This window comes from Pseudoalteromonas qingdaonensis (assembly GCF_038739665.1).
GTDB classification, from domain to species: domain Bacteria; phylum Pseudomonadota; class Gammaproteobacteria; order Enterobacterales; family Alteromonadaceae; genus Pseudoalteromonas; species Pseudoalteromonas qingdaonensis.
This window is the reverse complement of the sequence record NZ_JBCGCU010000003.1, coordinates 1-57,671: the sequence shown is the minus strand read 5'-3', so window position 1 is coordinate 57,671 and position 57,671 is coordinate 1. Positions and strand designations below refer to the sequence as shown.

Genomic DNA, 57,671 nt, shown 5'->3' with positions numbered 1-57,671 from the left:
ATCACGACGCTCGGTATGATGCATAGTCATTCTATGTTCATAGCGAGTAACACAGAGCAGGATGCGTTTAGATGAACCCGCAGGGCAGCGTTTGTAGCGCATTTCTACTGTGTTGTTACATGTTCATGTAGAATAACTACACCACACATGTGCCGCCTTGTATAAATACACTACAAACTGCTGCAGAAACGAACAACAAAGGTCAACAGACCCTAATAAGCTTAGTTTATCATCGCAGGCCGAGGCCATTCACTAATGACGACGAAAAATTTCACCTAAGTGGCTTTTTATTTCCAGCAAAAAATAAGACAATCCCCAGATTCACGCTTATATGAGATAAACCATGCACTTTACCGACGATGAAACAGGCCAAATTTTGCAACAAATGCATGAGCAAGGCGTCGATTTGACGCAACTGCACAGCGTCGATTTCTTTTTGTTGTTTGAGCAGCAAGCACATGCGCAAGGCTTTATTGATGCCCTGGCCCATGCCGAAGTAGCGCCACAAGCCAGCCTCAGTACCTGCCCAGATACAGGTGTTTTTGAAGTGAAGGCCAGCCTTACCATGGTGCCCGAATATGAGCTTATCAATAATATGGAAGCCTATTTGGAAAGCCTGGCGGATAAACATAACGGCTACGGTGATGGCTGGGGATTGCTGGACGAAAACAACGCCGAGCAATAGCGCAACCGATATTGAACGCAGAGCCTATCAACGGCTATAGGCTTTGCGGTAACTCCCCTGATAATCGAATAGCTTTTCACTCACCTGCCAACCATATTTTTTCGACTTACGGGCAATCACAAAGTCCGGCCAGCTCAAATACTGTTGCAGTGCCACTACTTGCTCGCTCGTTCGCCACTTATTAACGCCAGGCGCATTATGACGCTTGCCAAACTCGCGGTTAAACAAGGCTAACACCTTGGCATTGGCAAGGTCGTACACTTGCGATACCTCGGCGCCATCTTCGTCATAGTAAGTGATCTTGAGTTTGCCCTGCGCCGTTTGCTCGCAACTTAAGCCACTGCAACGCAACACCAAGGCATCTTTGAGGTTGAGCGCCTGGCGTAACTTGTCATCCGGGTCCACCAGCTGATGCTCGCAGTTATGACAACGGCGCGCGGCAATATCATTTTCGCTAAAGCACTGGGGGCATTCCTTAAATTTAAAGCGATAATCGCATTGCTGCTGCTCTTCCCCATCATCCAATAAGCCTTGGCAACGACGACCGTAATGTTCAATAACCTGACCGGCGGCATCCTTTTTACCCCAAAACACATTAGCAAAACCACAGCCGGGGCAAAGCACCTGCACCGGCTCGCTATTCGGATCTGGGCGCTTCATTCCAACTTCGGGGTGATGGATATCAAAGCCATTGCCAGCATAATCTATTACCAGACATTCATGCTTATCAGCGCAAAGGCGCAGACCACGGCCGATGATCTGCTGATATAAACTCACCGATTCTGTGGGTCTTAACAGGGCGATAAAATCAACATGAGGGGCATCAAACCCTGTAGTCAAAACGGAAACATTTACCAGATATTTGAATTCCTTCCGCTTAAAGCGGGCAATTATGTCATCGCGCTCGGCAGCGGGTGTGGCCCCCACAATAATATGGGCCTGCCCAGGTGGTAAATAACGATGGATTTCCTCGGCATGAGCAACTGTGGCGGCAAAAATCATCACCCCACAGCGATCATCACTTTGCGCCATCACATCAGAGATAATGGCCTTGGTGGCGCGGGTACTTTGTTGCAGCAGCGCATTTAAGTCCCCTTCACTGGGCGCCGAGCCGCCATGTAGCAAGGCGGAAAAATCATAATGCTGCACCGCCGCATCGACTATACGCGGCGGCGTTAAATAACCCTTGTTAATTAAATAACGCAGCGGCAACTCGTAAATACAATCATCAAATGGCGCATCGCTCGGGCCGCGAACAAAGCCATGATAATGACGATGATATACCCAGCCGCTGATAAGCCGATACGGCGTGGCCGTTAAACCTAGCACCTTAAGGCCTGGGTTAATTTTCTTAAGCTGGGTTATAACCTGCGCATATTGACTGGTTTGTTCTGTGCTAACGCGATGACACTCATCAATAATCACTAAAGAATAGTGCTGCTGTAGCTTGTCTATACTGCGCGACAAGGATTGAATACTGGCGAAGGTGACCTGCTCGTTTAAATTTTTATCTTTTAAACCCGCAGAGAAAATGCCCGGTGTTAAACCCATATCACGAAATTTATTAGCGTTTTGCTCAACCAACTCTTTTACATGAGTTAATACCAAGATCGGATAACGGGCCAATCGCGCCAGCTCGGCAATAACTAGGCTTTTACCGGCACCGGTGGGCAAAACAATAACGGCCGAGCGCTGTGACTTACGAAAGTGCGCCAGGGTATTGTCGACGGCTTGTTGTTGATAGTCTCTGAGTGTATACACTGCTGACACCCAAAAAAGTAAAGGTCCATTGCTGGACCTTTGGGTTTATGTATCTTTGCTGTTATTTCGCGAGGTATTTAGCCAGCTCTACATCCTGAAACGCTTTTGGGCGTTTACCACGGCCTGACCATTCAACCATTTTTCCTTCGAACTCGCGGCGATACTTAGGTTCAACCTTAGTACGCTTGTCCTGAGTCACATCAACAATATCTTCCACACTGAGCCCTTTCTCCTTCATCAGTTGAAGAACTTCCTGTTTCGCTTTTTCTTGCTGTTGCTGATTATCGAGCGCAGTGTTCAGAATATTAATTGCTTTTTCTAACTCATTAATAGATGCCGATTTGGCAAATGCTCTGATTTCTCTCACTGTGATCTCTTATATACTTTAAATGTGGAAATAAAATAATAATTGAAGATCAGAGATATATCAAAGTAATTATATTAATTAATGATTTAAATGCTGAGGGATAATGTTGGCGTGGCGCCGAAGGGGGGAGAAAAAGTGAAGCCGAAACGGCTCCACTAATTATTCACTCTAAGAAAGAGTCAATAATGAATTAAACCGGAGTTACATTTTCCGCTTCTGGTCCTTTCTGGCCTTGTTTAATGCCGAAAGAAACCTGTTGGCCTTCGCTTAGAGTGCGGAAGCCTGAACCATTGATCGCGCTGAAGTGAACGAATACATCTGGGCCATTTTCTTGCTCGATAAAACCAAAGCCTTTTGCTTCATTAAAAAACTTTACTTTACCGTTTACTTGATCTGACATACTAAAGTGTTCCTGTAAGTCAATTTCTATAACTCGCCTATAAATTAGGCACTATCCTCCCTGAGCCAGTGTCGCTATCGCTAGGTTCAGGTACAGGACTAACCAGGTTAGTCACACTTACAGCGTAGGCCGCACAAAACCGTCACATTGAACGCATTAACTCAAAGCAGTTCCTAGACTAGCATAGAAAATATTAATAAGCTTTAAATTATTTAAAATTCACAGTAATGACATAATCCAGGCATGACCCCTTAAGCGGTGCATGAGTTGTATATTTCCTTAAAGATTATGATATCTTACTGACAAACCTAGATTCTTGCAGCCAGATATAAAGGAGCAGTCAATGAAGAATTTACTTGCAGCGGGTGTACTTATGTTACTCAGCGCCTGTGTCTCTGGGCCGGATTTTGACTACGACAAGTCGGTTAATTTTACCCAGTACAAATCCTTTGCCTGGTTTCCTGATGCCAGCCTGACCAGTGGCGCCAGCAATTATCAGATCAGTGAATTAATGGAACGCCGCGTGCGCCAAGCCGTAAATGATGAACTTAGCGCCAAGGGCATGAGCATGGTGGCAGCAGACCAAGCGGATGTGCTGATAAACTACCATGCCTCGGTGGAAAAGAAAGTCGATGTTGATACCTTTACCACAGGCTACAGCGCCCGTTGGAACTACTGGGGCATGGGCTACAATGTGCAAACCACCACCCGCGAATATGAAGTGGGCACCTTAGTGATTGACGTAGTCGACCGCGCTTCAAACCAGCTGGTATGGCGCGCCGCCAAAGAAGGCCGCTTGAAGAAAAACCAGACGCCGAGCGAACGCACCGCGGTCATTCGTGAATCGGTGGCAGAGATTTTCAGCAACTACCCGCCAGGCACGAACCAATAATATTTGCATCCTTCGAGGTGCTTACTGCAGTTAGGTAAGCGCCTCTAATTGGGTTATTCTCCACATTGCTTCGGCATTACTGCTTCCACACACATCCTCACAAGCCTTAAATTGTAAACAAACCGCCGGTCGTGACGGGTCACCAAACAACTTACACAAATTATTTTTGTCCAACTGGACACATCGTTGCCCCGCTTTTTTACCCTCGGGCATACCAGGTATGGGGCTGGAAATACTAGGCGCTATACAGCACGCACCACACCCTAAACGACAATTCATATTCGACCTCAAAAACAAACGCGGCGGCCATTTTAACAGATTACATGCTTTGTTACATATTACACATACCTGTAAACATGATTCCCGCTACCATATAGCCTGTCATCGAACTATACAGGAAGCTGCATTGTGGCCAGCAAAAAACAAATACTATTACCCATAGGTGTGTTGGGAGTGTCAGTGGCACTTTTCGCCGCCTTTATGGCGATGAAAAAGCCACCGGAGCAAAAACAACAAGAAAACATAGCCCCACTGGTAGAGGTCATCCCGGTCAACTTGACCGATGTCACCATGCAAGTGCATTCCTACGGCGAGGTTATGGCGCAAGAACAAACCGAGCTGGTTGCTCAGGTATCTGGTCAGGTAGTGTCAATTGCCGAACAATTTGTAAAAGGTGGCTTTGTAAAACAAGGGGATGAGCTTATTCGCATCGACCCCAATGACTATGAAGCGGCTTTAATTGAAGCCCAGGCAGGCTTGGCACAGGCTCAGTCGGCGCTGGAAATAGAACAAGCACAGGCCCATGTAGCCAAAGCCGAATGGCAACGTATTAAAGACAATGCCAACGCGGTGATCCCTTCAGAATTATACTTACGTAAACCTCAGCTAGCAGAAAAACTGGCGAAATTCCGCGCCGCTCAAGCCCAGGTTAAACGCGCCAAGCGCAACTTAGAGCGCACCTCGATTCGCGCCCCGTATGATGCCCTGATCACAGCGAAAAATATCAGCCTGGGCAGCGTGGTTAATCCAGGTAATGTACTAGGTCAAATCGATGCCACCGACATTGCCAAGGTGCGCCTACCGGTTGCCAATCATGACCTGCAATACCTCAATGACGGTGGTATTGGCGCCCAAGTCACCCTGACCAGTGAAGTGGCCGGCAAAACCCGCTCTTGGCAAGGCACCATAGTGCGTAACGAAGGTGTGGTCGATAAGCGCTCGCGCATGACTTATCTTGTGGCCTATGTTGACCAACCCTATGAGCAGGCGCAACCGCTGCGCTTTGGCGCTTACACCAAAGCCAGCATAGTGGGTAAGCATGTACGCGATGCCGCCATAGTGCCCAGCCATCTGATCAAGGACAATCGCATTGCCCTTATTGATAATGAAATCAAACTGATGTTTAGCGACTTGGAAGTGATCCGCGAACAAAACGGCATGGCCTATGTCACCGCCGGTCTGCAAAGCGGCCAACAAGTTATCACCTCGGCGCTGGAATACCCTACGCAAGGTATGCAGCTGCGCTTAGACGAGCAAGAGCCTAAAGCAGCGCATACGCAACTGGCGTTGAAGGAGGACTAAACTATGGTGCAAAGCACAGAAAAAGGCTTGATTGCCTGGTTTGCCCGCAACCCGGTTGCCGCCAACCTGTTGATGGTGATCATCATAGTCGGTGGTATTCTCAGTGCGCTTTCAATTCGTAAACAGGCATTTCCTCAGTTTGAGAGTAACTGGCTCAGTGTGCAGGCCGTCTATCCCGGCGCCGCCCCACAAGAGGTGGAAGAAGGGATCACCATTAAGATTGAGGAATCCCTGCAAGGTTTAGAAGGCATTAAACGCCTTATCACCTATTCAAACCGCAGCCTTTCACAAAGTTGGATTGAGGTTGATGAAAGCTATGACTCGCAAGAAGTGCTCGATGAAGTCAAAATGCAAATTGACTCCATTTCCAGCTTCCCCGCGGATATGGAACGCCCTAATATTCGCCGCGAAAAATTCACCCAAGAGGTGATGATCCTCGCCTTGTATGGCGATATGAGCAATTACGATCTTAAAGAGCTTGGCAACAAGCTGCATGATGAAATGCGTGCCCTGCCCCAGGTCAATCTCGTCAATTTCAATTCAGGATTGGATTATGAAATAAGCATTGAGGTCAGCCCGGATAAACTACGCGAATATGGCCTGACGTTCCGTGATATCGCCACTGCGGTTCGTAACTTCTCCGCTAATATGTCGGCGGGACAAATTCGCTCCGACAATGGCTATATTTCCATGCGCGTGGAAAAGCAAGCCTATCGCGGCGGTGAGTTTGAACGCCTTCCCCTATTAACATTAGAAGACGGCGCCCAGGTATTTCTTGGTGATGTAGCAACAATCCAAGACGGCTTTGAAGAAGGCCTGCAATATTCAAAATACAATGGTAAAAACTCACTAATTTTTGAAGTCCGTGCGTCAAAAGATCAAGATATCACCCGTGTTGCCGATGTGATGGACGCCTATTTAGAGCGTAAAAAGTCAGAGCTTCCCGAGGGCGTCAAACTGGCCCCTATGATTGACATCACTTATTACCTCGAAGGTCGTCTCGACATGATGATCGAGAATATGATTTGGGGTGGTATCTTGGTGATGCTGATGCTGGCCTTGTTCCTGCGTATCCGCCTCGCTTTCTGGGTGATGATGGGTCTACCCGTGTCTTTCTTAGGCGCCTTTTTAATGATGCCTATGGGCTTTTTAGACGTCACCATTAACCTCGCTTCCCTGTTTGCCTTTATTCTGGTGCTGGGCATCGTAGTGGATGATGCCATAGTCGTCGGTGAGTCGGCTCACGCAGAAATCGAGAAACATGGCCATAGCTTGGATAACGTGGTGCGTGGCGTAAAACGCGTGGCCGTACCCGCCACCTTTGGGGTACTGACCACCATTGCCGCCTTTGTCCCGCAAACCTTGGCCAGCGGCCCGGGCGCGGCGTTTTCTAAAGCCATAGGTGGGGTGATTATCCTCTGCCTATTATTCTCACTGGTCGAGTCTAAACTTATTCTTCCGGCGCACCTGGCGGCCATGAAGGATCGCCCTGTAAATCCACGTAACCCATTGCACCGCTTACGTAATAAAGTCGATGGCGGCTTACAGTATTTTATCGAGCGAGTATACCGCCGTGCTGTGCAGCGCTGTATTCACTATCGCTATACCGTGATTGTTGGCTTCTTTGGCATTCTAATCGTCAGTGCAGGCTTGTTTGCAGGTGGCTTAATCAAGTTTATCGCCAACCCAAAGATCCCTCATGACTTCCCAAGTATTAACATTGAGATGAATTTGGCCTCGTCGGAAACAGCAACCCTGGATACGGCCAAAAAGATTGAACGTGTGGTGATGGACGTTGAGAAAGTCATCGAACAACAATATGGCATGCCCATGGTTAAGGATATCTCCCTTAATATGCAAGGGCGCACCAACGCCCGCTTAATGATGGTCTTGGTAGAGCCGCACCTGCGCCCTATCGACACCTTCGCACTCAGTGCCTTATGGCGTGACAATATGCCGCCGCTACCGGGAATGAAATCAATGACCATTAACGACAGCGTTATGAATGGCGGTGGTGGCCGTGATGATGGTGATATCAGCTTCCGCCTCGAAGGCAATGATGCCGCTGAGCTCAAAGAAGTTGCCGGTAAATTAAAAGAGAAGCTATCAACCATCAAAGGCGTGGGCGATATCAATGATTCAATGCAAAGCGCCACCGACGAAGTGCAGCTGGAATTGAAACCCATTGCCTATAGCCTAGGTTTGACCCTGGCCGATGTTGCCTCACAGGTGAACTTCAGCTTCTACGGCCTCGAAGCCCAGCGCATCCTGCGCGATGGTGAAGAGCTAAAAGTCATGATCCGCTACCCCATTGAAGAACGTAACTCTATCAGCGAAATCAATGATGTGCGCATTATTACTCCGGCCGGTGCCGAGGTGCCTTTAGCAGAAATAGCCACAGTCAACCTGGTTGACGGGGTAAACCGCATTCGTCGTGAAAACTCCAAGCGTACGGTGAATGTGTGGGCTGCCGTAGACACCAATCAGGCACAGCCGTTTGAAATTGCTAAACAAGTACGTGATGAATACCTTCCGGCACTCTTGAAGAACTATCCTGGCGTACAGAGTAATGTCGCCGGTCGAGTGCAAGAAGAGATGGATAGCGTCGCCGAGCAGCGCCGTGACTTAGTGCTTTCGCTTCTTATCATCTTTGCCCTGTTGGCCATTCCGCTGCGCTCTTACTCACAGCCCCTGCTGATCATGTCGGTGATCCCCTTTGGTGTGGTCGGTGCCGTCTATGGTCACGCGATCTTGGGCATGACCATGAGCAGCCTGTCCTTCTTCGGCATCATAGCCGTGGCCGGGGTGGTGGTGAACGACTCACTGGTGATGGTCGACTATGTAAACAAGGCGCGCGCCCAGGGAGTTGCTATCAAGCAGGCGGTGGTAGAAGCCGGTTGTAAGCGCTTTAGAGCAATATTGCTGACCTCGATCACCACCTTTATTGGCCTAGTACCCATCATTATGGAAACCAGCTTACAGGCGCAAATCGTCATTCCCATGGCGGTATCACTGGCCTTCGGCGTGCTGTTCGCCACGGTGATCACGTTAGTGTTGATCCCTTGCCAATATGTAGCCCTGGAAGACTTTAAACGCGTTATGCGTAAACTCTTTGGCAAAGCCCCCAAGGTAGAGCCAACACCAGAACTAAAACAGCCAAGTTAAATAACCAGTATTTATCCCAACCAGAAAAGCCTTACTTGAGTAAGGCTTTTTTTATTACTTTTGAATGCTTGTTATGCCCATTCTGTTAAGTATGTGATCAGAGATAGGGCTGGATAAATGATGTGCTATTTAAGTGAACTGTTATTAGTGTAGTGGCCAATTTTACTTGACCTGTACACTCACATTTTCCCACTGATAAAATTTTTTATTTAATAATAACGGCAAGCGGTGGTTGCCGTCCCCGGCCTTTCGCAGGCTCAAGGCGTTCGCTTGCTAAAAATAGTTCACCGGACTATTTTCTTAACGCGCTCACCCAACGCGACAAAATTTTAATTTGAAGGACGTTGTGGAGAAACTGCAAACAATTCATCCCTGAAGCTGCATTGTTACCCTTTGTCGGCCTAAAAGGCGACCTACAATATCAATCCAAAGGCTTCTTTGTCGGCGCAAAGCATCGACCTACAGGCATAAAAAAACCCGCTTTTAAGCGGGTTTTTAAACACATAAACCAAGGTTAGATATATTCAATCTCAGTGATCTCAAATTCTACCGTCCCATTGGGTGTTTCGATATTCACACAGTCGTCCAGCTCTTTACCAATAAGGCCACGGGCGATGGGTGAGTTTACAGAGATTAAGTTGTTCTTAATATCCGCTTCATCATCACCAACAATGCGATAAGTCACTTCAGCATCCGTGTCTACATTAACAATAGTCACAGTCGAACCGAAAATTACCTTACCATTGTTAGGTATTTTCGTTACGTCAATGATTTGCACATTAGACAATTTAGCTTCAATTTCTTGAATACGTCCTTCGCAAAAGCCTTGCTGCTCGCGAGCGGCATGATACTCAGCATTCTCTTTGAGGTCGCCGTGTTCACGCGCCTCGGCGATATCAGCGATGATTTTTGGCCGAGTGACTGTTTTTAATTCGTTTAACTCTGCACGCAATAACTCGGCACCGCGTGTGGTCATTGGAATCTTTTGCATAATATTCCCACTTACAGCAAGCCGCAGCGCAAGCGCTGCGGCCTATTGCTTAGTTGATTCGTTGGTGTAACTCTTGAACTGACGAGACACTACCACGGTCATCTGCAGAGTTTGCTGTACAGTTAGCAAACGCAGCGTTTAATGTTGTGGTGTAGTTGGTCTTTTGCATCAAGGCGCCACGACGTAATACCTTAGAGTCTTCAATCGCTTGACGGCCTTCTGTGGTATTAACGATATAGCTGTATTCACCGTTCTTAATGCGGTCAAGGATATGAGGACGACCCTCGAATACCTTGTTTACACGGCGAACTTCGATGCCTGCATTTTCAAGCGCCTGAGCGGTGCCTGAGGTTGCGTCTAGTTCAAAACCTAATTCGATCATGGTCTTAGCAAGCTCAACGATGCGAGCTTTATCACCATTGCGAACCGATAGTAACGCGCGACCACCACGTGGTAAAGCATTACCTGCACCTAGCTGGGCTTTAGCGAAGGCTTCGGCGAAAGTATCACCTACACCCATTACCTCACCGGTAGAGCGCATTTCTGGGCCACGAATTGGGTCAACACCTTGGAACTTAGCGAAAGGAAGTACCACTTCTTTTACGCTGTAGTAAGGAGGAATGATTTCTTTAGTGATGCCTTGGCTTGCCAGTGACTGACCAGCCATACAACGGGCCGCTACCTTAGCAAGGGCAACACCGGTTGCTTTTGATACGAAAGGCACGGTACGTGCAGCACGCGGGTTCACTTCGATTAGGTAAACCTGACCTTCTTTAACCGCGAACTGAGTATTCATCAGACCCACAACGCCTAGCTCAAGGGCCATAGCACGCACTTGCTCACGCATTACGTCTTGGATTTCCTGGCTTAGGGTATGTGCTGGTAGTGAACAGGCCGAGTCACCTGAGTGAACACCCGCTTGCTCGATGTGCTCCATGATACCGCCGATAATCACTTCGGTGCCGTCACAGATGGCATCAACGTCAACTTCGATTGCATCGTCCAGGAAACGGTCAAGTAATACCGGCGCTTCGTTAGAAGCAGATACCGCTTCTGTCATATAGCGACGCAGGTCGTCTTCGTCGTATACGATTTCCATCGCACGACCACCTAGTACGTACGAAGGACGTACAACCAGTGGGAAGCCGATTTCTTTAGACTTAGCAATCGCTTCTTCAAGTGAAGTTACCGTTGCGTTATCAGGCTGAAGCAGGTTCAAACGCTCAACCATTTGCTGGAAGCGCTCACGGTCTTCGGCACGGTCGATTGCATCCGGTGAAGTACCAATGATTGGCACGCCGTTCGCTTCTAGTTCACGGGCAAGTTTAAGTGGTGTTTGACCACCGTACTGCACGATAACGCCTTTTGGCTTCTCAACGCGGACGATTTCAAGCACGTCCTCTAGCGTGATTGGTTCGAAGAATAAACGGTCTGAAGTGTCGTAGTCGGTAGAAACGGTTTCAGGGTTACAGTTAACCATGATGGTTTCATAGCCGTCTTCACGCATAGCAAGAGCCGCGTGTACACAACAGTAATCGAATTCGATACCTTGGCCGATACGGTTAGGGCCGCCACCGATCACCATGATTTTGTCTTTGTCAGACGGTGCTGCTTCACACTCTTCATCATAGCTTGAGTACATGTAGGCCGTGTCTGAGCTGAATTCAGCCGCACAGGTATCTACGCGCTTGTACACAGGCAAGATTTCAAGCTGGTGACGCTTCTTGCGGATTTCCGCTTCAGATACACCGGCAAGCTCGGCGATACGCGCATCGGCAAAACCTTTACGCTTCAGGCGACGTAGGAAGTCAGCAGTAAGACCGGCAAAGCCGACTTCTTCGATTTGCTGCTCGTCTTTGATGATGTCTTCGATTTGTACCAGGTACCAACGGTCAACCTTGGTTAGGTTGAATACATCTTCAACGCTCATGCCGTGACGCATGGCATCGGCAATGTACCAGATACGCTCAGCGCCTGGCTCACGAAGTTCGCGAGTGATCTTCTCGATTGCGCCCTTCTCACCTACTGGCAAGATTGGGTTAAAGCCAGTCGCGCCCACTTCCAGACCGCGAAGTGCTTTGTGTAGAGATTCTTGTTGGTTACGGCCAATCGCCATTACCTCACCTACTGACTTCATCTGCGTTGTTAGACGGTCGTTAGCACCGGCAAATTTTTCAAAGTTGAAGCGAGGGATCTTAGTTACAACATAGTCGATTGACGGCTCGAATGACGCAGGGGTTGCACCGCCTGTGATGTCGTTTTGTAGCTCATCAAGGGTGTAACCTACAGCCAGCTTGGCTGCGATTTTCGCGATTGGGAAACCCGTAGCTTTTGAAGCAAGTGCTGATGAACGAGATACACGCGGGTTCATCTCGATAATAACCATACGGCCGGTGTTAGGACACACACCGAACTGTACGTTTGAACCACCGGTTTCAACACCGATTTCACGCAGTACCGCCATCGAGGCATTACGCATGATTTGGTATTCTTTGTCAGTCAAGGTTTGCGCTGGCGCTACCGTGATTGAGTCACCCGTGTGTACACCCATAGGGTCGAAGTTTTCGATTGAACAGACGATGATACAGTTGTCGTTTTTGTCGCGAACAACTTCCATCTCGTACTCTTTCCAACCTAGCAGGCTTTCATCGATTAACAGCTCGCTCGTTGGTGACAGGTCAAGACCACGGGTACAGATCTCTTCGAACTCTTCCATGTTGTAAGCAACACCACCACCGGTACCACCCATGGTGAAAGAAGGACGAATAATACAAGGGAAACCGATACGCGTTAGTGTATCGTGCGCTTCTTCCATTGAGTGGGCGATTTCTGCACGCGGACACTCAAGGCCGATGTTTTTCATCGCTACGTCGAAACGCTCACGGTTTTCTGCCTTGTCGATAGCATCAGCAGTTGCACCGATCAGCTCAACACCGTGCTTAGCCAGTACACCGTGCTTGTCTAGGTCAAGGGCACAGTTCAATGCAGTTTGACCACCCATGGTAGGCAGTACCGCATCCGGCTTTTCTTTTTCGATTATTTTTTCTACCACTTCCCAGTGAATCGGCTCAATATAGGTCGCATCAGCCATTTCCGGGTCGGTCATAATGGTCGCCGGGTTCGAGTTAACCAGGATTACACGGTAACCTTCTTCTTTTAGCGCTTTACAGGCTTGAGCACCTGAGTAGTCAAACTCACAGGCCTGGCCGATCACGATCGGGCCCGCGCCTAAGATAAGAATGCTTTGAATATCATTACGTTTTGGCATTATTACTCCGGTCTCAAATTAGTTAGATTGCGCTTGCATCAGTTCGATAAAGTGATCGAACAAAGGGGCTGCATCGTGTGGGCCTGGACTGGCTTCAGGGTGACCCTGGAAGCTAAATGCCGGCTTGTCGGTGCGGTGAATACCCTGCAAGGTGCCGTCAAACAATGACTTATGCGTAGCACGAAGGTTATCTGGCAGGCTTGCCTCATCCGCAGCAAAGCCGTGGTTCTGTGCGGTGATCATCACAACATCACGGTCCAGGTCTTTAACCGGGTGGTTACCACCGTGGTGGCCGAACTTCATTTTTACTGTTTTCGCGCCTGAGGCCAACGCTAGTAGCTGGTGACCAAGGCAGATGCCGAAAATAGGAATATCTTTTTCTAGGAAGGTTTTGATCGCTTCAACAGCGTAAGTACATGGCTCAGGGTCGCCAGGGCCATTTGACAGGAAGATACCGTCTGGGTTTAGTGCTAGTACTTCTTCAGCGCTGGTTTGCGCCGGAACTACAGTCAGCTTACAGCCACGGTCTACCAACATGCGCAGGATATTGCGCTTAACACCGAAGTCATAGGCAACAACGTGGAATTTCTCATCTTCTGGCGCAAGCGTTTTAAAACCTTCACCCAGAGTCCAGCTTGTCTCAGACCATTGATATGATGACTCAGTACAAACTACCTTGGCTAAATCCATGCCTTTTAAGCCTGGGAATGCTTTTGCAGCTTCCAGTGCTTTGCTTTCGTCAATCTCATCACCGGCGATGATACAGCCGTTTTGCGCGCCCTTATCACGTAGGATACGAGTCAGCTTACGGGTATCGATATCGGCAATACCTAAAATGTTGCGCTCTTTTAGGTAATCACTGAGTGATTGTTCATTACGGAAATTACTCGCTAGCAGTGGCAAATCGCGAATAACCAGGCCCTTGGCCCAGATCTTGTTCGCTTCTTCGTCTTCGCTGTTAGTACCCGTGTTACCGATATGCGGGTAAGTCAAAGTTACGATTTGTTCCGCGTAAGACGGGTCGGTCAGAATTTCCTGATACCCAGTCATCGACGTATTGAATACTACTTCACCAACTGACATGCCGTCAGCGCCGATCGCAGTACCGCGAAACACTGTGCCGTCTTCTAGGACTAACAGAGCGGATTTAGTCAAGTTAACCTCCTAACAGTAAAAAACGGGAGTAAAAAATGCGACTGATTTACGACCCGTTTAAAGCGCTTAATTAGGCGCATAATGAAATTTTGGCAAATTGGCGATATTCTACACGAGAGTAGCAAAAAGATCTAATTAAATATCAATAAATATAGAAAACAGCACCTTTGACACAAAAAACAACCGAAGACCCTAAAAGTACATGTTTACTTACCCAGTTCCAGCACTTCACGCATGGAATAAAAGCCAGGGTGTTTGTTTTGCACCCACTTTGCAGCCCTCACAGCGCCACGAGCGAAGGTCATTCTTGAGCTAGCTTTATGTGTTAATTCAAGCCTTTCCCCCATTAATGCGAAATAAGCCGTATGTTCGCCAACTATATCGCCCGCTCTGAGCACCGAATAGCCAATTTCCTTTTGCGATTTAGCCTGTTCACTTTGTGAGCGATCATAAACCGCGACTTGATCATGGTCCCAACCTTTGGCTTCGGCAATGGCTTCGCCTATGGCCAGGGCGGTGCCCGAAGGCGCATCAATTTTATGGCGGTGATGGGCTTCAAATATTTCTATGTCCGCATCGTCACCGAATTTTGTCGCCGCCGTTTGTACCAAATCCAATAGCAGATTAACGCCCACACTGAAGTTACGGGCAAAGACGATGGGGATATGTTTGGCGGCCTCAAACAAGCGCTGCATTTGCGCTTCACTCAGGCCGGTGGTACCTATCACCATGGGGATATTATTGGCAACGGCGAAATCCAGGTGAGCCAGCATGCCCTCGGGCAGGGTGAAATCAATTGCCACATCAACGTCATCTGCAATTACCATTTCTGTTGAAAAAGCAATGTCAGTCTTACCCTGATTAATAAAGTGCTGCACTTGACTACCAATTAAATCATGTTGGTCACGTACATAAGCCGCTGCTAATTCTGTGCCTGTTGAAATAAGTGCAGCTTCACATAACACTTTGCCCATTCGGCCATTTGCACCAAAAATTGCAATGTTAGTCATATCTTTCCCCATTCAAATTTTCTGTGTTTATACATAGTTTACCGCCATAAATCATCTATAAAAATTTCATATGCCATGCGTTTATACTGTTCTAGCTTGTTTTGGATAAACGCTGCGAATAAAACGACGGACAATAAAACTAAACGCAATAAACAGTGCTGCGCAAATCAATACGTAAGGTAAAGCTAGTGAAAAATTCACAAATAGAGCGCCAAGTGCATAACCTAAGGTGTGTGTGGTAGCGATGTAATTCGTATATTGCTTACCCGCTTTTGCCACTATCACATTGGTATACGCCAAAGTCGCACTGTTAAGGGCTACACATATCAGTGACACCGCGATACACATAGCCACTATATGATCAGCCATACTACTCACCCAAGCCATTAGCCAGGCAATAGCCAAACTCAGCACAAGTAACCGCTCTGAATCAACCTTTTGCTTTTTAATAAAATAAATCTGATTGAAAGTACTTAAGCATGCAGTGATAGCCAAGTTTATTGCCACCCATTGACTTACTTCAGCACTACTGTCAGGAATCAAGCGAGTAAGCACCTGCACCAAACTAAACTGACCAAAGCACAAACTAAATGCGCAAATGAATGCGACGACGAGTAGACCCCAATGCTGATGAGATGAAACGCGTACTTTTTCTTTCTTCTCACCCTGCGGCAAACTTGGCGTGGCAAGCAACACATACAGGCCCAGTAATAAAGGCAGTACGAATACCCAAGTAGGTGAGAACATCATTAGGCCGATACACACCAATGGCGTTAAACATCTTGCTAACGTGCCCCCTAGACTGACTTTAGCGAGTGCCCCTATGCTATTTTGTGGATATAACATTAGCGCACTGATCTGCAACTGCGGCACAATGCCGCTGCTGAAAATACCATGCACAATGCGGCTAGTTATAAATATACCCAGCATTACCTCTACAGATAACCAGCCATATTCGAGCCATAAGAATAACAAAATGAGATTACTGAACAAAAAGCCAGCCGTTGTCAGTTTAACTACAAACGAGACACCTTTTTTGACCATTGTTTTGGCCCAGTACACACTTGAGAATAAAAATAGGAAAGAGCCCGCAGCTTGCCAATTGACTAATGTTTCATAAGGTACCGACATGATGTCAGCAAGCAAAGGCAATACCACCAGCGCAATTTGCTGACTGACGCCGAGTAGACCGCCGCCAACGACTAACCATGCAATGCGTTTATTCATTATGCTCCTAACTTGGGGTCAACTTTTCATTGACACGATAATGCAAACCATTATTATTCTCAATCTGTTTTGTAACCAAGGATTGCGGCGGTGTTAAATAAAAGCTTTAGTTGGTCGAGTTTTGCCAACGCCTATTTAAGAGAAAATACCAATTGGGCTCACACCCAATGGCAGCAACGCCCTGCTATCAAAATTACGCTCAATGAACAACATGACATCTTGCTACCTATTCACTACTTTTCAGAAGTTGGCATTCACCACTTTACTGGAGAAATTCTTTTAAAAGATGCTCAGTCTTCTTCTGCCGAAGTAATTACATTCAAAAAAGCCCTACGCTTACTGCTGCCACATGCAGATAGAATTGCAGCCTTTTCACGCCCTCAAATTGAACAGTTCAGCGCGCAAGTATTGCAAAGCCAAAAGTTTATTGAGGCATCTTTGCAAAATCACCCGGGTATCTCGCACTTAACAACAGGCCCATTGAATTTTATAGAAGCAGAGCAAGGACTGCTCGCTGGACATAATTTTCATCCGGCAGCAAAAAGTCGCCAACAATTGGCGCATGATGAGTGGTCAAAATACAGCCCAGAATTTGGTGCAAAATTTCAGTTGATTTGGCTAAAGGTTTCTAGAGCGGTTTTAGTTGGTGATGCTAAAGGCCAAGCACTTGACTGCTACTTGAATACACTTGTTACACAAAGTGCCCCTGAGCTGCTTACAAAAGTTAATAACGACTTTGCTGTTATACCTATGCACCCTTGGCAGTGGCAATATCTACAAGGCATGAGTAGCATCAAAACTTTAATGAGCGATAATTTAGTGAGCGAATTAGGTGAGTATGGCCTTGTTTGGTCAGCAACGTCATCAGTGCGTGCCATTTGTCAACCAGACGTGGATTATCAACTTAAATACTCTTTAAACATAAAGTTAACTAACTCACTAAGAACCTTGTCTATCAAAGAGTGCAAACGCGGTCTGCGCGTTTTCGATGCCTGCCAAACCGATACATTCAAACACTGGCAGGCACGATACCCTGAGTTTGTGGTGTTACAGGAGCCTGCTTGGTGTGCTTTAAGTTTTAACGATACTGTAATTGAAGAAAGTATTTTCTTATTTAGAGAAAACCAACAACTAAACCAAAACAGTGAAAGCTTAGTACTTGCCACATTAGGCCAGCTACCTATTGATACTCAAAACCACCTACTACTTGAGCAACTTAAGCGCGTTAGTAAAAATTATCACGTTACGTTAGAAGAAGCCGCTGAGTTATGGTTTAACGATTTCAGTAAAAAAGTGATTTTGCCATTGTGCGACTTACAAGCCAATTTGGGCTTGGTATGCCTCGCCCACCAACAAAATATTGTTATTGAGTTTGCACAAGGTTTGCCACGCAAAACCCTTATTCGTGATTGCCAAGGTTTTGGTTTTTCAGAACTAGGCATTGAACAATTTGCCAAGCACTGTAAAGACATCCATGGTGATATTGAGCACCACTGGAATCAAGCACAGATCACCCGCTATTTTCCCTACTACGTCATTATCAATAGTAGCTATGCAATGATTGCTGCTTTAAGCCAGCTTGGCTTTAAAGATGAACGTACGTGGTGCCAAAAATTACACTTGACGTTATCGGGTATTTTAAGCGCAGCCAAAGATAAACAGTGCTTACAACTAATTCTCGAGCAACCCTCTTTTGAGTGCAAAGGTAATTTCTATTGCTATCTCACTGGTGATAACGAGAACACCATAGAAGATCCCGCTGTGATTTATTTCGATATGACGAATTTACTGGCCCAAACTCAGCAATAGGTTGATTAAGATGTTATTAAAACACAAGTTCCCACTTGATAAATCTGAGTTGGGTGTCATCAGTCACGCGCAAAAATTGGCTTTACAAGGTGAAATCGCTTTTGGTCATTGCTTTGTTGCTGAGTATGACGAGCGAATAAATACCTTAGAGCAACTACTTTTCTTAATTGATGGTGTGCTTTACCACCATCTCAATGTTCAACATATTCAGTTACCAACAATCCATTGGCATGCCTCAGCAGCTTGGCAAGCACTGATTGAGGCATTCCAAAGTGAAAGCTTTTCTCGTTTTGAGTTTTATGCGAATCCTGTAAATGGCTTAAAAACACAAGCGCGAACACTCTTTACTGAACGCTTTGAGGATAGAGCCTGCCCTACTCGTAATGTGAATTTATCCGCTGAGGTATATCGCCGCTTTAATCATGCAGTTGGCAAGTTCGTCAGCTTTAAAGTTGCTAATCCCATTGAGGATTTAGACCTCTTTCATAGTTGGATGCACAACCCAAGAGTGAGTGCGTTTTGGGAGCAAAACTGGTCAAAAGACAAACTGCAAAGTTATTTAGCCAATAAACTGCACACCCCGTTTAACTTGCCATTGATCGGCTACTTCGACGACCAGGCTTTTGGTTATTTCGAGGTGTATTGGGCAGGTGAAGACAGAATTGCCCCTTATTACCCGTGGCAAGCATACGATAGAGGTTTACATTTATTGGTTGGCAATGAGGCATTTCGAGGCAGCCGTTTCTTTAAAGCGTGGTGTACCGCCATCAGCCACTTTATGTTTTTAGATTGCCCTCAGACTCAAAAAATCGTGTTAGAACCAAGGCACAATAACCACAGGTTACTTAATCAAATTACCAAGCTGGGATTCATAAAAGAATATGAATTCGAGTTCCCACATAAGCGCGCTGCGCTAATTTCAATCGAAAAAATTAAATTCTACAAGGAGAATTTTCAATGTTAGATCTGGCTGGGATCGGGATTGGTCCATTTAATTTAAGTATTGCTGCCTTGCTCAACGAAACGAATGAACTTGAGTACCGCTTCTTTGATAACAAAGCTGAATTTGCATGGCATCCAGGTTTACTTCTGCCAGAAGCTCACATGCAAACCTGTTACTTAAAAGACCTTGTTACTGCGGTTGTACCCACCAGTCGTGTTGGCTTTCTTTCTTACCTTGTCGATAAAAAACGCTTTTATCGTTTCTTATCTACTGACATCAGCATGATCAGCCGCACCGAGTTTTCAAACTATATGGCGTGGGCTGCAAGCAAAATAAAAAACCTGAATTTTAATGAAGGCGTTCGGAGCATTCATTACGCCGACGACCATTTTGTGATCACCACAGAGCAAGATGTGTATCAGGCAAAGAACATCTGTCTTGGCACTGGTAAAAAGCCACATATACCAGAAGAGTTTAAAGCACAGCTGGGCACAAAAGTATTTCACGCTTGTGAGATCATGGACAGAGAATTCGATTTCACTAACAAACGTGTTGCAGTCATTGGCGGTGGTCAAACAGGTGCAGACATTGTGCTCAATGCCTTACACCATTACTGGGGAAAACCACAAGAGTTATACTGGATCTCTCGCAGGCCTAACTACCAGCCACTGGATGAAGCCACATTTACCAATGAGTTCTTCACACCGCAATATACAGAGTGCTTCTTTGAGTTACCTGAATTAAGTAAAAAGCGCGAAGTAAAAGCGCAAAAGCTCGCCAGTGATGGCATTACCAGCGAATGCTTAAAGCAAATCTATCACTATTTATATCAGCATTTTGAAGTAAACGGTGAGCGCAAGTGGCTGCATTTACTGCCTAATCGTACCGCTCAGCAATTAACTCCTTATAACGATGGCTACGCAGTACAGTGCTACAACTCACTGAATCAAAGTGAAGAAATACTCGATGCTGATTATGTGATTTTAGCAACTGGTTTTGAGTCTGTATTACCACACTATCTTGAACCTCTAAAGTCGCTATTACATTTAAGTAAAGATGGCAGCTTACAGCTTGACCGCCATTTTAATGTGCAATGGCAACACCAAGCAGACAATCAAATTTATGCCGTGAATGCAGGCCTAAGCAGCCACGGCATTGCCGAACCACAACTTAGCCTAATGGCATGGCGCAGCGCCAAAATTATTAATCATTTGACAGGGAAAAATGTGTTCGATTTAAGTGAAACGCAGAATTTCATTGATTGGACATTGCCCGAATCCACCCAACCTTTAACCTTAACTACAGCAGTTTAATAAACATGGATATGAAAAAAACGACCTTAACCCTAATCGCTTCTGGCCTTTTATGTGCACTTAACGCTAATGTGGTATTTGCGAATGATGCTCAAGCCACCCATGATCATGAGCGTATTTTAGTCACCGCTAACCGTACTGAGCAAAAAATTTCTGATATTGCAGGCACTGTATGGTTGGTTGATCTTGAAGAATTGCAATTGCAGATTAATGCGGGCCATGATTTTAAAACCTCATTGGCGCAATTAGTACCGAGCTTAGATTTGGCAAGTACGACAAGAACCAACTATGGTCAAAATATGCGAGGCAGACAAATGGTCGTGATGATTGACGGTGTCTCGTTAAACTCTTCGCGAGGTATTAGTCGTCACCTTGATGCCATAGATCCATTTAATATCTCACGCATTGAAGTACTCTCAGGTGCTACCGCGATATACGGCGGTGGCAGTACCGGAGGTGTTATCAACATCATCACTAAACAAGGTAATGAAGATAACGCCCTAAAAGTAGGCATTCACTCAGGCTTTGCTGGCAGTGACGACTTCGATACTTCAATTGCAGGTGCCTATGGTTTTGCCAATGCAAAAACCAAAGCGCGTATCTCACTTGCATACAATAAAGTGAATGCATTATATGATGGTGAAGGCGATGCTATCATCATGGACACCACGCAAAGTGGCTTGCAATACACGGATAGCCTAGATGTTATGGCATCGATATCCCACAAATTCACAGACACACAAACAGTCACCGCGATGGTGCAAAAATATAATAATGAAAGCGATGGCGAACATGGTTTGTATTTTGGCCCAGAGGCCAATGCGCTGTTTGGTGATATGACCGGCGTAGAAATCCGTAAAGGTTTAGACTCTGACCACACGCCAAAAACAGAGCGCACCTTAATAAACCTAAACTATATAAACAGCGATTTTTTCTCTCAAACCCTCAACATTCAAGCCTTTGCTCGTGAAGAGATTTTTGACTTCTATCCACGCCCTCGCTTAAGCGGTGATAAAATTGCTAATTTCTCAAGCTCTGAGCAAAACACTGACGCATCCGGTTTCAAATTTGTGTTATCCGGCAAAGCTGACAAACTAAGCTTTGCTTATGGTTTTGATTACGACACCGAAGAGTTTGATTCGCTCCAAACGTATTATGACACTAACATAGCCCAACATTCTGGCGGTTTAGTGATGAAGTCTATTTATGCAGTAGATCGTTATCCAGGCTTTGAAGTCGATGCCAGCGCCTTGTTTGCACAACTTCAATATCAAGCGCTAGACAACCTTGCTGTATCGGCAGGCTATCGTCGCCAAAATATGGATAACACGGTGCATGATTTTGTCGGTACCACTGCTGCAATAAAAGTTATCACAGGGGCTGCCTCTTCAGCAGAGGCCATTAAAGGCGGCAGCACAGATTACAGCGTGGACTTATTTAACCTAGGTTTAGTGTATGACCTAAATGACAGCCAACAAATTTGGTTTAACTCAGCGGAGGCATTTGAGTTACCGAATGTCGCTAAATTTTATGGTAAAGGTAAATATGAACAAAAAGACGGTGCAAACAGCTTAACTTTAGTTGAAGGCACGGTTGTCGATGTAAATAACTCAGCGCTTGCAGGCATTAAAACCGATTCAATGGAGTTGGGCTGGCGTTTCAGCGACGGCGCTTTCAGCGCTCAAATCGCGGCTTACTATAGTAGTTCAGATCATAAGATCACCTATGACAGCAAAACGCTTTTAATTACCGTAAGCGACTCTAAGACACGTACCCAAGGAATCGAAGCTCAACTCGACTACGATGTTAACTCGGCTTGGCGTACTGGTATTTCAACGCACTTAATTTCTTCGCAAGCGCAAGATAAAGAAGGCACCTGGAAAAAAGTGAGTGTAACGCAAGCTTCAAGTTCTAAATTTACCAGTTACTTAGCTTGGCAAGGTAACGATTTGAACGTGCGTTTACAAAGTAAAACCATGTTTGACTTAGAAGACGACGCTGATGGCAAAATCAACGGCTACACGCTGTTTGACTTAACTGCTAGCTATCCACTTGCAAATGGTCAAGTTCAGTTTGCTGTTAACAACTTATTTGACAAAACCTACACCACGCAATGGGGTAAACGTGCGATTTACTTCTATAGCCCGAAATATGGTCCAGAGACTTTATATGACCATAAAGGTCGTGGTAGAAGCTTTGCGCTAACGTACCAGTATAATTTCTAAATAAATTATACTGAGTCATTTTCTTCATTTCGTCTCAAAGCCGCACCATGCGGCTTTTTTTATGGATTAAGTTTGACAAAGCATCTGGCCATCTATACATTTACACATCCTTTTTACCCCTTGAATTATGCACCTCATTGTGTGAACAATAACTGCATAATAAATACAAGCAGTTATTAATATGAGGTTTACATGCAGGCGTCTGTAGACAAGGTAGCAGCCAAGTTGTCGCTACTGCCTTTACTAACCTTTGTGGCACTCTTTTTAGGTGTAGGCTTATACCTGCAAGCCCAGGGCGTCGATTACGCCTTCTACCAGTTGCCTGCGCCTGTGGCCATTCTGCCCGCCATAGTGCTGGCTTTTGTGCTCGCCAGGCAACGTATTAATGAATCGGTGGAAACCTTTATTCGCGGGGCCGGACACAGCAATATCATTACCATGTGTCTGATTTATCTGCTCGCCGGAGCATTCTCGGCGGTGGCCGGGGCCACCGGCGGGGTGGATGCCATAGTCAATGCCGGTTTATCTTTTATTCCACCGAGCCTGCTGTTACCCGGCCTGTTTTTGATCTCGGCCATCGTTTCCACCGCCATGGGCACCTCCATGGGTACCATCGGGGCCATCGGCCCCATCGCCCTGGCAGTATCACTGAAAACCGGCATCGACCCGGCGCTGATGGCCGGTACTATTGTTTCCGGTGCCATGTTTGGCGACAACCTGTCTATTATTTCCGACACCACGATTGCCGCTACCCGCACCCAGGGCTGTGAAATGAAAGATAAGTTTCGCGAGAACTTGAAAATCGCCCTGCCTGCAGCCGTGCTGACCATAGCGCTATTGATTTACCTGACCCCTGAGCCGCAACCTGTAGAGGTGGGTGATTTTGACTGGCTTTTGGTGCTGCCCTACATCTTTATTCTGGTGCTGGCGGTTATGGGCTTAAACGTTTTTGTGGTGCTCTTTAGCGGCATTATTTTCGCGGCACTGATGGGTTTTACTTCAGGTTATGAAGGCGGCGCCTTTGTTAAAGACATCTACAAGGGCTTTAGCAATATGCAGGAGATCTTTTTGCTGTCGATGTTTATCGGCGGTTTGTCTGAGTTTATTCGTCGCGGCGGCGGCCTTGATTATTTGGCACGAAAAATCCAAGCAGTAACCAAGCTCGTGGCCAGGTTTAATCGCCAGGTGGCGGATCAGCTAGGTATCGCCGTGCTGGTAATGGCATCGAACCTGTGTATTGCCAATAATACCGTGTCTATTATCGTTGCCGGGCCAATCGCTAAAAAGCTGGCCCAGGACGGCGAGATTTCCGCAAAGCGCTCTGCCAGCTTGCTCGATATCTTTGCCTGCGTGCTGCAAGGCACACTGCCCTACGGCGCTCAGGCTCTGCTTCTCGGCGCGACCTTTGGCATTAGCCCTTGGCAGGTATCTACCTCGGCCTTTTATTGCTTTATCCTGGCTATCACTGCGGTGCTGATCATCATCTTACGCCGCCATAAGGTGTAACCCAGCATCCTGCCCTCCTGCTTACAGTGGCGGCCTAATGCCGCCATCTGTTACAATAGCAGCCGACATTTCTTTTATTTATTAATCACCTTGTAGTTATGAAAATTACCACACCCTTGTTATACGGCGCAGTGGCGCTGTCTTTGTGTGCCAGTGTAAGCAATGCACAAGCCGCAACCTGGAGCCAAACTCAGTTACATGTAAACTATGGCGACTTTAAAAACCCCTTCACTGAAAAAGAAGCGGGCACCAGCATCGTTTCCTTGCAGCACGCTTCGGGTTACAGCCTGGGCGATAACTTCTTCTTTATCGATATCATCAATGACGACCTAGAAGATGGTTATCAGGACAGCGATTTCTACGGCGAGTGGTACTCCAACTTCAGCTACAGCAAGATCAGCGGTAACCAAATTGAGCTAGGTCCGCTAAAAGACGTGGGCTTTGTAATGGGCTTTAACGCCGCCGGCGATGCCAATGTGATGAAGTACCTACCCGGTGTGAAGCTAGACTGGCAAGTGGAAGGCTTTGACTTCTTCTCAACCCTTGTAACCGCCTATATCGATGACAGCGATGGCGTCAGCTCAGGCGGGGCACCGACTGAAAGCGATAGCTGGATGCTGGACCTGGCCTGGGGCGCACCTTTTAGCATAGGCGAGCAAAAGTTTTACTTTACCGGCCATGTTGAATATATCGATGAGCGCGACAACGAGTTTGGCGACAAGGTGAAGAGCTGGCTTTTAGCTCAGCCGATAGTGCAATGGGATCTGGGTCACGCCCTGCAAATGCCAGAGCAAACCCTGATGTTGGGTGTTGAGTGGCAGTACTGGCATAACAAATTGGGCACCAACACCACAGAATCTGTGCCGCAAATCCACTTGGCTTGGACCTTTTAATCGGGTAACTTAACCCGGTCAATTTAATTAGGAAGTAAGACTATGCCTAAGGCTAGCGAAATTAAAAAGCACGCCGCCATTGATTACAATGGTCGCGTTATGATCGTCCGTGATATCGAGCGCTCTGTGCCTCAGGGCCGCGCCGGTGGTAGCCTGTACCGTATGCGCATGTATGACGTGGTTGACGGTGGTAAGGTTGATGAAACCTTCAAAGCCGAAGACATGCTGAACTTTGCCGACCTACAGCGCCGCGCTGCTATGTTCTCGTACGTTGATGGCGACGAGTACATCTTTATGGATGATGAAGATTACACGCCGTACCACCTGAACAAAAGCAGCATTGCCGAGCAGTTGTTGTTTATCGACGAGTCGACCAAGGGTGTGCAGGTAGTGCTAGTAGAAGGCCGTCCGGTTTCTGTGGACTTACCAACCAGCGTTGAACTAGTGATTGAAGACACCTCTCCATCAATTAAAGGTGCCTCTGCCAGTGCGCGTACTAAGCCAGCTACCTTAACCACAGGTCTTGTGGTTCAGGTGCCAGAGCACATCTCAAGCGGCGATAAAATTAAAATCAATACCGCCGAGAGCAAGTTTATTAGCCGCGCCTAATAACTACCTCGCAATTGAAAAAGGTGAGCACTTGCTCACCTTTTTTATTTTCAGTCAGTCACAACCGGTAATTGCAATGTTTCAGACGTCATATCCCCTTCATCACACCCGAAAAGTGAAAATTGAAGCGCAATTAGCAAACATGGATGTTTGCAAAGCTATGTCCGGGACAAGGAAGTACCGTACATAGCGGTTGCGTACATTTCAATTTTCATTTTGAGGAAGGAATGTGATGTCGGGGCGACGTTTTCTTGGTTCGTTCTTTTTCGTCGTTCAAAAAGAATGAACGAGGGACTCATGGATGAGGCCAGATAAAAGCCTGGGAAGGCAATGTAATACGTAACCTAAGGGCTATGCTGATAATAATCCCTAATTCATATTACTGTCGGTCGCAATTGCCAGTGTCCAATTCATAGCGCTGCTGCGACATAAAATACCACTTGCCGTTTTGCTGCTCTAAAGTAGCCTCAACATAATAAGGAAACTGCTGTAGCTCCTGCAGCGAGTAAAAACCAAGCGAGCGTTGGCAACGCCAATAGAGCACCTGCCGGCTGCTGCTGGCATCCCGAGATTCTATGGTGTGCACCGTATAGGGCCCCTTAGAGGTATAGTGCTCAGCATCACTCACCAGGCTTTGTCTGCCGATCAGCAAAACCACAGTATGTACTGCACATATTAGTACCACACACTGCAGCGCAATTGTGATGGCGGGAGCATACTGCCGCCGCGGTACGCCCCACCATAGGTAGGCCGTAAGTACGGCCATACCCAGTAATTTAACCAGGTTAAAGGTCGGCGCTATGCCCGCCATAAACTCGGGGCTGCGCCACTGAATAGCAAATACAGGCGCCGAGATCAGGCTGTCTAAGGTCAAGGCCGCAGCCAGCAGCAAGGCCAAGCACAGGGCTAGCTTAGGCATGCTACTAACCCAGAATTAACGACACTGAGGACGCTTACCCTGACTTCTAGCCTGCTGATACAAGGCGTTGGCAGCTTGCATGCGCTTTTGCAGGTCGTTAATACGGCTAGTTGGCGCCGGGTGCGTAGATAAGAACTCAGGAGGCGTCGCACCGCCGCTTTTCGCCATATTTTGCCACAGGGCAACAGATTGCTGTGGTTCAAAACCCGCCTTGGCCATCAGCTCCAGACCCACTTCATCGGCTTCGCTTTCATGGGTACGGCTAAATGGCAATATCACACCATACTGAGCGCCCAAACCAAGAGCCGCCATGATTTCATTGCGATAACCTATCTCACCCATATCCATTGCCACGGCGCCAATTTGCATACCGGTTTGCAGCATTTGGCTTTGTGAAGCACGTTCATTGGAGTGCTCGGCAATCACATGGCCCACTTCATGGCCAATCACGGTCGCTAGTTGATCCTGGTTCTGCGCGACCTTAAGTAAGCCGGTGTGCACACCTATATGGCCGCCTGGCAGGGCGAAGGCATTGGCCGAGTCTTCCTCAAATACCACCACTTCCCACTTTTGCTGCGCATATTTTGCCGGCAACACCTGGATCACTGCATCAGCCACACATTGCACATAAGCATTGGTGCGTGAGTCGGTATTAACCTTTTGTTCTTTTTTCATCTGCTCAAAGCTGGCGCCGCCTAACTGGCTCATTTGTGCATCGGAATACAAGGTCACCTGAGTGCGCCCGGTAGGTGAGGTTTTACAACCGGCGATAACGGCCGCCACACTAAGGGCTAAGATTAGTTTTTTCATTATTAATACTTCCCATTTTCTCTTGCGACAAGCATAGCAAACCATAAACGCAACGCCTAGCGTCGAATAAAGTGTCTAATTAACATAATGTTAATAAGGTTTCCCTATTCCCTTCTAAACCTTGGTGCTATAGTGAACAAACTAGGCACTGTACGCTGCCTGCGCACTTTCCCCTAGTCTCTCCATCACCAACTTAGAAGATATTGTATCTATGTCCTTAACCGACACAAGAACGCCCAGTCGGCGTGTGCTATTGCCTTTGTTGGCCAGTATTGTGGCAATTACGCCGCTGGCCGTGGATATGTATTTGCCGGCCATGGTGCAAATTGCCAAAGATCTTGGCGCCACCATGCCCCAGGTGCAAATTTCCCTGAGCGTATACCTGGCTGGCTATGCTTTAGGCATGCTGTTTTTTGGCCCCATTGCCGACCAAATGGGCCGTCGCCGTTTGGCCCGTATCGGCCTTACCTTGTTTGGGCTCAGCTCGGTGGCTTTGGCTTTTTGCGAAGACATCTATCTATTTTGGTTACTGCGCAGTGTGCAGGCCTTTACCGGCGCCGCCGCAACCGTGGTGGTGCCCGGTATTATTCGCCATATTTATCAGCAAAATACCGCCAAGGGTATGAGCTATGTGTCGATGATCATGATGGTTGCGCCACTGGCAGCGCCCAGCATAGGCTCGGCAATTCTAACCCTGGCGCAGTGGCAGGTAATATTTCTGGTACTCGGCGGCTATGCCTTCGCGTGTCTGGCCTGGGTGCAGATGCACCTGATCGATATCCCCATTTATCGCAGTGAGCACCGTGGTCTGAAACTGTTTTTTGCCAGCTATGCCGTGGTTCTCAGTGAGGCTAAGGCTCGCGCCGATATACTTAGCTCCATGCTGGCCTCCTTTGCGTTTTTCTGCTTTTTAACCTCGGTGCCCTTTATCTACTTGGATTATTTTGCGGTTTCGGAGCAACTCTTTGGCCTGCTCTTTGCGTTTAATGTTATCGCCTTGATGCTGGGTAACTTTATTAACACCCGGGTGGTGCCTAAGGTGGGCTCGCGCAATATGCTGTATTTTGGTCTGGCTCTGGCGCTTGTCAGCGGCAGCGCCTTGTTGGCCTTTAGCCTGATGGAGCAGTCGCTGTACTACATAGTGTGGAGCATAGCGCCGCTGATGATGAGTTTAGGCATTATCGCCTCTAATGCCGATGCCCTTATTCTAATGGAATTTGAGCGTAACTCAGGAACGGCTACGGCGGTTATAGGTACACTGCGCTTTGGCAGCGGTGCTTTAGTGGGACCCTTTTTAGCGCTAATTCATCCGGTGAATGCGGTGCCCTTCTCCACCATGATGTTTGTGGCTATTATCCTAATCGCTGTGACTCAGCTTTGGCAGCGCAAAAAAAATGCCCACTAATACCAATTCACTTAAATAGCTAATCATTCTAGCGGGCTAAATATCATGCTCACGGTGTTGGAATTTTTCAATGTAGAATAACTACATAAGAAAAATTCCGCCTTGTGATCATATCATTTATCCAGCGCTATATCTGATCTCATACTTAACAGAATTGGTATAACAAGCGGGCATTTTTCTATTAATCAAAATCTTAAGAAGCTTTCGATACCATAACCATGGCCGGGCGTAACAAACGGCCGTTCAGGGTGTAACCCTTTTGCATTACAGCGATTACAGTATTAGGTGCAACATCTTCGCTCGGTTGCATTGCCATGGCTTGATGAAGTTCTGGGTTAAACGCCTCACCCTGAGGGTTAACCACTTCGACATTGAACTTGCCAACGGCTTCAACAAAGCTTTTGGCCGTCATTTCGATGCCTTCAAGCATAGGTGCCAAGGCTTCATTTTCTTTGTCGGCAAATTCGATGGCACGCTCTAGGTTATCGATCACCGGAAGCAGTTCGTTGGCAAACTTCTCGAGCGCAAACTTATGTGCTTTTTCAACATCTTGTGCAGCACGACGACGAATGTTTTCAACTTCGGCGGCGGCGCGGATCACGCTGTCTTTTTGCTCTTCAACGGTTTGTTTTGCAGCTTCTAATTCCGCGTATAGAGCCGCTAACTCAGCTTCAATGCTTTGCTCTTGTGAGCCCTGCTCTTGCTCGGCTTGCGCCTCAAGATTTTCCTGTTCGTGTTCGTTAGCCTGGGATTGCTCAGACATCTTTATATTCTCCAAAAACTGCGTAACTGCGATTCATTATGGGGATGTATTTAGCGGATTCAAGAGTCAAGGTGCTCGATTTGCGCAAATTCTTGAATGATCGCCTCAATCGGCGCCGACTTTGGCAAAATCACGCAAAATCGGCTTTGATATTCCTGGTTGGCAAAGTAAGCCAGACTAAAAACTAAGAAGGGTTCAAAACCCGGTAAGGGCAACTGATCGCCAAACAGCACGGACACACCGTTGCGAAACGCCAGCTTATCTTCGATGCCATGTAAGAAACGCGCACCTATGTTTAGCTCCTGCTCGCTGTTTGTGTAGGCATAAAGGTTATTTTCGCCGACCACTATACTGTTGTCGCTGCCCAGTTTATTTCCTAACTCCCGCGTCCACTGCGCCAAGGAGCCATGACAATAATGAGGCGCGGTGCGGCTCATGGCCTTCATTCGGTGCAAGCCTTCAAGCAGGTTTTGCTGCGCAAAAACCGAATTCAACCAGGTGGCAAACTGATAGCGAATATCATCATTGGCCTCAAGGGGCTTGGTAATAAGGATATTGTGGCCCTGACCTTGGCGGTCCAACAGCAGCACCAGCCAATGGGTGCGGTCAAAGTCCAGCACTTCTACGCGGAACACCCACTGAGTGGTAACCTGAGGCAAACCAACACAACAACACACCTTGTAGCGCCGCGCCAGATGATGGGCAAATTCCACCAGTTTTTCCTGTGGCGGCTGCCAATATTGACCAAGCTGATCTAGATGAAAGTAGGAATCGAACCAAAAATCAAAACCTTGCTGGGTAGGAATACGTCCGGCCGAGGTATGGGGCGAATAGAGTAAGCCTAGTTTTTCGAGGCGTGCCATGGCATTGCGTACGGTGGCGCTGCACACCGCCATGCCCTTTTGCTTGGCAATACGAGAAGAGGCAACCGGCAGACCCTGACCGTCGCAGTATAAACTCATTACCGCAGAGAATATCTGCTCATCACGTGGAGATAATTTCATATTGTTATAATTTAGGCTCTTTGCCTCAGTTTCAACCCCACCACTTTTGCGTTACTCTATAAAGAGTTACTACATTTATGGCACAGATATGAGCGCTTCTTTTAAAACTATTGGCTTAATTGGTAAAGCAAATCATGAAGGCGCGGCGCTGACATTACAACGCCTCTATGCCTTTTTGCAAGCTTTAGGTTACCGGGTCCTGGTGGAGCGTCATTATGGCGGCCAATTGGCGAATCCAGAAGACGCTAATCTGGTCAATTTGGTCGAGCTCGGTGAGCAAGCGGACCTGGCCATAGTGGTCGGCGGTGACGGCAATATGCTTGGCGCCGCGCGGGTACTGGCCCGTTTTAATGTGGCCGTGATCGGCGTTAACCGCGGCAAACTGGGGTTTTTAACCGACCTTAACCCAGATGGCTTTGAACCCGCGCTGGAGCAAGTGCTCAGCGGTCATTATATAGAAGAAAAGCGCTTCTTGCTGGAAGTGGAAGTGTTTCGCCATGCCGAGCTTAAAAGTGCCAACTCGGCGATGAATGAAGCTGTGCTGCACGCCGACAAGGTGGCGCACATGATCGAATTCGAATGCTTTATTAACGATGATTTTGTGTTTTCGCAAAAATCTGATGGTCTGATAGTGTCAACGCCGACCGGCTCCACCGCCTATTCATTATCTGGCGGCGGCCCTATTCTTACTCCGGGTCTTAATGCCATGTCCTTGGTGCCCATGTTCCCTCATACCCTATCAAGCCGCCCCTTGGTGGTCGATGGTGATAGCGTTATTCGCCTTAAACTGAGCTTGGATAACACCGACAGCCTGCAGGTCAGTTGCGACAGCCATGTGGTGCTGGCTACATTGCCAGGCGATGAGGTGGTGATCAAAAAAGCGGAAAAACCGCTGCGCTTAATTCATCCCACGGATTACTCCTACTATAACGTGCTGCGCCAAAAACTAAATTGGGGCTCACGCCTGTATTAAAGTTACTTTGGAATACATCAGCGAGGGAGTTTTCAGCGCAAGCTAACCGAGGTTAACAAGGTATAGGCTTTAACTAAGCCAGGTATCGAGTACAAGCCACCAGCTAGAGAGCCTGACAACAAATGTACCGAGCCAGAGCAAGCGTAAATTGTTTAAAATTTAATTTGCAAAAAAAACAACTACTGTATAGATTAACAGTTAGTGTATAACTGGATGGATAAACAGTATGCTTTCGGGATTAACCATTTCTAATTTTGCTATTGTTAGCGAGCTTGAAACCCAATGGCATGCCGGTATGACCGCAATAACAGGGGAAACCGGTGCAGGTAAATCGATTGCCATCGATGCTCTCTCTCTGTGCTTAGGTGAGCGTGCCGATGCCGCGGCAGTGCGCCCCGGTGCCAAACAAGCGGACATTAGCGCCCGTTTCGATATTAGTCGCCTGCCCAAGGCGCAACAGTTTTTGCAAGAGCATATGCTCGAGGCCGATGAGCAAGAATGCCTGCTGCGACGCGTAGTGGCGAAAAATGGCCGCAGCAAAAGCTATATCAACGGCATCAGTGTTACCGCCGCTCAGTTAAAGGAATTGGGGCAACACCTATTATCCATCCATGGTCAGCATGCGCACCAGCTATTGCTGAAAAACGACCATCAGCTGCAATTACTCGATGGCTACGCCGGCCATAAATCCTTACTTGAAAATACGGCGCAAAGCTTTAGCCAATACCAAAAGTTACAGTTGGAGCAGCGCGAGTTAGAGGCCAAACACGCCCAGCAACAGGCACAAAAACAACTGCTTGAATATCAGGTCGCCGAGCTCGATGAATTTGCTTTAGAAGACGGCGAATATGAGCAAATTGAGGTGGAGCATAATCGTCTTAGCCATGCTCAGCACTTGCTGGAAGGCTCACAGCAGCAACTTTATGCCCTGTACGAAGGCGATGAGCAAACCATTAACGGCGCCCTACAGCACAGTGCTATTGCCATTAGCGAGCTGGCCGCCATAGACCCAAGCTTAGAAGGCATCGCCGCCATGCTTAACGATGCCTGCGTGCAGGTAGAAGAGGCAAGCCGTGAGCTGCGCGGTTATTGCGATAGCGCTGAGCTTGATCCGGAGCGCTTAGCCCAGCTCGATGAACGCTTGGGCACCGCCATCACCTTGGCGCGCAAGCATATGGTTGAACCTAAGGCTCTGGCTGCACATCACCAGCAAATTAAAACGGATCTGGAAGCTATTTGTGTTGATGATGAGCGCCTGGCTCAGCTCGATGCTGAGATAACCGAAGCACTGAATGAATATCAGCAATGCTGCGAGCAGTTATCCGCCAGCCGTAAAGCCGCAGCGCAAGAATTAAGCGAACTGATCGGCGCCAGTATGCATGAGCTGTCGATGGAAAATGGCCGCTTTGCCATTGCTCTCGATTTTGACTTAGCACGCACACCCAGCCGCCTTGGTTTAGACCGCATCGAATTTTTGGTAAGCACCAACCCGGGCCAACCCATGCAGGCGTTGTCTAAGGTTGCCTCTGGCGGTGAGCTCTCGCGGATCAGTTTGGCAATCCAGGTGATCATCGCCCAGCGCGTGACCACGCCAACGCTAATCTTCGATGAAGTGGATGTGGGGATCTCAGGGCCAACCGCCGCAGCGGTAGGTAAGTTGCTGCGTCGCCTTGGCCAATCTACTCAGGTTATATGTGTGACTCACCTGCCCCAGGTAGCCTCCAGCGCCATGAACCAGTTCTTCGTGGCCAAACAGGTGGCCAATGATGAAACCTTTACACAAATGCTGTCGCTGAATAAGCAAGGCCGCGTTGATGAAATCGCCCGCCTACTGGCCGGTGACAATATCAGTAAAACCACCTTAGCCAATGCCAAGGAGCTAATCGCGGCGCACGCTTAACATTATCAGCACATAAAAGCTGTGAATAAAAACAGCGCATAAAAAAAGCGGGCCCATGCCCGCTTTGCTGCTTCCAAGGTTACACTTCCAGGTAATCCATAATACCTTCGGCGGCATTACGGCCTTCAAAGATGGCGGTAACCACCAGATCCGAGCCTCTTACCACATCACCCCCGGCAAAAATTTTCGGGTTGGTGGTCTGATGGGTAAAGGCGCCCTGCTCTGGGGCATTAATGCCACCCCAGTGATTTATTTCCACACCAAAGGGCTCCAGCCATTGCATCTTATGGGGCTTAAAGCCAAAGGCCATCAACACGGCATCGGCGGCAACTATATGCTCTGAGTCGGGAACTTCTTCGGCGCGACGACGACCATTTTCATCGGGCTCGCCCAATTGGGTTTGCGCCATGCGCACGCCGCTCACTCGACCTTGCTCGTCCACCACTATACCCTTGGGCTGAACATTAAACATAAACTCAACGCCCTCTTCCTTGGCATTTTTTACCTCACGTTTGGAGCCAGGCATATTCTCTTCGTCACGGCGATAGGCACAGATCACCTGCTGCGCCTGTTGGCGCACCGAGGTACGCACACAGTCCATGGCGGTATCACCACCACCGAGTACCACTACCCGCTTGCCCTGCATATCAAGGTAGGGTGCATCACCCTCGTCATAGCCCATCACTCGGTTGGTATTGCCAATTAAAAATGGCAGAGCGTCGTGCACGCCTTCGGCATCCTCGTTTTCAAGGTTGGCACTCATGCTTTGATAGGTACCCACACCGAGGAAGACCGCATCATACTGGTCGATGATCTGTTGCAGCTCGATATCCTTGCCCACCTCTGTGTTCAAGCGAAACTCGACACCCATCTCGGTAAAGATTTCCCGACGTCGTTGCATCACTTCTTTTTCCAACTTAAACGAAGGAATACCAAAGGTCAGCAGGCCGCCGATTTCCGGGTGACGGTCAAACACCACGGGCTTCACGCCATTACGCACCAGCACATCGGCACAGCCTAGTCCTGCCGGACCGGCACCAATAATGGCGACCTTTTTATCGCTCCATACCACGTGCTTCATATCCGGTTTCCAGCCCATGGCAAAGGCGGTATCGGTAATGTATTTTTCGATATTACCTATGGTGACGGCACCGAATTCCTCATTCAGAGTACAGGCGCCTTCACAAAGCCTGTCCTGTGGGCACACACGCCCACAGACCTCAGGCAGACTGTTGGTACGGTGAGAAAGCTCCGCCGCTTCGAGAATACGTCCGGTGCGAATAAGCTTTAACCACTGCGGGATATAGTTATGCACCGGACATTGCCATTCGCAATAAGGGTTGCCACAGTCAAGGCAGCGATCCGCCTGAGAGTCGACCTGATTTTGTGAAAATGGCTCATAGATCTCAACAAACTGCTGCTTGCGCGTAGAGATCGGCTTTTTGCGCGGATCGACGCGCTGTACATCGATAAACTGATAAACATTCTGGCTCATACTTCCTCCTATTGCGCCTGCACACGTAGTTCGGCGCTACTGCGGGCGCGGTGTCCCAACAGGCTATGAAGATCACTGGAAATCGGCTTCACCAACTTAAACATGGGCAAGTAAAGATCGAAGCTGGCCAGGATAGCCTCGGCGCGCTGCGAGCCGGTCAGCTCAAGGTGCTCAGCAATCAAACCACGCAGATGCTCCTGATGAGTCGGCAGCTGCTCTAGGCTCGCTATCTCCACCAGCTCAGAGTTCATACGTTTGGTAAAGTCATCTGCTTCATCAAGCACATAGGCAAAACCTCCGGTCATGCCAGCACCAAAGTTAATGCCCACTTTGCCAAGCACACAGATCACGCCACCTGTCATATATTCACAACCGTTGTCGCCAAGGCCTTCAACCACGGCGGTGACCCCTGAGTTACGCACACCAAAGCGCTCACCGGCGCAGCCCGCGGCATATAATTTGCCGCCGGTGGCACCATACAAACAGGTATTGCCTATAATTGCCGCCTGATGTGACAAGAAACAAGACCCCAAGGGCGGGCGCACCACCAAACGGCCGCCAGCCATGCCCTTGCCCACATAGTCATTGGCATCACCGACAAGCGTCATTTCCAGACCACCGGCATTAAATACCCCAAACGACTGACCAGCGGTGCCATGCAACTCAATCCGCAGCGGCTCTGCGGCCATGCCCTGGTTACCATGCTGGGCGGCGATATAGCCGGAAAGCATAGCCCCTACCGAGCGGTCGGTGTTACAGATACGCGTCACCAGATTGGCTCCGCTGCGATTGTCTATGGCCTGCTTTGTCTTCGCCAACAGCTCTTCATTAAGGGCGCCGCGATAGTGCGAGGTATTGGGCATGGAGCAATATAAGGACTGACCGCTTATATTTTTTGGTTGTGCCAGCAAGTGCGATAAATCCAGCTTTTGCTGTTTCGTCGTTTTGCCTTCAAGCGCCTCAAGCAAGTCGGTCCGACCAATCAAATCAACCAAGCGGGTTACGCCTAAGGAAGCCATCAATTCGCGCGCTTCCTGAGCGATAAACTTAAAGTAGTTCATCGCCATTTCCGGCAGGCCGTGATAGTGCTTGGCACGCAGGGTTTCATCTTGAGTCGCCACACCTGTGGCACAGTTATTCAAATGACAAATTCTGAGGTATTTGCAGCCAAGCGCCACCATGGGGCCAGTACCAAAACCAAAACTTTCAGCGCCTAATATAGCCGCTTTAATAATGTCGAGACCGGTTTTTAAGCCACCATCGGTTTGCAAGCGAATACGATGACGCAAGCCATTTTCCACCAGCGCCTGCTGGGTTTCCGCCAGACCTAGCTCCCATGGGCTGCCGGCGTATTTGACCGAGGTCAGCGGGCTGGCGCCTGTGCCGCCATCATAACCGGCTATGGTGATAAGATCCGCGTAGGCCTTGGCCACCCCAGTGGCTATGGTGCCAACACCGGGCTCAGACACCAGCTTAACCGAGATCATGGCCTCCGGATTCACCTGTTTAAGGTCAAAAATCAGCTGTGCTAGATCTTCTATAGAATAAATATCATGATGCGGTGGCGGTGAAATCAGGGTCACACCGGGCACCGAGTAACGTAATTTGGCGATATAGGGGGTGACCTTTTCGCCAGGTAATTGTCCGCCCTCGCCCGGCTTGGCGCCTTGTGCTACCTTGATTTGAATCACATCGGCGCTGCGCAAATAATGCGGCGTTACGCCAAAGCGGCCTGACGCCACCTGCTTGATGCGGGAGTTTTTCTCTGTGCCATAACGCAACTTATCTTCGCCGCCCTCACCCGAATTGGAGCAACCACCGAGGCGGTTCATGGCAATCGCCAGAGCCTCATGCGCTTCCGGTGACAGGGCACCTATACTCATGGCCGCTGAGTCGAAACGCTTATACAGCTCCTCGGGTGCTTCTACCTCATCGATGGCAATGGCATCAGTGCCGCCCTTAAGCGCCAACATATCGCGAATGTTAGTGATCGGCCGGTTATTAACCAAGTCTGCATAACGCAGATAATCCTGATAATCGCCGGAGCGCACTGCTTTTTGCAGCGACTGGATCACATCCGGATTATAGGCATGGTATTCGCCGCCATGAACAAACTTTAGTAAACCACCGTGAGTCAAAAGCTTACGCGCGCTAAAGGCAAGCTGACGCAACTTCAACTGATCCTGCTCGAAATCCTCAAAACCGGCACCACTAATACGGTTGGCAACGCCGTTAAAGCATAGCTCCACCACCTGCTCGGACAGGCCAACGGCCTCAAACAACATGGAGCAGCGATAGGAAGCCACTGTACTAATGCCCATCTTAGACATGATTTTAAGTAAGCCCTTGTTGATGGCGTTACGATACGAAAGCGTCACTTCGCGATAGGTCTTATTAATTACCTTGGCATCGCTCATAGCCACCAAGGATTCATAGGCCAAATAAGGGTAAATAGCGGTGGCACCAAAGCCAAGTAAGACAGCAAATTGATGCGGGTCGCGGGCGCTGCCGGTTTCGATAATGATATTGGTATCACAGCGCAGACTGTTGTTGACTAGGCGCTGGTGCACAGCTCCTACAGCCATGGCGGCCGGAATAGGCAGGCTGTCCTGGCTGATCTGTCTGTCGCTGAGCAGCAACATCACCACACCGGATTCGGCCTTGCGCTGCGCTTCATCACAAATGCGCACTAAGGCCTGCTCCAGGGTTTCATCGGCGGTGTAATTTAAATCGATTGAACTATGGCTGTAGTGCTCATCATTGGCGCTGCGCAGCTGTACCATGTCGGAATACATAAGTATAGGAGTGTCAAACTGCAAGCGCTTGGCATGGCCCGTGGTCTCGTTAAAGACATTTTGTTCGCGGCCAATACAGGTCGCCAAAGACATAACATGATTTTCCCGCAGTGGATCTATGGGCGGGTTAGTTACCTGAGCAAATTTCTGGCGGAAATAGTCGAACAGGGATCTATGTCCCTCGGACAGCACGGCAAACGGGGTGTCATCCCCCATGGATCCTGTCGCTTCCTGGCCATTTTCACCCATCACTCGGATCACCTGATCCAACTCTTCATTGGTATAGGCGAACATCTTTTGATAGATAAGCAGGGTTTCTTCATCGAACGAACGGTTACCCGCCTCTTTATCGCTCAGTAACTCAAAAGGCGTCAGGCGCTTAACGTTTTGCTCAAGCCATTGCTTGTAAGGGTGGCGGGCTTTTAGGTCCTGATCGATTTCATCGGAATGCCATACCTTGCCATGCAAAGTATCTATGACCATCAGCTCACCTGGGCCTACCCGGCCTTTTTCCACCACCTCATCGGCAGCATAATCCCAGATCCCCACTTCTGAGGCCAGGGTAATAAAGCCGTCCTGGGTCAACACATAGCGTGCCGGACGCAGGCCGTTTCTATCCAGATTACAGGCGGCGAAGCGACCATCCGACATCACTATGCCGGCGGGGCCATCCCAGGGCTCCATATGCATGGAGTTAAAATCGTAGAAGGCGCGTAAATCCTCATCCATGGCGCGGTTTTTCTGCCATGCTGGCGGCACCAACATACGCATGGCACGGAACAGGTCCATGCCGCCGGCCAAAAACAGCTCGAGCATATTATCCAGGCTCGATGAATCCGAACCGCTTTCATTCACAAAAGGCGCCGCGGTTTGTAAGTCCGGCAACAGCGGCGAGGCAAATTTATAGGCGCGAGCTCTGGCCCATTGGCGGTTGCCCGTGATGGTGTTGATCTCGCCATTGTGCGCCAAATATCTAAACGGCTGAGCCAAAGGCCAGCGCGGTTGGGTATTGGTGGAGAAGCGTTGGTGGAACACACAAATGGCCGTGGTCATACGCATATCGGCCAAGTCGAGGTAAAAATTCGGCAGGTCTTCGGGCATCATCAAGCCCTTGTAGACGGTCACCAGACCTGACAAGCTGGCGATATAAAAATCCTTATCCTGCTGCAACTGCTTTTCGATTCGGCGCCGGGCGATATACAAGCGGCGCTCTAAGTCATTTGGGCGCCAGCCCTCAGGGGCACTGACAAATACCTGCACAAACTGCGGCAATTGCGCCAAGGCAATATCCCCCAGATAACTGGTATCCACAGGCACCTCGCGCCAGCCCACCAAGGTCAGGGTTTCCTGCTCTAATTCTTTTGCCACAAGCGTCTTGGCCGCCTGTGCCTGGACAGGATCCTGACTTAAAAAAAGCATGCCTACAGCATAGTTTTTACCCAACAACCAATCATTTTCTTTGGCAATAGCACGAAAGAAGCTATCGGGCTTTTGCATCAATAAACCACAGCCATCGCCGGTTTTACCATCGGCAGAAATACCGCCACGATGCTCCATACGCGCCAATCCGGTAATGGCGGTGCGAATAAGTTTATGGCTAACCTGACCGTTGACCTGGGCTATTAAGCCAAAGCCGCAATTATCTTTTTCTAAACTTGAGTCATATAACATTTTGGACCCCTCTCCCCATTGCTACTGCGTGCTAGCTTGGCAATTATTGACCCTTGCTGTGGTGCTAGCGGACCGTCAACGCTAACCCTTTGCATCTGGAGTGTCAACGAAATAACGAATACATATTCACAATCTTGAATATTTTTCATTATTTGTGATCACCATAAAAAGTAAACACCTTGTACTATTTATCCGACCTATATTCGTTATTTTTAACATGACACCAGTGTCAAAATGAAAAAATGCAAAATAACGCTAAGTAACGCCAAGGTCAATGCTAGCCTTACGTTAACGTAAACGACGCTATATAATGAATAATTATTCAGTCACATCGTTGGGTATTCATCATTCTTTTAATTATATGCAGGGCAAACTTGTGTGAGACGGGATATTAGTTGTGTACGCAATGCCTGTTTCTGCATCTTGGTGATGCTGCTATTAATATCCGTCATTAACCCTTGCCACTGGGGCCGCGCCGTTGACAGGGCAAAGTACAAGGGCTGCTTGGCGATCGCCGGTTGCAACACCCTATAACTGCCCTCATCTATGCCCTGACGTTTGGCCAAGGTTGCTATCACCAAGGGGTCGGCAAGGATCAGATTAACCCGATCATTAAGTAACAATTGCAGGTTTTGGCCATCGTCTATGGCTTGTTGCACAATCACGCGGCCGCTATCAAGCACTTGGTCAACCTCTGGGGAATTTTGGTAGCCGCGCACCACGCCTATCGCATAGTCGGACAAGGACTTAGGTTCGGGCGCCTGTGTCAGGGAAGCCTTGGCGGCGCTAATATAATGCACGGGAGTGTGGGCGTAAGGAGAGGACAAGGCTAAATGCTGTAAACGAGTATTGCCCAGCACCACATCGGACGGCGCCGAGGCTTCTATTTCATATTCGGGAGCAAGTATATCCACATGACCCAGCTCCGCCATACGCACAGCACGGGCCCAAGGTAAAAAACGAAATTCGGGATTGTAGCCAGCCTGTATTATCACCGCCGCCATATACTGAAGCAGCCAGCCACCTTGGCATTCTTGTCTACCAATATAAGGAGGCCAATTAAGAGTGGCTACCACAGCTTTGCGCTCGCGGCCGCCATCAAAACTCAGAGTCGCCCCCTGCCAAATGCCGGTGTAACTGTAATTCTGATTATCGAGTCGGTATTCCAGAGTTACTTGCGTCACCTTGTCTGTCGCCGCGCCACACATAAATGGCCAGCTTGTAGCAAGGAGTAACAGCAGCATTCCCTGAATTCGCACTGAGAACATCACCCACTTCCATTGTCACCCATTAATGCCTAGATGAAAGTGTAATAGATGCTGGCGAGATGGAAAGAAAAGTAAAAGAAAAGCCGACGAATGCCGGCTTAAGTATTATTTTTATCGTTTATCAACGAGATAGCTCTTGGTTGCGCCCAAGAACATAGCCTGTTTGCTTATTCGGCGCTGTCCGCTTCTTTATATTTAGCAGCAGTTTCTTGAATAAGTGGCTGTAATTCACCGCGTTGGAACATTTCGATAATAATGTCACAGCCGCCGATCAACTCGCCTTCAACCCAAAGCTGTGGGAAGGTTGGCCAGTTGGCATACGTAGGTAATTCAGCGCGAATATCCGGGTTTTGTAGAATATCCACGTAAGCAAATTGCTCACCACAAGACATCAATGCTTGTGAAGCCTGCGAAGAAAAACCGCAGCTTGGTAACTTAGGCGAACCCTTCATATAAAGCAGAATCGGGTTTTCGGCAATTTGCTGTTTAATCTTATCAATGGTTTCCATTAACAACCTCAATTTCAATTTTCGATGCTGGTTTGTATTGAAAACCACCACCGCGACCACAATGTTTAGAGTATGTTAAAGCAAACGGCCAACGCTGGATAGTTTCCCAGAGTAAACACATGAGCTATTTTTCCCGCAAAGTTAACGAAAAATACTGCCATGCTTGCTAACATTGGTAAAAGCGAGAATAACTTACACTTTTTAAAGCGTTGCTGTTTGTTTAAACTTGAGTAAAATACTCGGGAATTATAGTAGCACTATAAAGGCTTTCAGTACACCGAGCGCAGCTTGCACCCGGTTAAAGCCCATTTTCAAATAAAGACAGATGGAGAAAAACATGGCATTTGAACTACCGTCACTACCTTATGAAATCAACGCTCTTGAGCCGCATATTTCTCAAGAAACTCTTGAGTTCCACCACGGTAAGCACCACAACACTTACGTAGTTAAGCTAAACGGCTTAATCGAAGGTACTGATTTCGAAGGTAAATCACTAGAAGAGATCGTATGTTCATCAGAAGGCGGTGTTTTCAACAATGCCGCACAAATCTGGAACCACACTTTCTACTGGCACAGCCTGTCTCCAAATGGCGGTGGTGTAGCAACTGGTGCAGTTGCCGATGCTATCAACGCTAAATGGGGTTCTTTCGAAGCTTTCCAAGAAGCTTTCAACGATAAAGCAGTTAACAACTTCGGTTCAAGCTGGACTTGGCTAGTTAAAACTGCCGACGGTTCTCTAGATATCGTTAACACTTCAAATGCAGCCACTCCGCTGACTGAAGCTGGCGTAACTCCTATCCTAACAGTGGATCTGTGGGAACACGCTTACTACATCGATTACCGCAACGTGCGTCCTGATTACCTTAAAGGTTTCTGGGCACTAGTTAACTGGGATTTCGCGAACCAAAACTTCGCTGCTTAATCGCCAAAGACTAATGTCAAGGTGAATTAATTTCACCTTGACTAAATAGTAAAAAAGCCTTGTTGTCGCTGTACAACCGGGCTTTTTTTTTATGCCTGAATCCAAGGTCAATTAAGAGGACTAAATTCCTAATATATTTCGCAAATTTTTATAACACTGTCTACGCTTTAAGTAACCGAGTTGCATCTTTGCCTTTCATCTTAGCTTCGGGTTCCTTGGAGGTCGCTATGACAATATTTGAGCATTATCAATCTCGCTTTGAAGCATCCCAAGAAGAAGAATATAGCGTTAGCGAGTTTTTAGAGTTGTGCAAACAAGACAAAACGGCCTACGCCACGGCCGCCGAAAGACTGCTGACGGCCATAGGCGAGCCGCAGATGATAGACACCTCGCAAGACTCGATACTCAGCCGCCTATTTTCCAACAGGGTGATCGCCCGCTACCCCGCATTCAGTGAGTTTTATGGCATGGAAGATGCCATAGAGCAAATCGTCTCTTACCTTAAACACGCAGCGCAAGGCCTTGAAGAATATAAACAAGTTCTCTACTTACTTGGCCCAGTTGGGGGCGGTAAGTCATCCATAGCTGAAAAATTAAAATACCTGATGCAACAGGTACCGATTTATTGTTTAAAAGGCTCACCCGTTAATGACCATCCATTAAGCCTTTTTAACGCCATGGAAGATGGCGACCTGTTAGAGAACGAATACGGCATTAAAAAACGCTACTTACGCACCATAATGTCGCCTTGGGCGGCGAAACGCTTAAAAGAATACAATGGCGACATCAGCCAGTTTAGAGTGGTTAAGCGCTACCCTTCTATTTTAAATCAAATCGCCATCGCCAAAACCGAGCCCGGCGATGAGAACAACCAAGATATTTCAGCCCTGGTCGGTAAGGTAGATATTCGTAAACTGGAGCATTTTGCCCAAAACGATCCCGATGCCTACGCCTACTCTGGTGCGCTCTGCCTGGCCAACCAGGGCCTAATGGAGTTTGTGGAAATGTTTAAGGCGCCTATTAAGGTGCTGCACCCGCTGCTTACTGCAACCCAAGAAGGTAACTATAACGGTACCGAAGGCATTTCTGCCTTGCCCTTTAACGGTATTATTCTCGCTCACTCCAATGAGTCAGAATGGCAAACCTTTAAAAACAACAAAAACAACGAGGCTTTCCTCGACAGGGTTTATATCGTTAAAGTGCCCTATTGCCTGCGCGTTACCGAAGAAGTAAAAATTTACGATAAGCTATTACAAAACAGTGAGCTATGCGACGCCCCATGCGCCCCTGGCACACTTGAGACTTTAGCCAAATTCTCAGTTTTATCCCGCCTAAAAGAGCCGGAAAACTCCAGTATTTATTCAAAAATGCGGGTTTATAACGGCGAAAGCCTTAAAGATACAGATCCCAAGGCAAAATCCTATCAGGAGTATCGCGACTATGCAGGCGTCGATGAGGGCATGACTGGGCTATCGACACGCTTTTCCTTTAAGATTTTGTCCCGTGTCTTTAACTTTGATCACAGTGAAGTGGCGGCCAACCCTGTGCATCTGTTTTATGTACTTGAGCAACAAATCGAGCGCGAGCAATACAGCGCCGAGGTACAAGAGCGTTACTTATCTCACCTTAAGGGCTACCTGATCCCGCAATACGTTGAATTTATCGGTAAAGAGCTGCAAACCGCTTATTTAGAGTCCTACTCCGAATATGGTCAGAATATTTTCGATCGTTATGTGACCTATGCAGACTTTTGGATTCAGGATCAGGAATACCGCGACCCAGATACGGGGCAGCTGTTTGATCGCGCCGCCCTCAATGCCGAGTTGGAAAAAATTGAAAAACCTGCGGGTATCTCCAATCCTAAGGACTTCCGCAACGAAATCGTCAACTTTGTCCTGCGGGCACGGGCGCACAATAATGGCAAAAACCCCTTGTGGACCAGCTACGAGAAGTTACGCACAGTAATAGAGAAGAAGATGTTCTCCAATACCGAGGATTTGCTTCCGGTTATCTCCTTCAATGCCAAAACCTCGGCGGACGATCAGAAGAAGCACGAAGACTTTGTTAATCGCATGGTAGCCAAGGGCTACACCCAGAAACAAGTAAGGCTGTTATCCGAGTGGTACTTGCGCGTACGCAAATCACAATAACGCCTTTGAAGTAAGTTGAGGGGAATTTTATGGCGCACTTTATCGATAGGCGCCTGAACGGCAAGAATAAAAGTACGCTTAATCGTCAACGCTTTATTCGACGCTATAAAAAGCAAATTAAGGAAGCCGTTTCAGACGCCATAAACAAACGCAGTGTCACCGATGTGTCCAGCGGTGAGCGCATCTCCATACCTGCGAAGGACTTAAAAGAGCCGGTGTTTCATCAAGGCAAGGGCGGCTTTCGCGAGCAGGTGCACCCGGGCAATGATCAGTTCAATGCCGGCGACAGGATCAAGCGCCCTCCTGCAGGACAAGGCGGTGGTGCCGGTGAAGGCGAAGCCAGTGACCAAGGAGAAGGCACGGATGATTTTGTGTTTTCCATCTCCAAAGACGAATATCTCGACCTCTTGTTTGAAGATTTAGAACTGCCTAACTTGCAGGAAAACAGCCTCGACAAGCTGGTGCAAATGCGCACCCACAGGGCCGGTTTTTGTAGCGATGGCGTCCCCAGTAATATAGATGTTGTTCGCTCATTGCAAAGCTCCTTGGCGCGCCGTGTAGCCATGACTGCTGGGAAAAAGCGTGAGCTGGCCGAGCTCAAAGAAGAGCTTATCCGATTAGAGCAACAACCTGTGCCCGAGCAAACCCGTATCAATGAACTACTGGCGCAAATAGAAGAGCTGGAGCGCCAGATATCCGCCGTGCCCTTTATCGATAATTATGATCTGCGCTTTCGTAACTATGAAAAGCGCCCTCACCCCACTTCCAAGGCGGTGATGTTTTGCTTGATGGATGTGTCCGGGTCCATGGATCAGGCCACCAAGGATATGGCGAAGCGCTTTTATATTCTGCTCTATTTGTTCCTTACCCGCACTTACAAGGATATCGAAGTCGTTTATATCCGCCACCATACCCAGGCCAAGGAAGTCAACGAGCAGGAGTTTTTCTATTCTCAGGAAACCGGCGGCACCATAGTGTCCAGCGCCCTAAAGCTGATGCACCAGATCATTGCCGCCCGCTATTCCTCCAGCGAGTGGAATATCTACGCCGCCCAGGCGTCCGATGGCGATAACTGGGTCGATGATTCCCCCCAATGCGCTGAGGTACTAAGCAATAAAATTTTACCCATGGTGCGCTACTACGCCTATGTGGAGATCACCAATCGCGCCCATCAAAGCCTGTGGCGCGAGTATGAACAACTAGCGGCGCACTTCGGGAACTTTGCCATTAAGCACATTACCTCGGTGGAAGACATTTACCCTATCTTCCGCGAACTCTTTAAAAAAAGTGCAAGCACCGCAGCGCAACGCGCTTAGCATAAGGGGTGACTATGACCAAACCTTTAAGTGACGGCCCAGATTGGACTTTTGATTTACTGGAAGAATATCGGCAGGAGATCAAACGGGTCGCCGAGCATTATAAGCTCGACACTTACCCCAATCAGATTGAAGTGATCACCGCCGAGCAGATGATGGATGCCTACTCCAGCGTAGGCATGCCCATAGGCTACAACCACTGGTCGTTCGGTAAGAAGTTTATTCAAACGGAGCAAAACTACCGCCGTGGCCAAATGGGCCTGGCCTATGAAATCGTTATTAACTCCAACCCCTGTATTGCCTACCTGATGGAAGAAAACACCATGGCCATGCAGGCCTTAGTGATGGCCCATGCCTGCTATGGCCACAATTCCTTTTTTAAGGGGAATTATCTGTTTAAAACCTGGACCGACGCCGGCTCCATTATCGATTACCTGCTGTTCGCCAAAAACTACATCGCCGAGTGCGAGCAAAAATATGGCATAGATGAGGTAGAAGATATTCTCGACTCCTGCCATGCACTGATGAATTATGGCGTCGACCGCTATAAACGACCGCAGCAAATATCCCTCTATGAGGAGCAAAAGCGCCAGCAGGAGCGCGCCGATTACTTGCAATCTCAGGTCAATGAGCTGTGGCGTACCATACCCACCAGCGAACAACAAAAAAGTAAAAAGCGCTCACGTTTTCCCTCTGAGCCGCAGGAAAATATTCTCTATTTTGTCGAAAAAAATGCCCCGCTACTGGAGCCCTGGCAGCGCGAAATAGTGCGTATAGTGCGCAAAATATCCCAGTACTTCTACCCGCAAAAGCAAACCCAGGTTATGAATGAAGGTTGGGCCACCTTCTGGCACTACACCCTGCTTAATCACCTCTATGATGAAGGCAAACTCACCGATGGTTTTATGTTCGAGGTGCTGCAAAGCCACACCAATGTAATTTATCAGCCACCCTACAACAGTAATTATTACTCCGGCATCAACCCCTACGCCTTGGGCTTTAATATGATGGTGGATATTCGCCGTATTTGTGAAAATCCGGACGATGAGGACCGTCAGTGGTTCCCCGAATATGCGGGCAGTAATTGGTTGAAAACCCTGCATTTTGCGATGCAGAATTTTAAAGACGAGAGTTTTATCAGTCAGTTTTTATCGCCCCGCCTCATTCGTGAATTCAAACTATTTTCCATTGTCGATGACAGCCAGCAGCCGCATTTAGAAGTCGCAGCGATCCACGATGAGAACGGCTACCAGAAAATTCGCCAGGCACTGTCAGCACAATACAACCTCAGCAATCATGAGCCCAATATTCAGGTCTATGACATTGATATTCGTGGCGATAGGTCGCTAACCCTGCGCTATATTCCCCATCGCGATATACCGCTGGCAGAGTCCAGAGATGAAGTGCTAAAACACCTGCACAGATTATGGGGCTTCCCCGTGCGCCTTGAGCAGGAAAATGCCGACGGTAGCATAGTCAAGTTAGTCACTTGCCCCAGCTCAGAGCTGGATCTGGAAAGCTAAGCGCCTCAGTTTTAGAGGAACTTAGTCTTCGGCCACTGTGGTTTGATTACGGCCTGCTTGCTTGGAGCGATAAAGCGCCTTGTCGGCGGCCGCTATCCATTGCGGGTACTGTAAAAAACCACTGCGATATTGGGCGATACCGGCACTGATGGTCATGCCCAGTTGCACCTCGTCCAAAACTACCTTGGTACTGGCTATCAGTTGTCTGAGTCGCTCGGCAAACACCAGGGCACCTTGCGCGTCGGTATCGTATAGGATCACCACAAACTCTTCTCCACCATAGCGGGCCGCCATATCGCTTTCGCGCAGCGTCCCTTTCAGCAATGCAGCCAAGTGCTGCAGTGCCTTATCGCCGCTGGCATGGCCGTAGGTATCATTAATGGCTTTAAAATGATCGACGTCGAACATCAGCAAGGAATCACAACCACCGTTACGCTTTAGGCGCTTAAACTCCTTATCCAGGGTTTCTTCCCAAAAGCCTCGGTTTGGTAATTGCGTCAGGCTGTCGGTGCGGCTGATCTGCTCCAGCAGCCGATTGGCCTCTTCAAGCTCTAACTTATTGACCGCTTCGTCGGTGACATCATAAATAATTACGCAAATATGGGTCACCTCGCCACGGGTGTCGGTCAGTGGGATAAAGGTGGCATTCTGATACATATAATCCGCTTTACCGGTGATCGGGCGATAATTTTTAAAACGGAAAATATAAGGCTTTTGCTCCCAAATGGTAAAAGAGCGGTTTTTTAACACAAACACCGACTCGGTTTTGGTGCGAAACCAGTGCTCATCAATGCTGGGAAAGACCTCAAATAATTCCCTGCCTTGCACCGCGATGGGCAACAAGCCGGAATGATTTTCCATAAAACCATTCCAGCTACAAACCCGATATTGTCTATCGAGCACCACCAGGCCAACGTCTACGGTGTTGAACATATCCAACAACCAGTGAACCTCGTGCATCTTGTAATCGGCTGCAGGCATAATCAGTCTTCCAGTAAATATTCGACTTTGTACTTCAGTGTCTTCAGCGAGTCTTCGGTGAACAGCAGCATAAGGTCGCAACTAATGTCATGACCTTCTATGCCATAGCTTATTTCGATCGCTAAGGTACGTTGCCAGCGACTGCGATTGGCCCTCACCAGCTCGGCTACCTGGCTATGCTGACCCAAGACCACGGGATGTCCTTGGGAGAAATGCACATCCAACTGCTTTGCCAACCCGGTTAGCATGGCGCCGATAAGTATGTTGCCGACGTCCATCAGCAACTCCAACTCCACCGCGTCGTTAAGCTCACCGCCATAATTCATGAGCGCAGCGATTTCCTTAAAGCTGGAGTCATTGAGTAACAGCAGCGCCTCTCCGGAAATACCGCCGCCAATAAAGCCCTGACAAATCCCCGAGGTGGCCGCATTATGATCGATGGAATGCAGCGCCATGGCCAACTCATTGACTTCCAAGATGTTGACATTGGGGATCGGCAAGGTGACAAAGACATTGAGCAAACGCGCCAGTAAATCACCGGCCTGGCCCATGGCGACATTGGTCAGCTCTTGATAGACATCGCGTACCTGCGGGTCGAGCCATTCGCCCAACTGCAACGCTAGGCGTCGACGCCGGGCACTGTCTTTTATGCCATGGTGGTCGATGATCTGGGCCAACTTGGTGCTGTCGCAGGGCTTAGCAACAAAGTCGACGGCCCCGAGCTCACGTACCCGCGCTAAAGCGCTGGGTTGAATATCACCGGATACGATGATCACTATGACTTGTAGATGGCGTTCCCGAATGGCCTGAAGTACCTGATAGCCGTCCATACCCGGCATATTTAAATCGAGAAATAAAACTTCGGGATTGGCGGTCTCTAATAGAGCAAGGCATTCTTGGCCATTAGTTGCGTACATAAGTTGCACGTCCCAGTCTAGGGGAAAGGAACGAGCGAGCTGTCGCCGGGCCACGCTGGAGTCATCACAGATCAATACTGGCGTTTTCATGATTTAGAATACCTGATACCAAGGTCTGAGAGAGGAAATGAAAAAATAATGTTTTTTGCTTATATTACAAAAGCTAACCGCTAATAATGGTATTAAAATTAACGAGTAAACTCAATTTAATTATAGACTGACGCTATCGACAAAGATAACGGCATACATTTTTACACTAAGGCAAGATTATGATAAATAAAGTATTGCTCAGCGCCCTCGTGCTGGCTTCCAGTGTCAGCTACGGCGCCTTCGCAGAGCAAAGTACCACCATCAACACCGTGGATGCCAATAAGGTCACCGCCAAAGGCAAGCCCGTCGTGTTGCTTGGTAACGGTGTAGCCGTAGGCCAAAAAGCCCCGGATTTTCGTGTCGTTGACGATACGTTTCAGGCCAAGGGCCTAGGCGATTATCAACAACAGGCAGTGCTGCTAAGCGTTGTGCCAAGTCTGGACACGGGGGTGTGCAGCATCCAAACTAAACACTTTAACGAGCAGGTAGCGGCCAATTATCCGCAGGTAGCCATGCTGACCATCAGCACCGATCTGCCTTTTGCGCAAAAACGCTATTGTGCCGCAGAAGGCATAGACAAGCTGGAAACCTTATCCGATGCGGTGTGGCGTGATTTTGCCGAAAACTACGGGCTGCTAATTAAAGACATGGGCATTTTAAGCCGTGCCGTGTTTGTGCTCGATAAAGAGCACAAGGTGGTTTACAAGGAATTAGTTAGCGAGCTATCAAAAGAGCCTGACTATAAAAAAGCCATCGCCGCTTTAGATTCACTTTAAATTTGCGGTAAAAATCAGACATTAAAAAAGCGCTCCAGGGCGCTTTTTTAATTACCAGTTCTGCAACTGCGAATAGGCAAGCTCTACTAATAGTTCGATATGCTCGGCGTCATCATTCAGAGCTGGGATATAACCTAAGTGCTCACCGCCCGCTTCGATGAAAATCTCGGCATTTTCCACCGATATTTCCTCCAGAGTTTCCAAGCAATCGGCGGCAAAGGCTGGGCACACCACCTGCAGCTTTTTCACCCCGGCCTGACCTAACTCGGTTAAGGTCTTATCCGTATAGGGTTGCAGCCACTCCTCTTTGCCAAAGCGCGACTGAAAGGTCATCAGCCATTGCTCATCACTGAGTCCCAACTTCTGTGCGCAGCGCTCGGCGGTAAACTTGCAATGCTCGTAATAAGGGTCGCCCTTATTCACGCAGCGCTTAGGGATACCATGAAAGGAGAAAATCAGCTTTTCAGCGTCACCATGCACTTGGCGATATTTGGCAATAGACTCGGCCAAGGCATGAATATAGCTGTCGCGCTCATAATAGTGCTTTAAGAAACGGATCTCGGGAATATTACGCACCTTAGCAAGGTGACGATTCAGCTTATCGAATACCGCCGCCGTGGTGGTGGCCGAATACTGAGGATACAAGGGCAAGACAGCTATTTTGTCGATACCGCGAGCCTGCATATCATCAATACGGCTTTGAATGCTGGGCTGGCCATAAGTCATGGCATAATCCACATGAATAGACTGGCCACTTCGACTGTTAATGGCTTGCTTTAGGGCCTGAGTCTGCCGCTCGGTAATAACCCGCAGCGGCGAGCCTTCACTTTGCCAGATAGAGGCGTAGGCCTTGGCCACCTTAGCTGAGCGTGTGGGCAAAATAATGCCATTGAGGATAATGGACCACAGCAAGGGCGGGATCTCCACCACTCGGGTGTCCGAAAGAAACTCTTTAAGGTAAGCACGCACCGCAGCAGCCGTCGGCGCCTCCGGAGTTCCTAAATTGACCAACAACACACCATAACGACTGGCTGGCTGCATCAAAGCTAAAGACATAACTCACTTTCCTTTATTTTTTAGTGATTATACCCATAAAAGCAGCGCTAGGATCAAAAAACCGCCTGACGGCGGTTTTTGTTGTTTCGGAGCTTAACCTAGTAATTCAGCTAGTTGCTGACTTACGGTTTCAACCGCCTGCGTACCATTTATCTTGTGGTACTGAGTGTTGCCCGCATCGGCTTCACCTTGGTAATAATCAACCAAAGGCTTGGTTTGATCGTGGTAAATAGCCAGACGCTTACGTACCGTTTCTTCGGTATCGTCATCACGGATGATCAAGTCTTCACCGGTCACGTCGTCTTTACCTTCCACCTTAGGCGGGTTGTAAACTACGTGGTAAACACGGCCAGAGCCTGGGTGTACGCGACGACCGCCCATGCGCTCAACGATCACTTCGTCGGCAACATCAAACTCGATTACATGATCAACGGCAATACCGTTTTCTTTCATGGCATCAGCCTGTGGAATAGTGCGCGGGAAACCGTCAAGTAGGAAGCCGTTTTCACAGTCGGCTTTAGCTACACGCTCTTTAACCAGACCAATGATAATATCGTCAGACACAAGTTGGCCCGCATCCATCACCTTCTTCGCTTCTAAACCAAGCGGCGTGCCTTCTTTAATAGCAGCACGTAGCATGTCGCCGGTAGAAATCTGGGGAATGCCGTACTTGTCCATTAAAAACTGAGCTTGCGTGCCTTTACCAGCACCGGGTGCGCCTAATAGAATAATGCGCATAATCATATCCTCGTGTCTGCGTTATTGGGGTCATAAAATAAACTCAAATTTTTTCATAAGGACGAGTGTTACTCAAGGATAAAAAGGTAAAACTTTCGTCCAACATGGTTAACAGTCGATTTAGTGACCAGGTGGGCATAAAAAAGCCCGGTAACTACCGGGCTCTTATGTTCGTTTTTAAACGATTTACTTATGCATCGCGCTCAGCTTTCAAACGAGCTAGGCGACCAACCTGATGAGTCGAGGTTAAGAATGAGTAGATAGGCGCAAGGTAACCGCGCTTACGTAGCTCAAGGAAGTCCTCATCGCTAAGCTCTTGTAATTTCTTCTCATCGATCAGGTGGATACCCGTGATGTCTTTTTTCTCACCCTTGATATCTACGGTTAGCGTTTGCGCTGTTAGTAGTTCTTTATCGGCAAGGTACTGAGTGAAGGCATCGGTTACACCGCTGAATTCGATAAAAGAAACCAGGGCTTCTTTACGACGCTTAAGGTATTCCGTCTCTTCACCGTTTTCGAATAAGGCATTGCCTTCTTCTTCGCTAACTAACGGGCTGGCTTCATCGATAACCACACCGTATTGCTCTTGCTCAGGGTGCTTAACCAGACCTAGCGGGTAGCGAGTAACAGCTAGAGGGGCAAAAGCCGCCTGCCATTGGTCGTCTTTGATAAACAGGTTTTCGCCCGGCTCAAGACCGAATAAGGCAACCGCCTGGAATTTACCAGATTCATTGTTTTTTACGAACGCCAGTGGGAATTCATTAGCGACGCGGCCAAACTCGTGCGCCACTACAGGCACTAAATGCTGAGTTTTTAAAAATTCAATGTTAAGGCCATGTTTGATTTTTGTGTTGGCATGCTTTTCATTATGCAAAGGCTGCACTTGTTGTTCCGCCATGATACTGCTCCATACTATTTACGTATTTATTACTTTTTGTGGCCTAAGGCTATCGGTTTTGTTGACAAAAAGAAAGGGGAAATACATTAAAGTTTCATGTCTTCTTTTCCTCTCTTATGACGCTTATCTGATGCTCTAGCCCTTGACTAGACTTGTTTAAGGGCATAAAAAAACCAGTGAAGACTCATAATGCCACTCGCTTAAGAGCGAGTGGCATTAAGCCAAAGCTGCGTTTTCTTTGTTCTTAAACGGCAAACACTTATGGCGCCCAGTAGACTTCCAGCTCAAGCTCAGGATGCTGCAGCACAGCGCGCAAAGGCATGGCCTGCACATCACCACCAGCTTTGGCTTCTTTGTAGACCGCTAATTTTTCCTCACCGCTGATCAGCAACTTAACCACTCGCGATTGGGCAATAGCATGCAGAGTAAGAGTCATACGCTCGGTGATGGCACCGGTCACTTCGCTTTCAATGGCATTAATGGCACACACTAATTGCTGTGAAGATAAGCCTGTTTCTAAACCTTGGGCGTGAGGAAATAAAGATGCGGTATGACCATCCGGCCCCATGCCCAAGATGGTGACATCAAACGGACGCTGGATCTGTGCATACATCTGCTCGCACTGCTCAACCCCGGCTTCGGCGGTTTCAGCACTGTTTTTCATGGTAATAAAGTTGGCGCTTGCCGCCTTATCCTGCAACAAGGTGTTGATAATAAAGCTTTCGTTGCTCTTATCATGGTCGGCATCAACCCAACGCTCATCAACCATGGCCACATCAACCTTGTCCCAGGCGATATCCAAGCCCGACAAATATTTATAGGCCGGTGCCGGTGAAGAGCCGCCGGATACCATTAAAGACGCACGTTGACGCTCAGTTAACGCGCTGGTTAGACGCTCGACCAATGAAGCCGCAAGGGCCTGGGTCATTTGCTCTTTTGAGTCAAAAAAATGCTCTGTGATAGTCGCCATTATGCGCCCTCTCCTGTGTTGAACCAACGGTGATTAGTTTCGGCCAGCAGTTCATCGGCATCGACTGGGCCCCAAGTACCGGCGCGGTATAAAGCCGGTGCGCCTTTTTCCTGCCAACGCTCAATAATAGGGTCAATCCACTGCCAGGCTTGGCGTACTTCGTCACGGTGAATAAACAGAGCTGGATTATTGGCCGCAGCATCCAGCATCAAGCGCTTATAAGCATCAGAGTGGAAACCTGAGCTATAAGACTCGGATAATTCAATGTTCAAGGTCACCGGCTCAAGTTGCATCTCAAGATTATCCAAACGCTTTGACATCAGGGTTAATTGAATGCTCTCTTCCGGCTGTAAACGGATCACTAGGCGGTTAGGCTGAATGGGGCCAACACTGTCATCATAAACATTATGTGAGACGGGCTTGTACTCAACCACGATTTCAGCACAACGTTTTTTCATACGCTTACCGGTGCGTAGATAGAATGGCACACCCGCCCAACGCCAGTTATCAATATGCGCCCTAATGACGACAAAGGTTTCGGTATTGCTTGGGCCATCTGCAAGCTCTTCAAGATAGCCCGGGACTATTTTGCCGCCAAGATCGCCGGGCACATACTGGCCACGAACGATATTGTCGTCAACCTGCTCGGCCACCAGCGGGCGCAGCGCCTCAAGCACTTTTAATTTTTCGGTACGGATGGAGTTGGCATTGAGCTTATGCGGCGACTCCATGGCCACCAGGCACAGCAACTGCAACAAATGGTTTTGTATCATATCGCGCAGCGCCCCGGCCTTGTCATAAAAGCCAGCGCGAGTTTCCAGACCGACTGTCTCGGAAATGCTGATTTGAATATTATCTATGGTCTTGGCATCCCACAGATTCTCAAATACCGAGTTAGAGAAACGCAGCGCCATCAGGTTTTGCACCGTTTCTTTACCCAAGTAATGGTCGATACGGAAAACTTGCTCTTCGTTAAAGTATTGGGCGATTTTGCCATTGATCTGCTCAGCAGACTCACCGCAATAACCGATAGGTTTTTCCACGACCACACGCGAGGTGTCGGTGATAAGACCCTTGGTGGATAAAATTTCACAGCAGGTACCGTAAACGGCTGGCGGCAGGGAAAGATAGAAAACACGTGACTTATCTTCATCATGCTCGCTGAGAATGGTTTTCAACTCATCCCAGTGCTCATCCGCCTCGGTTACATTGATCAGCACAGGTACCAGGTAGTTGGCAAAAGCCTGCCAGTCTTTGTTGTTATATTCGCCCTGGCCCAGGTGTTCTTTTAAAGCTGTGTGAGCAGTTTCAATGTATTCGTCACGCTGTTCTGCGCTGCGTACGCTTGGTAAGATCCGCGTTCCTTGTGGCAGGTTCCCTTCCTGATAAGCGCGATACATGGCCGGTAGCAGCTTGCGTAAAGCAAGGTCGCCACCACCACCAAAGATTATGATATCAAAAGGATTTAGCATGATTTACTCTCTACCTGTTACTTTGTTCCGACAAGCCAGCAAGGCCGAGCCTGCAAGTGGCACATTCGTTGTTCTTATTGGGAATTATAACAAGCCCACGGCCTGTGACCCTGATGTTGGTGCGCACCCAAAGGTGCACATAGCCATTAACGCCTGACGAATTCTTAGCGGCGAAAAAGGCAAAGCTCCGACCCTAGACAACTAGCGATCGGAGCTTGGGAATAAATGAGCTTTAGGGTCACTGTAATTCCTCTCACAAAAATACAGGCCCCAAAGACTCCAGCGCTACCCGTTCAAAGGTATTCTGTAAGCCGTCCCATCATGGGATAAGCGCTACTCGGCTTTGCTGACGATGCAGCTAAATCTGTTATCGGCGTTTATTCAGATAATACGCCATCAGTCCCTGCGTTGAGCTATCGTGCTCCCCAACACTCTGCGCCCGCAGTTCCGACTCGATATTCTTTGCCAATCCCTTGCCAAGTTCGACGCCCCATTGATCGAAGGAGCAAATCTGTAAGATGATCCCCTGCACAAATATCTTATGTTCATACAAGGCGATTAAGCGTCCCAGCGCGCGCGCATCCAGCTTATCTAAAATAATAGACGTTGTTGGCCGATTTCCCTGATGCAACTTATGAGGGATCAACTCTTCTATTTGTTGCTCGCTGACACCCTTTTGCAGCAAGTCGGCACGTACCTGCTCGGCATCAACCCCGTTCATCATGGCCTCGCTTTGCGCGAAGAAGTTCGACATCAACACATGGTGATGGCCATCAACTTCGGTCTGCGGCTCGACCGACGCAATAAAGTCCGCCGGCACTATGGTCGTACCTTGGTGTAGATACTGGTAAAAAGCATGCTGACCATTAATGCCCGTCATCCCCCAGATCAGCGGCACCGTGGTATAAGGCACCGGCTCACCGGCAAAATTTACCGCCTTACCATTACTTTCCATTTCCCCTTGCTGCAAGTAGGCAGGCAACATATGCAGGGCTTGATCGTAGGGCAAAATAACCTGGGCTCTATGGTCTAAAAAGCTGGTATTCCAAACGCTCAACAAGCCCATAAGCACTGGGATATTGGCGTTTAACGGAGCCTCGCGAAAATGCTCATCGATTTCAAAGGCGCCGGCCAGCAATTCACTAAAGGCGTCAAAGCCAAGATACAGGGCTATAGGCAAACCTATCGCACTCCACATCGAAAAGCGACCACCAACCCAGTCCCACATAGTGAATACGTTTTCATCGGCAATGCCAAAGGCTGCGGTTTTTTGCAAATTGGTGCTCACGGCAACAAAATGCTTGGCCACGGCGCCATCATCTTTGGCCGCCTCTTTTAACCAGCGTACCGCGGTGGCGGCGTTGGTCATGGTCTCCGAGGTGGTAAAGGTTTTCGACGACACCACAAACAAGGTGGTTTCTGGGTTGAGTTGCTTTAATACCTGAGCTATCTGCACCCCATCAACATTGGAAACATAATGTATGTTGAGGGTATCATCTGCATAGCTTGCCAATGCTTCGGTCGCCATTTGCGGGCCAAGGTTAGAGCCGCCAACACCAATACTGACTACATCACGAATGGCTTTATCGCTATAACCGCGCCATTGACCACTGCGCACCTTGTCAACAAAAGCCGCTACTTTCGCCAGTTCCTTGTGTACCTGCTCAACAACATTAATGCCATCGACATCAATAGCCACATTGCCTGGGTTACGCAGTGCCGTGTGCAAAACCGCACGTTGCTCGGTAAAGTTGATCTTGTCACCGGCGAACATTTTATCGCGCCATTGGGCCAGGTCACATTGCTCTGCCAGCTCAACCAGGGTGTCGCGTACCTGTACATCTATCAGTTGTTTGGAATAATCAAATAGTACTCCGGGTATAGCCAATGACAGCTTATCGAAGCGGCTTGCGTCCGCGGCAAACAGGTGTTTTAAGTGGGTGTTTTTTAGCCCTTGTGCCTGCTTTTGAAGCCTTTGCCAACTCGTTAATTGTGAACGGCTTGCTACCATTGTTAATTCCTTACCTTTCCAGCTAGATTAATAGGCTCGCAACTATTGAGTTGCTAATTCACTCACTATCACTGCATTTTTCTTTATTTTTGTGAAAGTACGAGGACAAACCCGCTAATCTTGCGTTTAAAATTGCCATTTTCGGTAAACGTTAAGTTAAAATGACAACGCTATCAAACAGCTTATTTGAAATTTTATGGGCGGATCATAGCGCATATTTTCGTCCTTGACACCGGTATCATTAGGAAAAATTAAAATTATTCCTGCTAGGGCCTGTTGATCTTTGCTGTACATATTTTACTCAGCAATACATCGGCAGCCACATCATTGAAAATGCCAGTGACACCATACTGGCATAATTCCTCGCGAGTTTTTCATATCTAGTTGATATTGAACGATAATGTTTTATTCGTGCGAATGCATTTTCAACTAAGTGCCTATATTTATAAAGACACCAATCGACACTCTCTTTGTCCATATCTTGGCCATAATTTCGTTTGGGTATGACAGAAGCGCCTCCTTTGGCTTCAATATATTTT

45 protein-coding genes are annotated in these 57,671 nt (G+C 48.1%); 19 read left to right on the top strand and 26 right to left on the bottom strand.

Going from position 1 to position 57,671, the window contains the following annotated elements:
• Positions 1-343 precede the first annotated feature (343 nt).
• The gene (locus WCN91_RS03890; RefSeq protein ID WP_342676494.1) at positions 344-685 is read left to right on the top strand and encodes a ribonuclease E inhibitor RraB; all 342 of its coding nucleotides are present in this window, start codon (positions 344-346) and stop codon (positions 683-685) included.
• A gap of 27 nt (positions 686-712) precedes the next feature.
• Here the strand turns inward: WCN91_RS03890 and radD are convergent, their stop codons facing one another.
• From radD to WCN91_RS03875, 3 genes are all read right to left on the bottom strand, one after another.
• Positions 713-2,446, bottom strand: coding sequence for a DNA repair helicase RadD (gene radD, locus WCN91_RS03885; protein WP_342676492.1), 1,734 nt, complete (start codon positions 2,444-2,446; stop codon positions 713-715).
• Positions 2,447-2,507: 61 nt separating this feature from the next.
• Positions 2,508-2,813: an H-NS family histone-like protein gene (locus tag WCN91_RS03880; protein ID WP_342676490.1), complete on the bottom strand. Its 306-nt coding sequence runs from the start codon at positions 2,811-2,813 to the stop codon at positions 2,508-2,510.
• 190 nt (positions 2,814-3,003) lie between these two features.
• Complete coding sequence (locus WCN91_RS03875) at positions 3,004-3,213, bottom strand: cold-shock protein (protein ID WP_105190342.1); 210 nt, start codon at positions 3,211-3,213, stop codon at positions 3,004-3,006.
• 343 nt (positions 3,214-3,556) lie between these two features.
• Here WCN91_RS03875 and WCN91_RS03870 point away from each other — a divergent pair, with 343 nt between their 5' ends.
• Complete coding sequence (locus tag WCN91_RS03870; protein ID WP_342676486.1) at positions 3,557-4,105, top strand: DUF4136 domain-containing protein; 549 nt, start codon at positions 3,557-3,559, stop codon at positions 4,103-4,105.
• A gap of 30 nt (positions 4,106-4,135) precedes the next feature.
• Here WCN91_RS03870 and WCN91_RS03865 read toward each other — a convergent pair whose 3' ends face one another.
• Positions 4,136-4,384, bottom strand: coding sequence for a YkgJ family cysteine cluster protein (locus tag WCN91_RS03865; RefSeq protein ID WP_342676484.1), 249 nt, complete (start codon positions 4,382-4,384; stop codon positions 4,136-4,138).
• Positions 4,385-4,513: 129 nt separating this feature from the next.
• Here WCN91_RS03865 and WCN91_RS03860 point away from each other — a divergent pair, with 129 nt between their 5' ends.
• Together WCN91_RS03860 and WCN91_RS03855 are read left to right on the top strand one after the other, a co-directional pair.
• The gene (locus tag WCN91_RS03860) at positions 4,514-5,686 is read left to right on the top strand and encodes an efflux RND transporter periplasmic adaptor subunit (protein WP_342676482.1); all 1,173 of its coding nucleotides are present in this window, start codon (positions 4,514-4,516) and stop codon (positions 5,684-5,686) included.
• A gap of 3 nt (positions 5,687-5,689) precedes the next feature.
• Positions 5,690-8,851, top strand: coding sequence for an efflux RND transporter permease subunit (locus WCN91_RS03855; protein ID WP_425416006.1), 3,162 nt, complete (start codon positions 5,690-5,692; stop codon positions 8,849-8,851).
• A 514-nt stretch (positions 8,852-9,365) separates the two neighbouring features.
• Here WCN91_RS03855 and greA read toward each other — a convergent pair.
• The 5 genes from greA to WCN91_RS03830 form a co-directional block, all read right to left on the bottom strand.
• Positions 9,366-9,842: a transcription elongation factor GreA gene (gene greA / locus WCN91_RS03850; RefSeq protein ID WP_342676480.1), complete on the bottom strand. Its 477-nt coding sequence runs from the start codon at positions 9,840-9,842 to the stop codon at positions 9,366-9,368.
• A 49-nt stretch (positions 9,843-9,891) separates the two neighbouring features.
• The gene (carB, locus tag WCN91_RS03845; protein ID WP_342676478.1) at positions 9,892-13,110 is read right to left on the bottom strand and encodes a carbamoyl-phosphate synthase large subunit; all 3,219 of its coding nucleotides are present in this window, start codon (positions 13,108-13,110) and stop codon (positions 9,892-9,894) included.
• An 18-nt stretch (positions 13,111-13,128) separates the two neighbouring features.
• The gene (gene carA, locus WCN91_RS03840; protein WP_342676476.1) at positions 13,129-14,265 is read right to left on the bottom strand and encodes a glutamine-hydrolyzing carbamoyl-phosphate synthase small subunit; all 1,137 of its coding nucleotides are present in this window, start codon (positions 14,263-14,265) and stop codon (positions 13,129-13,131) included.
• Between the two features lie 206 nt (positions 14,266-14,471).
• Positions 14,472-15,275 carry a 4-hydroxy-tetrahydrodipicolinate reductase gene (gene dapB / locus WCN91_RS03835; RefSeq protein ID WP_342676474.1) on the bottom strand — a complete coding sequence of 268 codons (804 nt, stop codon included), beginning with the start codon at positions 15,273-15,275 and terminating at the stop codon, positions 14,472-14,474.
• Between the two features lie 81 nt (positions 15,276-15,356).
• The gene (locus WCN91_RS03830) at positions 15,357-16,502 is read right to left on the bottom strand and encodes a hypothetical protein (protein WP_342676472.1); all 1,146 of its coding nucleotides are present in this window, start codon (positions 16,500-16,502) and stop codon (positions 15,357-15,359) included.
• A gap of 90 nt (positions 16,503-16,592) precedes the next feature.
• On the opposite strand from WCN91_RS03830, the gene WCN91_RS03825 reads away from it, so the two are divergent.
• The 7 genes from WCN91_RS03825 to efpL all read left to right on the top strand — a co-directional run bounded on the left by WCN91_RS03825 (position 16,593) and on the right by efpL (position 25,800).
• Positions 16,593-18,311, top strand: a complete 1,719-nt coding sequence (locus WCN91_RS03825) for an IucA/IucC family protein (protein ID WP_342676470.1) — start codon at positions 16,593-16,595, stop codon at positions 18,309-18,311.
• Between the two features lie 10 nt (positions 18,312-18,321).
• Complete coding sequence (locus WCN91_RS03820) at positions 18,322-19,275, top strand: GNAT family N-acetyltransferase (protein ID WP_342676468.1); 954 nt, start codon at positions 18,322-18,324, stop codon at positions 19,273-19,275.
• A complete protein-coding gene (locus WCN91_RS03815; protein WP_342676466.1) occupies positions 19,269-20,567 on the top strand; it encodes a lysine N(6)-hydroxylase/L-ornithine N(5)-oxygenase family protein in 1,299 nt (432 codons plus the stop codon). Before WCN91_RS03820 ends, WCN91_RS03815 begins: the two co-directional genes overlap by 7 nt.
• Positions 20,568-20,572: 5 nt before the next feature.
• The gene (locus WCN91_RS03810) at positions 20,573-22,792 is read left to right on the top strand and encodes a TonB-dependent receptor (RefSeq protein WP_342676463.1); all 2,220 of its coding nucleotides are present in this window, start codon (positions 20,573-20,575) and stop codon (positions 22,790-22,792) included.
• Between the two features lie 192 nt (positions 22,793-22,984).
• Entirely contained in the window at positions 22,985-24,298 is a 1,314-nt protein-coding gene (locus WCN91_RS03805) for a Na+/H+ antiporter NhaC family protein (protein WP_342676461.1), read from the top strand.
• A 98-nt stretch (positions 24,299-24,396) separates the two neighbouring features.
• Positions 24,397-25,191, top strand: coding sequence for a nucleoside-binding protein (locus tag WCN91_RS03800; RefSeq protein ID WP_342676459.1), 795 nt, complete (start codon positions 24,397-24,399; stop codon positions 25,189-25,191).
• A 42-nt stretch (positions 25,192-25,233) separates the two neighbouring features.
• Entirely contained in the window at positions 25,234-25,800 is a 567-nt protein-coding gene (gene efpL, locus WCN91_RS03795; protein ID WP_342676457.1) for an elongation factor P-like protein EfpL, read from the top strand.
• 379 nt (positions 25,801-26,179) lie between these two features.
• On the opposite strand, the gene WCN91_RS03790 is transcribed toward efpL, so the two are convergent.
• On the bottom strand, positions 26,180-26,719 hold the full coding sequence (locus WCN91_RS03790) for a hypothetical protein (protein WP_342676455.1): 540 nt from the start codon (positions 26,717-26,719) through the stop codon (positions 26,180-26,182).
• A gap of 15 nt (positions 26,720-26,734) precedes the next feature.
• Positions 26,735-27,529, bottom strand: a complete 795-nt coding sequence (locus WCN91_RS03785; RefSeq protein WP_342676453.1) for a M48 family metallopeptidase — start codon at positions 27,527-27,529, stop codon at positions 26,735-26,737.
• A 211-nt stretch (positions 27,530-27,740) separates the two neighbouring features.
• On the opposite strand from WCN91_RS03785, the gene WCN91_RS03780 reads away from it, so the two are divergent.
• A complete protein-coding gene (locus WCN91_RS03780) occupies positions 27,741-28,934 on the top strand; it encodes a multidrug effflux MFS transporter (protein ID WP_342676451.1) in 1,194 nt (397 codons plus the stop codon).
• A 193-nt stretch (positions 28,935-29,127) separates the two neighbouring features.
• On the opposite strand, the gene grpE is transcribed toward WCN91_RS03780, so the two are convergent.
• Both grpE and WCN91_RS03770 read right to left on the bottom strand, forming a co-directional pair.
• Positions 29,128-29,697, bottom strand: a complete 570-nt coding sequence (gene grpE, locus WCN91_RS03775) for a nucleotide exchange factor GrpE (RefSeq protein WP_342676450.1) — start codon at positions 29,695-29,697, stop codon at positions 29,128-29,130.
• A 59-nt stretch (positions 29,698-29,756) separates the two neighbouring features.
• A complete protein-coding gene (locus tag WCN91_RS03770) occupies positions 29,757-30,701 on the bottom strand; it encodes an HrcA family transcriptional regulator (protein ID WP_105264404.1) in 945 nt (314 codons plus the stop codon).
• 88 nt (positions 30,702-30,789) lie between these two features.
• Here WCN91_RS03770 and nadK point away from each other — a divergent pair, with 88 nt between their 5' ends.
• Together nadK and recN are read left to right on the top strand one after the other, a co-directional pair.
• The gene (gene nadK, locus WCN91_RS03765) at positions 30,790-31,674 is read left to right on the top strand and encodes an NAD(+) kinase (protein ID WP_342676447.1); all 885 of its coding nucleotides are present in this window, start codon (positions 30,790-30,792) and stop codon (positions 31,672-31,674) included.
• Positions 31,675-31,900: 226 nt separating this feature from the next.
• Positions 31,901-33,574 (top strand): DNA repair protein RecN, encoded by a 1,674-nt coding sequence (gene recN / locus WCN91_RS03760; protein ID WP_342676445.1) that lies wholly within the window; start codon positions 31,901-31,903, stop codon positions 33,572-33,574.
• A 79-nt stretch (positions 33,575-33,653) separates the two neighbouring features.
• On the opposite strand, the gene WCN91_RS03755 is transcribed toward recN, so the two are convergent.
• The 4 genes from WCN91_RS03755 to WCN91_RS03740 form a co-directional block, all read right to left on the bottom strand.
• Positions 33,654-35,069, bottom strand: a complete 1,416-nt coding sequence (locus tag WCN91_RS03755) for an FAD-dependent oxidoreductase (protein ID WP_342676443.1) — start codon at positions 35,067-35,069, stop codon at positions 33,654-33,656.
• A gap of 8 nt (positions 35,070-35,077) precedes the next feature.
• Positions 35,078-39,535, bottom strand: coding sequence for a glutamate synthase large subunit (gltB, locus tag WCN91_RS03750; protein WP_342676441.1), 4,458 nt, complete (start codon positions 39,533-39,535; stop codon positions 35,078-35,080).
• 353 nt (positions 39,536-39,888) lie between these two features.
• The gene (locus tag WCN91_RS03745) at positions 39,889-40,803 is read right to left on the bottom strand and encodes a substrate-binding periplasmic protein (RefSeq protein WP_342676439.1); all 915 of its coding nucleotides are present in this window, start codon (positions 40,801-40,803) and stop codon (positions 39,889-39,891) included.
• 167 nt (positions 40,804-40,970) lie between these two features.
• Positions 40,971-41,312, bottom strand: a complete 342-nt coding sequence (locus WCN91_RS03740) for a Grx4 family monothiol glutaredoxin (protein ID WP_342676437.1) — start codon at positions 41,310-41,312, stop codon at positions 40,971-40,973.
• 337 nt (positions 41,313-41,649) lie between these two features.
• Between WCN91_RS03740 and WCN91_RS03735 the strand changes: the two genes are divergently transcribed.
• The 4 genes from WCN91_RS03735 (at position 41,650) to WCN91_RS03720 (ending at position 47,223) form a co-directional block, all read left to right on the top strand.
• Positions 41,650-42,234 (top strand): superoxide dismutase, encoded by a 585-nt coding sequence (locus WCN91_RS03735; protein ID WP_342676435.1) that lies wholly within the window; start codon positions 41,650-41,652, stop codon positions 42,232-42,234.
• Positions 42,235-42,461: 227 nt separating this feature from the next.
• Positions 42,462-44,384: a PrkA family serine protein kinase gene (locus tag WCN91_RS03730; protein WP_342676433.1), complete on the top strand. Its 1,923-nt coding sequence runs from the start codon at positions 42,462-42,464 to the stop codon at positions 44,382-44,384.
• Between the two features lie 29 nt (positions 44,385-44,413).
• On the top strand, positions 44,414-45,700 hold the full coding sequence (locus WCN91_RS03725) for a YeaH/YhbH family protein (RefSeq protein ID WP_342676431.1): 1,287 nt from the start codon (positions 44,414-44,416) through the stop codon (positions 45,698-45,700).
• Between the two features lie 14 nt (positions 45,701-45,714).
• Positions 45,715-47,223 carry a SpoVR family protein gene (locus WCN91_RS03720; RefSeq protein WP_342676429.1) on the top strand — a complete coding sequence of 503 codons (1,509 nt, stop codon included), beginning with the start codon at positions 45,715-45,717 and terminating at the stop codon, positions 47,221-47,223.
• 21 nt (positions 47,224-47,244) lie between these two features.
• On the opposite strand, the gene WCN91_RS03715 is transcribed toward WCN91_RS03720, so the two are convergent.
• Together WCN91_RS03715 and WCN91_RS03710 are read right to left on the bottom strand one after the other, a co-directional pair.
• Complete coding sequence (locus WCN91_RS03715; protein ID WP_342676427.1) at positions 47,245-48,204, bottom strand: sensor domain-containing diguanylate cyclase; 960 nt, start codon at positions 48,202-48,204, stop codon at positions 47,245-47,247.
• Positions 48,205-48,206: 2 nt separating this feature from the next.
• The gene (locus tag WCN91_RS03710) at positions 48,207-49,211 is read right to left on the bottom strand and encodes a response regulator (RefSeq protein WP_342676425.1); all 1,005 of its coding nucleotides are present in this window, start codon (positions 49,209-49,211) and stop codon (positions 48,207-48,209) included.
• A 179-nt stretch (positions 49,212-49,390) separates the two neighbouring features.
• On the opposite strand from WCN91_RS03710, the gene tpx reads away from it, so the two are divergent.
• Positions 49,391-49,987, top strand: a complete 597-nt coding sequence (gene tpx / locus WCN91_RS03705; protein WP_342676423.1) for a thiol peroxidase — start codon at positions 49,391-49,393, stop codon at positions 49,985-49,987.
• Between the two features lie 51 nt (positions 49,988-50,038).
• Here the strand turns inward: tpx and hemH are convergent, their stop codons facing one another.
• The 7 genes from hemH to WCN91_RS03670 all read right to left on the bottom strand — a co-directional run.
• Positions 50,039-51,043, bottom strand: a complete 1,005-nt coding sequence (gene hemH / locus WCN91_RS03700; RefSeq protein WP_342676421.1) for a ferrochelatase — start codon at positions 51,041-51,043, stop codon at positions 50,039-50,041.
• Between the two features lie 93 nt (positions 51,044-51,136).
• The gene (gene adk, locus WCN91_RS03695; protein WP_342676419.1) at positions 51,137-51,781 is read right to left on the bottom strand and encodes an adenylate kinase; all 645 of its coding nucleotides are present in this window, start codon (positions 51,779-51,781) and stop codon (positions 51,137-51,139) included.
• 190 nt (positions 51,782-51,971) lie between these two features.
• Positions 51,972-52,679 carry a SapC family protein gene (locus WCN91_RS03690; RefSeq protein ID WP_342676417.1) on the bottom strand — a complete coding sequence of 236 codons (708 nt, stop codon included), beginning with the start codon at positions 52,677-52,679 and terminating at the stop codon, positions 51,972-51,974.
• 259 nt (positions 52,680-52,938) lie between these two features.
• Complete coding sequence (gene pgl, locus WCN91_RS03685; RefSeq protein ID WP_342676415.1) at positions 52,939-53,649, bottom strand: 6-phosphogluconolactonase; 711 nt, start codon at positions 53,647-53,649, stop codon at positions 52,939-52,941.
• Positions 53,649-55,121, bottom strand: a complete 1,473-nt coding sequence (gene zwf / locus WCN91_RS03680) for a glucose-6-phosphate dehydrogenase (protein ID WP_342676413.1) — start codon at positions 55,119-55,121, stop codon at positions 53,649-53,651. Before zwf ends, pgl begins: the two co-directional genes overlap by 1 nt.
• A 367-nt stretch (positions 55,122-55,488) precedes the next feature.
• Positions 55,489-57,132 (bottom strand): glucose-6-phosphate isomerase, encoded by a 1,644-nt coding sequence (gene pgi / locus WCN91_RS03675; RefSeq protein ID WP_342676411.1) that lies wholly within the window; start codon positions 57,130-57,132, stop codon positions 55,489-55,491.
• 301 nt (positions 57,133-57,433) lie between these two features.
• Positions 57,434-57,671, bottom strand: a 238-nt coding sequence (locus tag WCN91_RS03670) for a transposase (RefSeq protein ID WP_342676409.1), incomplete at its 5' end; no start/stop codon positions are given.

What these genes read in the sequence shown, in the direction of transcription:
- tpx (WP_342676423.1), top strand. Translation starts at nt 49,391, where the DNA reads ATGATAAATAAAGTATTGCTCAGCGCCCTCGTGCTGGCTTCCAGTGTC.
- WCN91_RS03800 (WP_342676459.1), top strand. Translation starts at nt 24,397, where the DNA reads ATGAAAATTACCACACCCTTGTTATACGGCGCAGTGGCGCTGTCTTTG.
- WCN91_RS03740 (WP_342676437.1), bottom strand. Translation starts at nt 41,312, where the DNA reads ATGGAAACCATTGATAAGATTAAACAGCAAATTGCCGAAAACCCGATT.
- WCN91_RS03805 (WP_342676461.1), top strand. Translation starts at nt 22,985, where the DNA reads ATGCAGGCGTCTGTAGACAAGGTAGCAGCCAAGTTGTCGCTACTGCCT.
- WCN91_RS03785 (WP_342676453.1), bottom strand. Translation starts at nt 27,529, where the DNA reads ATGAAAAAACTAATCTTAGCCCTTAGTGTGGCGGCCGTTATCGCCGGT.
- recN (WP_342676445.1), top strand. Translation starts at nt 31,901, where the DNA reads ATGCTTTCGGGATTAACCATTTCTAATTTTGCTATTGTTAGCGAGCTT.
- efpL (WP_342676457.1), top strand. Translation starts at nt 25,234, where the DNA reads ATGCCTAAGGCTAGCGAAATTAAAAAGCACGCCGCCATTGATTACAAT.
- WCN91_RS03690 (WP_342676417.1), bottom strand. Translation starts at nt 52,679, where the DNA reads ATGGCGGAACAACAAGTGCAGCCTTTGCATAATGAAAAGCATGCCAAC.
- WCN91_RS03755 (WP_342676443.1), bottom strand. Translation starts at nt 35,069, where the DNA reads ATGAGCCAGAATGTTTATCAGTTTATCGATGTACAGCGCGTCGATCCG.
- WCN91_RS03715 (WP_342676427.1), bottom strand. Translation starts at nt 48,204, where the DNA reads ATGCCTGCAGCCGATTACAAGATGCACGAGGTTCACTGGTTGTTGGAT.
- grpE (WP_342676450.1), bottom strand. Translation starts at nt 29,697, where the DNA reads ATGTCTGAGCAATCCCAGGCTAACGAACACGAACAGGAAAATCTTGAG.
- WCN91_RS03780 (WP_342676451.1), top strand. Translation starts at nt 27,741, where the DNA reads ATGTCCTTAACCGACACAAGAACGCCCAGTCGGCGTGTGCTATTGCCT.
- hemH (WP_342676421.1), bottom strand. Translation starts at nt 51,043, where the DNA reads ATGTCTTTAGCTTTGATGCAGCCAGCCAGTCGTTATGGTGTGTTGTTG.
- WCN91_RS03720 (WP_342676429.1), top strand. Translation starts at nt 45,715, where the DNA reads ATGACCAAACCTTTAAGTGACGGCCCAGATTGGACTTTTGATTTACTG.
- WCN91_RS03890 (WP_342676494.1), top strand. Translation starts at nt 344, where the DNA reads ATGCACTTTACCGACGATGAAACAGGCCAAATTTTGCAACAAATGCAT.
- WCN91_RS03865 (WP_342676484.1), bottom strand. Translation starts at nt 4,384, where the DNA reads ATGAATTGTCGTTTAGGGTGTGGTGCGTGCTGTATAGCGCCTAGTATT.
- WCN91_RS03790 (WP_342676455.1), bottom strand. Translation starts at nt 26,719, where the DNA reads ATGCCTAAGCTAGCCCTGTGCTTGGCCTTGCTGCTGGCTGCGGCCTTG.
- greA (WP_342676480.1), bottom strand. Translation starts at nt 9,842, where the DNA reads ATGCAAAAGATTCCAATGACCACACGCGGTGCCGAGTTATTGCGTGCA.
- carB (WP_342676478.1), bottom strand. Translation starts at nt 13,110, where the DNA reads ATGCCAAAACGTAATGATATTCAAAGCATTCTTATCTTAGGCGCGGGC.
- nadK (WP_342676447.1), top strand. Translation starts at nt 30,790, where the DNA reads ATGAGCGCTTCTTTTAAAACTATTGGCTTAATTGGTAAAGCAAATCAT.
- WCN91_RS03870 (WP_342676486.1), top strand. Translation starts at nt 3,557, where the DNA reads ATGAAGAATTTACTTGCAGCGGGTGTACTTATGTTACTCAGCGCCTGT.
- WCN91_RS03745 (WP_342676439.1), bottom strand. Translation starts at nt 40,803, where the DNA reads ATGTTCTCAGTGCGAATTCAGGGAATGCTGCTGTTACTCCTTGCTACA.
- WCN91_RS03875 (WP_105190342.1), bottom strand. Translation starts at nt 3,213, where the DNA reads ATGTCAGATCAAGTAAACGGTAAAGTAAAGTTTTTTAATGAAGCAAAA.
- pgl (WP_342676415.1), bottom strand. Translation starts at nt 53,649, where the DNA reads ATGGCGACTATCACAGAGCATTTTTTTGACTCAAAAGAGCAAATGACC.
- gltB (WP_342676441.1), bottom strand. Translation starts at nt 39,535, where the DNA reads ATGTTATATGACTCAAGTTTAGAAAAAGATAATTGCGGCTTTGGCTTA.
- adk (WP_342676419.1), bottom strand. Translation starts at nt 51,781, where the DNA reads ATGCGCATTATTCTATTAGGCGCACCCGGTGCTGGTAAAGGCACGCAA.
- WCN91_RS03830 (WP_342676472.1), bottom strand. Translation starts at nt 16,502, where the DNA reads ATGAATAAACGCATTGCATGGTTAGTCGTTGGCGGCGGTCTACTCGGC.
- pgi (WP_342676411.1), bottom strand. Translation starts at nt 57,132, where the DNA reads ATGGTAGCAAGCCGTTCACAATTAACGAGTTGGCAAAGGCTTCAAAAG.
- WCN91_RS03815 (WP_342676466.1), top strand. Translation starts at nt 19,269, where the DNA reads ATGTTAGATCTGGCTGGGATCGGGATTGGTCCATTTAATTTAAGTATT.
- dapB (WP_342676474.1), bottom strand. Translation starts at nt 15,275, where the DNA reads ATGACTAACATTGCAATTTTTGGTGCAAATGGCCGAATGGGCAAAGTG.
- WCN91_RS03725 (WP_342676431.1), top strand. Translation starts at nt 44,414, where the DNA reads ATGGCGCACTTTATCGATAGGCGCCTGAACGGCAAGAATAAAAGTACG.
- WCN91_RS03770 (WP_105264404.1), bottom strand. Translation starts at nt 30,701, where the DNA reads ATGAAATTATCTCCACGTGATGAGCAGATATTCTCTGCGGTAATGAGT.
- WCN91_RS03710 (WP_342676425.1), bottom strand. Translation starts at nt 49,211, where the DNA reads ATGAAAACGCCAGTATTGATCTGTGATGACTCCAGCGTGGCCCGGCGA.
- WCN91_RS03810 (WP_342676463.1), top strand. Translation starts at nt 20,573, where the DNA reads ATGGATATGAAAAAAACGACCTTAACCCTAATCGCTTCTGGCCTTTTA.
- WCN91_RS03820 (WP_342676468.1), top strand. Translation starts at nt 18,322, where the DNA reads ATGTTATTAAAACACAAGTTCCCACTTGATAAATCTGAGTTGGGTGTC.
- zwf (WP_342676413.1), bottom strand. Translation starts at nt 55,121, where the DNA reads ATGCTAAATCCTTTTGATATCATAATCTTTGGTGGTGGTGGCGACCTT.
- WCN91_RS03735 (WP_342676435.1), top strand. Translation starts at nt 41,650, where the DNA reads ATGGCATTTGAACTACCGTCACTACCTTATGAAATCAACGCTCTTGAG.
- WCN91_RS03855 (WP_425416006.1), top strand. Translation starts at nt 5,690, where the DNA reads ATGGTGCAAAGCACAGAAAAAGGCTTGATTGCCTGGTTTGCCCGCAAC.
- WCN91_RS03730 (WP_342676433.1), top strand. Translation starts at nt 42,462, where the DNA reads ATGACAATATTTGAGCATTATCAATCTCGCTTTGAAGCATCCCAAGAA.